Origin of the sequence: Myxococcus sp. CA005 (assembly GCF_006518205.1) — a bacterium.
GTDB classification, from domain to species: domain Bacteria; phylum Myxococcota; class Myxococcia; order Myxococcales; family Myxococcaceae; genus Myxococcus; species Myxococcus xanthus.
In genome coordinates this window covers 1-55,745 of the sequence record NZ_SRLV01000012.1, presented here as the reverse complement: position 1 = coordinate 55,745, position 55,745 = coordinate 1, and the positions used below count along the sequence as shown (strand labels likewise).

At 69.8% G+C, this 55,745-nt stretch carries 52 protein-coding genes (1 of these 52 running past the window's edge); 30 read left to right on the top strand and 22 right to left on the bottom strand.

The genetic code is table 11. The annotated features are described in order from the left end of the window. Positions 1-397: the 3' end of a long-chain fatty acid--CoA ligase gene (locus FMQ63_RS07610; protein WP_011550371.1), read on the top strand. Its footprint begins 1,121 nt before the window's first position; the window shows 397 of its 1,518 coding nt (coding positions 1,122-1,518); its start codon lies off the left edge, out of view; the stop codon is at positions 395-397. Between the two features lie 39 nt (positions 398-436). Then, on the top strand, positions 437-727 hold the full coding sequence (locus tag FMQ63_RS38670; protein ID WP_141276586.1) for an ATP-binding protein: 291 nt from the start codon (positions 437-439) through the stop codon (positions 725-727). A gap of 180 nt (positions 728-907) precedes the next feature. Here the strand turns inward: FMQ63_RS38670 and FMQ63_RS07600 are convergent, their stop codons facing one another. Further along, entirely contained in the window at positions 908-2,539 is a 1,632-nt protein-coding gene (locus FMQ63_RS07600) for a methyl-accepting chemotaxis protein (protein WP_044272907.1), read from the bottom strand. A 484-nt stretch (positions 2,540-3,023) separates the two neighbouring features. Between FMQ63_RS07600 and FMQ63_RS07595 the strand changes: the two genes are divergently transcribed. Beyond that, a complete protein-coding gene (locus FMQ63_RS07595; protein WP_011550374.1) occupies positions 3,024-3,392 on the top strand; it encodes a helix-turn-helix transcriptional regulator in 369 nt (122 codons plus the stop codon). A gap of 20 nt (positions 3,393-3,412) precedes the next feature. Here the strand turns inward: FMQ63_RS07595 and FMQ63_RS07590 are convergent, their stop codons facing one another. The 4 genes from FMQ63_RS07590 to FMQ63_RS07575 are packed head-to-tail and all read right to left on the bottom strand — an operon-like array spanning position 3,413 to position 7,844. Next, positions 3,413-4,939, bottom strand: a complete 1,527-nt coding sequence (locus tag FMQ63_RS07590) for a response regulator (RefSeq protein WP_011550375.1) — start codon at positions 4,937-4,939, stop codon at positions 3,413-3,415. Next, the gene (locus FMQ63_RS07585) at positions 4,932-6,473 is read right to left on the bottom strand and encodes a response regulator (protein WP_011550376.1); all 1,542 of its coding nucleotides are present in this window, start codon (positions 6,471-6,473) and stop codon (positions 4,932-4,934) included. Before FMQ63_RS07585 ends, FMQ63_RS07590 begins: the two co-directional genes overlap by 8 nt. After that, positions 6,470-7,174 (bottom strand): hypothetical protein, encoded by a 705-nt coding sequence (locus FMQ63_RS07580; RefSeq protein ID WP_011550377.1) that lies wholly within the window; start codon positions 7,172-7,174, stop codon positions 6,470-6,472. The genes FMQ63_RS07585 and FMQ63_RS07580 overlap by 4 nt, the downstream gene beginning before the upstream one ends. A 7-nt stretch (positions 7,175-7,181) precedes the next feature. After that, complete coding sequence (locus tag FMQ63_RS07575) at positions 7,182-7,844, bottom strand: B12-binding domain-containing protein (RefSeq protein WP_011550378.1); 663 nt, start codon at positions 7,842-7,844, stop codon at positions 7,182-7,184. A 298-nt stretch (positions 7,845-8,142) separates the two neighbouring features. Between FMQ63_RS07575 and FMQ63_RS07570 the strand changes: the two genes are divergently transcribed. Genes FMQ63_RS07570 through FMQ63_RS07560 form a run of 3 tightly spaced genes read left to right on the top strand, consistent with a single transcriptional unit; the run spans position 8,143 to position 10,024 of the window. Then, positions 8,143-8,628, top strand: coding sequence for an RNA polymerase sigma factor (locus FMQ63_RS07570; RefSeq protein WP_026113921.1), 486 nt, complete (start codon positions 8,143-8,145; stop codon positions 8,626-8,628). After that, positions 8,625-9,416 carry a hypothetical protein gene (locus tag FMQ63_RS07565; protein WP_020477916.1) on the top strand — a complete coding sequence of 264 codons (792 nt, stop codon included), beginning with the start codon at positions 8,625-8,627 and terminating at the stop codon, positions 9,414-9,416. Before FMQ63_RS07570 ends, FMQ63_RS07565 begins: the two co-directional genes overlap by 4 nt. After that, on the top strand, positions 9,416-10,024 hold the full coding sequence (locus FMQ63_RS07560; RefSeq protein ID WP_020477915.1) for a hypothetical protein: 609 nt from the start codon (positions 9,416-9,418) through the stop codon (positions 10,022-10,024). The genes FMQ63_RS07565 and FMQ63_RS07560 overlap by 1 nt, the downstream gene beginning before the upstream one ends. Positions 10,025-10,045: 21 nt before the next feature. Here the strand turns inward: FMQ63_RS07560 and FMQ63_RS07555 are convergent, their stop codons facing one another. Then, complete coding sequence (locus FMQ63_RS07555) at positions 10,046-10,507, bottom strand: DUF6748 domain-containing protein (protein ID WP_011550380.1); 462 nt, start codon at positions 10,505-10,507, stop codon at positions 10,046-10,048. A gap of 209 nt (positions 10,508-10,716) precedes the next feature. Between FMQ63_RS07555 and dnaN the strand changes: the two genes are divergently transcribed. Together dnaN and FMQ63_RS07545 are read left to right on the top strand one after the other, a co-directional pair. Then, positions 10,717-11,823 carry a DNA polymerase III subunit beta gene (dnaN, locus tag FMQ63_RS07550; RefSeq protein WP_011550381.1) on the top strand — a complete coding sequence of 369 codons (1,107 nt, stop codon included), beginning with the start codon at positions 10,717-10,719 and terminating at the stop codon, positions 11,821-11,823. A 100-nt stretch (positions 11,824-11,923) separates the two neighbouring features. Continuing rightward, positions 11,924-13,246 (top strand): hypothetical protein, encoded by a 1,323-nt coding sequence (locus tag FMQ63_RS07545; RefSeq protein ID WP_171452310.1) that lies wholly within the window; start codon positions 11,924-11,926, stop codon positions 13,244-13,246. Positions 13,247-13,342: 96 nt separating this feature from the next. Here FMQ63_RS07545 and FMQ63_RS07540 read toward each other — a convergent pair whose 3' ends face one another. Then, the gene (locus FMQ63_RS07540; protein ID WP_011550383.1) at positions 13,343-14,617 is read right to left on the bottom strand and encodes a DUF1990 family protein; all 1,275 of its coding nucleotides are present in this window, start codon (positions 14,615-14,617) and stop codon (positions 13,343-13,345) included. Continuing rightward, positions 14,614-15,246, bottom strand: coding sequence for a DUF1990 family protein (locus tag FMQ63_RS07535; RefSeq protein ID WP_011550384.1), 633 nt, complete (start codon positions 15,244-15,246; stop codon positions 14,614-14,616). The genes FMQ63_RS07540 and FMQ63_RS07535 overlap by 4 nt, the downstream gene beginning before the upstream one ends. A 119-nt stretch (positions 15,247-15,365) precedes the next feature. Here FMQ63_RS07535 and FMQ63_RS07530 point away from each other — a divergent pair, with 119 nt between their 5' ends. The 3 genes from FMQ63_RS07530 (at position 15,366) to FMQ63_RS07520 (ending at position 17,197) form a co-directional block, all read left to right on the top strand. Continuing rightward, positions 15,366-15,659, top strand: coding sequence for a hypothetical protein (locus FMQ63_RS07530; RefSeq protein ID WP_020480699.1), 294 nt, complete (start codon positions 15,366-15,368; stop codon positions 15,657-15,659). Positions 15,660-15,802: 143 nt separating this feature from the next. Further along, a complete protein-coding gene (locus FMQ63_RS07525) occupies positions 15,803-16,468 on the top strand; it encodes a TIGR02269 family lipoprotein (RefSeq protein ID WP_011550387.1) in 666 nt (221 codons plus the stop codon). Positions 16,469-16,474: 6 nt separating this feature from the next. Beyond that, positions 16,475-17,197 (top strand): double-CXXCG motif protein, encoded by a 723-nt coding sequence (locus tag FMQ63_RS07520; protein ID WP_011550388.1) that lies wholly within the window; start codon positions 16,475-16,477, stop codon positions 17,195-17,197. On the opposite strand, the gene FMQ63_RS07515 is transcribed toward FMQ63_RS07520, so the two are convergent. Further along, entirely contained in the window at positions 17,187-18,296 is a 1,110-nt protein-coding gene (locus tag FMQ63_RS07515; protein WP_011550389.1) for a DNA alkylation repair protein, read from the bottom strand. The genes FMQ63_RS07520 and FMQ63_RS07515 overlap by 11 nt on opposite strands. Before the next feature lie 129 nt (positions 18,297-18,425). Between FMQ63_RS07515 and FMQ63_RS07510 the strand changes: the two genes are divergently transcribed. Both FMQ63_RS07510 and FMQ63_RS07505 read left to right on the top strand, forming a co-directional pair. Beyond that, positions 18,426-20,408 (top strand): PAS domain-containing sensor histidine kinase, encoded by a 1,983-nt coding sequence (locus tag FMQ63_RS07510; RefSeq protein ID WP_225909689.1) that lies wholly within the window; start codon positions 18,426-18,428, stop codon positions 20,406-20,408. Between the two features lie 40 nt (positions 20,409-20,448). Continuing rightward, positions 20,449-21,591, top strand: a complete 1,143-nt coding sequence (locus FMQ63_RS07505) for a DNA replication/repair protein RecF (RefSeq protein ID WP_011550391.1) — start codon at positions 20,449-20,451, stop codon at positions 21,589-21,591. A gap of 2 nt (positions 21,592-21,593) precedes the next feature. Here FMQ63_RS07505 and FMQ63_RS07500 read toward each other — a convergent pair whose 3' ends face one another. Next, positions 21,594-21,983, bottom strand: coding sequence for a hypothetical protein (locus tag FMQ63_RS07500; RefSeq protein WP_020477914.1), 390 nt, complete (start codon positions 21,981-21,983; stop codon positions 21,594-21,596). Between the two features lie 317 nt (positions 21,984-22,300). Between FMQ63_RS07500 and FMQ63_RS07495 the strand changes: the two genes are divergently transcribed. Genes FMQ63_RS07495 through FMQ63_RS07480 form a run of 4 tightly spaced genes read left to right on the top strand, consistent with a single transcriptional unit; the run spans position 22,301 to position 25,640 of the window. Beyond that, a complete protein-coding gene (locus FMQ63_RS07495) occupies positions 22,301-22,804 on the top strand; it encodes a hypothetical protein (RefSeq protein ID WP_026113922.1) in 504 nt (167 codons plus the stop codon). Then, entirely contained in the window at positions 22,801-23,610 is an 810-nt protein-coding gene (locus FMQ63_RS07490; protein ID WP_020477913.1) for an ABC transporter permease, read from the top strand. The genes FMQ63_RS07495 and FMQ63_RS07490 overlap by 4 nt, the downstream gene beginning before the upstream one ends. Positions 23,611-23,616: 6 nt before the next feature. Further along, positions 23,617-24,435 carry an ABC transporter ATP-binding protein gene (locus FMQ63_RS07485; protein WP_011550395.1) on the top strand — a complete coding sequence of 273 codons (819 nt, stop codon included), beginning with the start codon at positions 23,617-23,619 and terminating at the stop codon, positions 24,433-24,435. Further along, positions 24,432-25,640, top strand: coding sequence for an MlaD family protein (locus tag FMQ63_RS07480; RefSeq protein ID WP_011550396.1), 1,209 nt, complete (start codon positions 24,432-24,434; stop codon positions 25,638-25,640). The genes FMQ63_RS07485 and FMQ63_RS07480 overlap by 4 nt, the downstream gene beginning before the upstream one ends. Here FMQ63_RS07480 and FMQ63_RS07475 read toward each other — a convergent pair. Continuing rightward, complete coding sequence (locus tag FMQ63_RS07475; protein ID WP_011550397.1) at positions 25,637-26,365, bottom strand: double-CXXCG motif protein; 729 nt, start codon at positions 26,363-26,365, stop codon at positions 25,637-25,639. The genes FMQ63_RS07480 and FMQ63_RS07475 overlap by 4 nt on opposite strands. Before the next feature lie 25 nt (positions 26,366-26,390). After that, positions 26,391-27,053 (bottom strand): TIGR02269 family lipoprotein, encoded by a 663-nt coding sequence (locus FMQ63_RS38665; protein WP_011550398.1) that lies wholly within the window; start codon positions 27,051-27,053, stop codon positions 26,391-26,393. A 179-nt stretch (positions 27,054-27,232) separates the two neighbouring features. Here FMQ63_RS38665 and FMQ63_RS07465 point away from each other — a divergent pair, with 179 nt between their 5' ends. The 8 genes from FMQ63_RS07465 to FMQ63_RS07430 all read left to right on the top strand — a co-directional run bounded on the left by FMQ63_RS07465 (position 27,233) and on the right by FMQ63_RS07430 (position 36,416). Beyond that, positions 27,233-28,609, top strand: coding sequence for a glycosyltransferase family 39 protein (locus FMQ63_RS07465; protein WP_011550399.1), 1,377 nt, complete (start codon positions 27,233-27,235; stop codon positions 28,607-28,609). 380 nt (positions 28,610-28,989) lie between these two features. Beyond that, a complete protein-coding gene (locus FMQ63_RS07460) occupies positions 28,990-30,285 on the top strand; it encodes a M20/M25/M40 family metallo-hydrolase (RefSeq protein ID WP_011550400.1) in 1,296 nt (431 codons plus the stop codon). Positions 30,286-30,484: 199 nt separating this feature from the next. Continuing rightward, positions 30,485-31,645, top strand: a complete 1,161-nt coding sequence (locus tag FMQ63_RS07455) for an alanine--glyoxylate aminotransferase family protein (protein ID WP_011550401.1) — start codon at positions 30,485-30,487, stop codon at positions 31,643-31,645. Between the two features lie 212 nt (positions 31,646-31,857). Then, a complete protein-coding gene (locus FMQ63_RS07450) occupies positions 31,858-32,469 on the top strand; it encodes a DUF2378 family protein (RefSeq protein ID WP_044277724.1) in 612 nt (203 codons plus the stop codon). Positions 32,470-32,636: 167 nt separating this feature from the next. Then, positions 32,637-32,984, top strand: a complete 348-nt coding sequence (locus FMQ63_RS07445) for an ATP-binding protein (protein ID WP_020477911.1) — start codon at positions 32,637-32,639, stop codon at positions 32,982-32,984. Then, on the top strand, positions 32,981-33,349 hold the full coding sequence (locus tag FMQ63_RS07440) for a response regulator (protein WP_011550404.1): 369 nt from the start codon (positions 32,981-32,983) through the stop codon (positions 33,347-33,349). Before FMQ63_RS07445 ends, FMQ63_RS07440 begins: the two co-directional genes overlap by 4 nt. 101 nt (positions 33,350-33,450) lie before the next feature. After that, positions 33,451-35,598, top strand: a complete 2,148-nt coding sequence (locus tag FMQ63_RS07435) for a cation:proton antiporter (protein WP_011550405.1) — start codon at positions 33,451-33,453, stop codon at positions 35,596-35,598. Further along, positions 35,598-36,416, top strand: a complete 819-nt coding sequence (locus FMQ63_RS07430) for a helix-turn-helix domain-containing protein (protein WP_011550406.1) — start codon at positions 35,598-35,600, stop codon at positions 36,414-36,416. Before FMQ63_RS07435 ends, FMQ63_RS07430 begins: the two co-directional genes overlap by 1 nt. Position 36,417: 1 nt before the next feature. On the opposite strand, the gene FMQ63_RS07425 is transcribed toward FMQ63_RS07430, so the two are convergent. Next, the gene (locus tag FMQ63_RS07425; protein ID WP_225909690.1) at positions 36,418-37,173 is read right to left on the bottom strand and encodes a GNAT family N-acetyltransferase; all 756 of its coding nucleotides are present in this window, start codon (positions 37,171-37,173) and stop codon (positions 36,418-36,420) included. 101 nt (positions 37,174-37,274) lie between these two features. Here FMQ63_RS07425 and FMQ63_RS07420 point away from each other — a divergent pair, with 101 nt between their 5' ends. Further along, positions 37,275-37,733 (top strand): hypothetical protein, encoded by a 459-nt coding sequence (locus FMQ63_RS07420; RefSeq protein ID WP_011550408.1) that lies wholly within the window; start codon positions 37,275-37,277, stop codon positions 37,731-37,733. A gap of 157 nt (positions 37,734-37,890) precedes the next feature. After that, on the top strand, positions 37,891-40,338 hold the full coding sequence (gene gyrB, locus FMQ63_RS07415) for a DNA topoisomerase (ATP-hydrolyzing) subunit B (RefSeq protein WP_011550409.1): 2,448 nt from the start codon (positions 37,891-37,893) through the stop codon (positions 40,336-40,338). 275 nt (positions 40,339-40,613) lie between these two features. Here gyrB and FMQ63_RS07410 read toward each other — a convergent pair whose 3' ends face one another. After that, entirely contained in the window at positions 40,614-43,391 is a 2,778-nt protein-coding gene (locus tag FMQ63_RS07410) for a serine/threonine-protein kinase (protein ID WP_020477910.1), read from the bottom strand. Between the two features lie 211 nt (positions 43,392-43,602). Here FMQ63_RS07410 and FMQ63_RS07405 point away from each other — a divergent pair, with 211 nt between their 5' ends. From FMQ63_RS07405 to FMQ63_RS07395, 3 genes are all read left to right on the top strand, one after another. Next, a complete protein-coding gene (locus tag FMQ63_RS07405; RefSeq protein ID WP_225909691.1) occupies positions 43,603-44,787 on the top strand; it encodes a hypothetical protein in 1,185 nt (394 codons plus the stop codon). After that, entirely contained in the window at positions 44,784-45,887 is a 1,104-nt protein-coding gene (locus FMQ63_RS07400) for a metallophosphoesterase (protein WP_011550412.1), read from the top strand. Before FMQ63_RS07405 ends, FMQ63_RS07400 begins: the two co-directional genes overlap by 4 nt. A 97-nt stretch (positions 45,888-45,984) precedes the next feature. Next, entirely contained in the window at positions 45,985-46,509 is a 525-nt protein-coding gene (locus FMQ63_RS07395) for a hypothetical protein (RefSeq protein ID WP_011550413.1), read from the top strand. A gap of 69 nt (positions 46,510-46,578) precedes the next feature. Here the strand turns inward: FMQ63_RS07395 and FMQ63_RS07390 are convergent, their stop codons facing one another. From FMQ63_RS07390 to FMQ63_RS07355, 8 genes are all read right to left on the bottom strand, one after another. Further along, entirely contained in the window at positions 46,579-47,751 is a 1,173-nt protein-coding gene (locus FMQ63_RS07390; protein ID WP_011550414.1) for a zinc-dependent alcohol dehydrogenase, read from the bottom strand. Positions 47,752-47,762: 11 nt separating this feature from the next. After that, positions 47,763-48,581: an SRPBCC family protein gene (locus tag FMQ63_RS07385; protein ID WP_020477909.1), complete on the bottom strand. Its 819-nt coding sequence runs from the start codon at positions 48,579-48,581 to the stop codon at positions 47,763-47,765. 265 nt (positions 48,582-48,846) lie between these two features. Beyond that, a complete protein-coding gene (locus tag FMQ63_RS07380) occupies positions 48,847-50,226 on the bottom strand; it encodes a hypothetical protein (RefSeq protein ID WP_011550416.1) in 1,380 nt (459 codons plus the stop codon). A 21-nt stretch (positions 50,227-50,247) separates the two neighbouring features. After that, on the bottom strand, positions 50,248-53,478 hold the full coding sequence (locus FMQ63_RS07375; RefSeq protein WP_011550417.1) for a TonB-dependent receptor: 3,231 nt from the start codon (positions 53,476-53,478) through the stop codon (positions 50,248-50,250). A 77-nt stretch (positions 53,479-53,555) separates the two neighbouring features. Next, positions 53,556-53,981, bottom strand: coding sequence for a biopolymer transporter ExbD (locus FMQ63_RS07370; RefSeq protein WP_011550418.1), 426 nt, complete (start codon positions 53,979-53,981; stop codon positions 53,556-53,558). Between the two features lie 11 nt (positions 53,982-53,992). Then, positions 53,993-54,400 carry a biopolymer transporter ExbD gene (locus FMQ63_RS07365; RefSeq protein WP_011550419.1) on the bottom strand — a complete coding sequence of 136 codons (408 nt, stop codon included), beginning with the start codon at positions 54,398-54,400 and terminating at the stop codon, positions 53,993-53,995. Further along, positions 54,384-55,136 (bottom strand): MotA/TolQ/ExbB proton channel family protein, encoded by a 753-nt coding sequence (locus tag FMQ63_RS07360; protein WP_011550420.1) that lies wholly within the window; start codon positions 55,134-55,136, stop codon positions 54,384-54,386. Before FMQ63_RS07360 ends, FMQ63_RS07365 begins: the two co-directional genes overlap by 17 nt. Positions 55,137-55,181: 45 nt before the next feature. Next, positions 55,182-55,745: energy transducer TonB (locus FMQ63_RS07355; RefSeq protein ID WP_141276577.1), on the bottom strand; the 564-nt coding region annotated here is incomplete at its 5' end.

The window sequence follows — 55,745 nt, the reverse complement described above, 5'->3', positions numbered from 1 at the left end:
CCGCACCTTCGCGGACGGCTGGCTGCACACCGGTGACCTGGCCACGCGGGACGCGGAGGGATGCTTCCGCATCGTGGGCCGCAGCAAGGACCTCATCATCTCCGGCGGTGAGAACATCTACCCGTCGGAAGTGGAGAGCGTCCTCGCGGGGCATCCCGATGTGGCCGAGGTCGCCGTCATCGGCGTGGCGGACCCCAAGTGGGGGGAGACGCCGCGCGCGCTCGTCGTCGCACGGCCGGGCACCTCGCCTTCGGCTGAGGCCCTGCTGCGCTTCTGCGACGGACGGCTCGCTCGATACAAGACGCCGAAGTCGATTCGTTTCGTGGACGCCCTGCCGAGGACCTCCGCCGGCAAGGTTGACCGGCGCACGCTCGGTGCCGCGCACGGCGCGCCCTGAGTTGCCCACAAGTCCTCCCCAGGCCCGTGTCCCTGGCGGCTGCGCATCCGTTCGTGCGTTGCCGCTGGCTTCTTCACGGACCTGGGGGGCATTGGCCTCCAGGTCCTGGAAAACGGCCCGTGCCTGTTCCATGACCGTGCGCATGGCCTCGGCATCGACGCGGCGGACCTGCCACGTATCGGCACGCCGTTCTTCCGCACGGACCTCAGCCACACGTGCAGGACCGGGGGCGTGGGTTTGTGGCTCGCGCTCGCCCGGCGCATCGTGGACGCGCACGGCGGTGCCCGGTGCTGGAGCGCCGGCCTGGCGTGGGGACCCCCGTGGGAATGACACCGCCGACATGGCCCCCGGACCCAGACACGCCGGCTGGTGGCGTTCGCGAAGCCATCGTGCTCGGCTTCACGAGGCATTCATGGGGGCCAGCGCGCGGCGAATCAGAGGCTGGCGAAGAGCAGGCTCCGTTTGTGGCGCAGTCCTGGGAGGTTGGCGGCCATGTGTGCCGCGGACAATTCACCCCCGCGCCGTGAAGCGTCCGGCCAGGTCCTTCAGCTTGGACGCCCGTGCCCGCAGGTCTTCCACGGAGCGGGCAATCTGCTGCACGCCAGCCACCGACTCCGTCGAGCGCACTGAGAGCGCCTGGATGCTCCCGGCGATGCTCTCCCCCGACGCGGACTGGCGCGTGTTTTCGTCCGCCATCCGCTCCACCTTCCCGCCAATCTCATTCACACCCGAGAGCAGCCGCGACAGCGCTTCTCCCGCCGTCGTGGACAAGCCCAGCCCTTCCTGCGCCGCCGTGGTGCCCTGGCGCATCAGGTCCGCCGCCGCCCGCGTGTCCGCCTCGCTCCGGCTCAGCAGCGTCTGCACCTGCCCCGCCGCATCCCGCGTCCGGTTCGCCAGCTTGCGCACCTCTCCGGCCACCACCGCGAAGCCCTTGCCGTGCTGGCCCGCGCGCGCCGCTTCAATCGCCGTGTTCACCGCCAACAACTGCGTCTCCTCCGCCACCTGCTGGATGAGCCGCAACATCTCCGCCGTCACCCGGCCAGAGGCCTGCAACCGCTCCACCGTCCGCGCCGAGCCCTCCACCACCTCCACGATTTCCGCCATCTTCCGCAGCGCCTGGCCCACCGCCGCGCCACCCTCGCGCGCCACCTGGCCGTTGTCCGCCGCCGTCTTCGCCGCCGTGCGCGCCGCCTCTGCTCCCTGCGACACCCGCGCGCTCATGCCCTGCACCGTCTGCGCCGCGCGCTGGAGTGAGTCCGACTGCTCCCGCGTCGTCACCGACAACGCATCCGCGGAGGTTCGGATGCGCTCCGCGTCCGCCGCCGTGGCGCCCGCCGCATCCACCAGCGCCGCCACCACCTCGCGCAGTCCCGTCACCATGGTGTTGAAGGCCGCCGCCAACTGGCCCACCTCGTCCGTGGAGCGCACCTCCACCCGGGCCTCCAAATCACCGCGCGCCACCCGGTGCGCCGCCTGCGCCAGCTCCCGCACCGGCCGCACCACCCGGCGCGACAGATATGCACCGGCCATCAGCGCGAGCGCCAGCGCGCCGCCCACCGCCAGGAGGATGCGCTGGCGCACCGCCGCCACCTCGCGCTCGATGTCCTCCACGTACACGCCCGTGCCCAGCACCCAACCCCAGGGCGCGAAGAGCTTCACGTAGCTCTCCTTCGGAATGGCCTCCGGCGAGCCCGGCCGCGTGGCTTCGTAGGACACCGAGCCCTGGCCCTGGGCCCGCGCCAGCGTGACGATGTCCACGAACACCGGCTTGCCGCGCACGTCGCGGTAGCCCTTCAGGTCCTTGCCCAGCATGTCCGGCAGGTGCGGATGCATGACGAGCCGCGTGTCCAGGTCGTTGACCCAGAAGTACTCCACCTGTGAGTAGCGCAGTTGCTCCAGCAGCGCCGCGGCCTGCGCCTGGGCCTCCTGTCGCGTCAGCGCGCCCGACCGCTCACGGGCCTCGTAGACCTCCAACACGCCGTAGGCCGTCTCCACCGCCTGCCTCAGTCCCAGGATGCGGTCCGCGCGAAGCTGCTCCCGCAGCTGCGGCAAGACGAACCCCAGGATGACGACGAGCAGCGGCAGCGCCACCACGCCCATCGCCACGCACAGCTTCACCAGCAAATTCCGGCCGACCGCCATCGGCCCGCAGCGTATCCGCCGCATCGTCACCGCGCTCGTTCACCTGAGTCTGGAAATACCCCCGGTATCAGTCCTGTCGAGGGTTCGCACACCCGGTGAGGTCTCCTGCGATTCATCAAGTCCTGTATTTCCAGATAGATATGAAGCGCGGTGAACCGCTTCTGCGCACGTTGAAAACATGAACCAACCCTAGAGGGCGGGACAGCGTGCAGGACTCGACGGAACCGTAGGAAAGTCGCCGCACAACGTGTCAGGTCCTCCTGCGACCCAGGTGACTGCATGGGTCCGGAAGGCATACGGAGGCCTCTCACTCGACGTTTTCCGTCGAGAAAAGGCATCGGCCGCGCGTCGTGGATGGACTCGCGAAGTCCACCGCGTGCACAGCAACCCTATGGGTGAACAATTGGAGGCTGACCCGGCAAGTTCTGTCTGTCTGCCCCCATACGTCCTATGCCAGCGGCCAAACGTTCCGGGTCGGTAAGGCATGGACAAGAAACTCGCAACCACAATCGGAGCTGCCGCGCGCGTTGCTCGCACCCGCCTGGAGCTCACCCAGGCGGACGTGGCTGAGCGTATCGATGTGGCCACCGAGGTCTACGGGCGCTTGGAGCGCGGCGGGATGCTGCCCAGCGTGCATACGCTGCTGAAGCTGTGCCACGAGCTCCACGTCTCAGCGGATGAGCTCCTGGGGCTCTCCGCGAACGCCGTCAACGGGGGCGCGCGTCCCGGTGAGCCGCCCACCTCGCCGCAGGAGCGCCCCGAGGTCCGGCGCCTGCTGCGCACCGTGCGTCCGCTGGAGCCCGCGAAGGTGAAGCTGTTGGGGCTGGTGGCCAACGCGCTGAACCGCCGCTGAGCCTCCGCCGCTTCAATCCCTCACAGCTCGGAGAGGATTCGGTCCAGCTCGTCAGGCTTCACGGGCTTGACCAGATGCCGGTCGAACCCGGCGCGCAGTGCCTGGTCCCGTCCATGGGGGCTGCCGTAGCCCGTCATGGCCACCAGCCGGATGCCGTTGCCCACCTGGGCGCGCAGCGTCTGCGCCACCCGGTATCCGTCCAACCCTGGCAGGCCGATGTCCACCAGCGCCAGCTCGGGCGGCTGCGCCATCGCGAGCGCCACGCCCTGGAGGCCGTCCGGCGCCACCGCCACCTGGTGGCCCCACAGCTCCAGCAGGTCGCGCATGGCCTGACGCGCGTCCGAGTTGTCCTCCACCACCAGGACGCGCCGGCCGCGGCGGAGGTCCACCGCGTCGCGCGCGGGCGCGGACTTGCCCATCGTGTGGTCCAGGGGCAGCTTCACCACGAACTCGCTGCCGTGGCCGGGGCCGTTGCTTCGCGCCGTCACCTCGCCGCCGTGGAGCTGGATCAGCTTGCGCACCAGCGTCAGGCCAATACCCAGGCCGCCGCGCGAGCGCTCCAGCGAGGTGTCCGCCTGCGCGAACAGCTCGAAGATGTGCGGCAGCACCTCCGGCGGGATGCCGATGCCAGAGTCCTTCACCCGCACCACCGCCTGGGCCGCGCCGCCCACGCCTTCCTGTTCCGCGCGCAGGTGGACGCCACCCGCGTCGGTGTACTTGATGGCGTTGTCGAGCAGGTTGGTGAAGACCTGCTCCAACCGCGTGGCATCCGCCTGCAGCCAGAGCGGACCGGAAGGCAGCGAGACGTCCAAACCCAACCCACGCGAATCCGCCATGGGCTGCACGATTTGGAGCACCTGCCGCAGCACGGGCACCAGGTCCACGCTGCCGGGGCGCAGCTCCACCTTGTCGCGGGTGATGCGGCTGACGTCGAGCAGGTCATCCACCAGCCGCGCCAAGTGGTTTGTCTGGCGTTGGATGATGCCGCGCATCCGCGCTTCCTTGTCATCGCTGGTGGGCCTGCGCTCCAGGATGCCAATGGCTGTCATGATGGCGGCCAGCGGGTTGCGCAGCTCGTGCCCCAGCATGGCCAGGAACTCGTCCTTGCGGCGGTCCATCTCCGCCAGCGCGTTGGCGCGTTGGCGCGCCACCTGCTCCGCGTGGCGCAGGCGCAACAGCGACTTCACCGTGGCGATGAGCTCCGCGCCCTCGAAGGGCTGGGTGAGGTAGGCGTCCGCGCCGCCGTCCAGGCCGCGCACCTTCTTGTCGGAGGTGACGAATGTGGCGGAGGTGTGCAGCACCGCCATGGCCGCGGTCTGGGGATTGGCGCGCAGCCGCTCGCAGACCTCGTAGCCGCTGATGTCCGGCAGCTTCACGTCGAGGATGATGACGTCCGGGCGGTGTTGCTGCGCCATCAGCAACGCGCCCATGCCGGTGGCCGCCTCCACCACGTTGTATCCCGCCAGCGAGAGCAGCCGGTTGACGAGGTATCGGTTGGCGTCGTCGTCGTTGACGTTGAGGACGGTGGCTGGATGGGGCTCACCCACGGCGGCTTGCCTCCTGCGGCAACGCTTGGGAGCCCAGGCCGGCCTTGGACAGTGCGTCCCGGATGCGGGTGATGGCCACCTCGCGGCTCAGCGTGTGCTTGGCGAGGATGGCGGCCGTCTCCTTCGCCAGCCGCGAGCGCTCGGCCTCCTTCAGCTCGTGCGAGGTGTGGAGGATGACGGGGACGTCACGCGTGCGCGGGTCCGCCTTCAGCTCGTCCAGCACGTCGAAGGCGGTGATGTCCGGCAGCACGAAGTCCAGGAAGATGAGGTGCGGGGACTTCTCCCGCGCCAACTGGACGCCTTCCTTGCCGCCAGCCGCCTCCAGCAGGACGTAGGGCATGTCCTTGAGGAGCTGCGTGAGCAGGTAGCGGTGCACATCATCGTCGTCGATGATGAGGATGCGCTCCACCGGACCGGTGCGGGCCATGGCCTGCAGCTTGCGTTGCAGCCGCACCTCGTCCACCGGCTTGAGCCAGAACTCGTCGGCGCCCAGCGCGCGGGCCTTCTGCTCGCGGTCCGTCACCGTCACCACCAGGATGGGGATGTCGCGGGTGGCCTCGTTGTTCTTCATGTCCGCCAGGAAGCCCCAGCTCGTCTCGCCCTCCAGCATGACGTCCAGCACCATGGCGGCGGGGCGCACGCGCTCCAGCACGCGCCGGGCCTCATCCGTGCTGCGCACCGGCAGCACCTGGAAGCCGGAGCGCGCCAGGTACTTCTCGTAGAGGAAGAGCGTCTGCCGGTCGTCCTCCAGCACCAGCACCGGGGCCCGGCTGGGGTCCAGGTGCTCGCTGCGCTCCGTCAGGCCGGTCATCTCCGTGACCTCCATGTGGACGCGCGGGAGGGTGACGGTGAACGTGGCGCCCTGTCCCAGCGCGCTCTTCACGGTGAGCGTGCCGCCCAGGAGCTCCGTCAGCCGGCGCGCCAGCGGCAGGCCCAGGCCGGTGCCCTTCGCCTTGCGTTGCAGGTGGCTCTCCACCTGCGAGAACTCCTCGAAGATGCGCTCGTGGTGCTCCGGCGCGATGCCAATGCCCGTGTCCAGCGCGGCGTGGAGGCTGCGCACGCCGCGGTTGGATTCCTCCAGCTCGTTGTTGAGGCGGGCCAGTTCGTCCGCGCGGCGCTTGAGCTCGCGCTGCTGGCGCTCCGTCTCGCGGTGGAGCGCGGACATCTCGCTCAGGGTGGTGCTCACCCGCTCGAGCGCGCCGCCGTAGTCCTCCGGCACCAGGCTGCCCACCAGCAGCACGCCTCCGTCATGGGGCCGGGCGCGGAAGGCGAACGTCGTGGGCACCTGGTCCCGGCAGAGGATGAGCTCCCAGCCTTCCACCTTCTCGTCGTGCGCCTGGACCAGCAGCCGGTCCACCTTCTCCTCGGTGCCCTGGGCCGCCAGTCCGCGCAGCGTCTGTCCGGGATTGGCGGCGAGGACGTTCCGGGCACGGGCGTCCACCCAGGTGAGGGTGTCGCCCGCGTCGCAGGCCAGGGCGACCTCGCGGCTGAGGTCGTCGAAGAACTGAGGCTCGGCGGAGGCGGGAAGCCTCATGAACGAGTCTCCTCCCAGGACACCCCCGCTTCGGAGAGGAGCGTCCGTGCTTCGGGGTGACGTGAGCCCAGCACGGACTTCAACATGCCCAGCACACTGGGAAATGCCAGGAGGCCAAATCCGCGCCTCGGCCAGAAGCCGGCGTACCAGCGCACATGGTCGCCGAGCAGGTCGGGCTTCCCGGCGGCGAGCGCGTCGGCCACGTAGGACAGTTGCAACTGGAGCTCTTCCTCCAGGCGGGGCTGGTCCTCGGGGATGATGTAGAGCGTGAGGCGCGCCGTGGCGGCGCGCGCGAGCTCGGGCGCCTCCTCTTCCAGCAGGCGGGCTGGACCCTCCTGGTAGCGAAGGGCCTGTCGCGCGGCGCCCACGTAGTCGTGGGGTTCGCTGCCGGGGCCCCAGCCTTCCGCTTCCAGCGCGGCGGCCAGCGCGGCGAAGTGCCGGTCCAGATGGCGCGAGCACATGCCGCGCGACACCAGCAGGGTGCGCAGCCAGCGGGCGTAGCCTTCCAGGACAGAGGGGAGGTGCTCGTCCAGGGACTGCACCAGGTAGCGGACGTGGAAGCGCGCGTCCTCGTCACCGAAGCGCTGCGCGCGCTCCAGCCCGTAACGGGCGGCCCAGAAGGGGTCCTGATAGAGCGCCTCCTGAGAGGCGGTGGCCAGCCGGTCCGCCCGCGCTTCCACGCTCTTGCTCACGCTCTCCATGGTGCTTTCAGACTCCCAGGGCCCGGCAGGCGGACGCGACGAACTGCCGCGCGTCCTTGCCGAAGAAGTTCACGCCCAGCTCCTCCTCCAGTCCGGGTGCCCAGTTGAAGGCCAGGCCGCCCACGGCGATGGGGACATCCGGGAGTGTCTTGCGCACGTGCGCCACGGCTTCACGGAGCGCGGGCAGGTGGTACGTCATCGTCACGGAAAGGGCGACCAGGTCCGGACGAAGCTCGTTCGTCATGCGGGCCAGGTGCTCCGGTGGAACGTTGGCGCCCAGGAAGCGCACGTCGAAGCCGGCCATCTCCAGGAAGTCGCTGGACATGCGCGCGCCCACTTCATGCAGCTCGCCCTGGACGCAGGAGACGAGGACGACCTTGCCGTTGAACGGATCCCTGGGCAGGTGCCGGTACAGGTGCGCGAGCGCGAGCTGGGAGACGGCGGTCGCCAGGTGCTCCTGCGCCACGGAGATGACGTTCTCCTGCCACAGCCGGCCGATTTCATACTGGGCGGGCTGGATGACCTCCAGGTGCAGCGTCTGGAGGGGGATGTCCCGGAGCAGTCCCTCGTCCACGAGCAGCCGCAACGCCTCACGCCGGTTCCCGGCGAGCTGCGCTGCGAGATACGCGTTCAGCAGGCCCGTCAGGGCGGAGTCATGGGAGGTGAGCACGGGCGCCGTGGGGGAAGGGCGAGGGGGCAACGTACCGGGGTTGCGTTTCTCAGTTACAGTGAACTGGCCCCGATTTCATCGCCAACCTGACAGTGCCCGGCCCTTCTTTCACGCGCTCGCGTGCCTGCTTGCTTGTAGCTTTTACCGAGTCGGAGGGGCGGCATTGTACCTGGGTACAAGGACGCTGCGCTGATTCCCGAAAAGTCCCCAGGAAACTCGGGACTGAAAAGTCCGAGTGACAGTTCTCCGAGGCCGCGGTGTTTCCCTGTCCGCGGCAACCGAGGGAGGCGAGCGAGCGGTGTCAATCGATGTGGAGGCCTACTACCGGCGCTATGGCCCCCAGGTGCTCCGGCGCTGCCGCTTCCTCTTGCGTGACGAGGAGAAGGCCGTGGACGCCATGCACGACGTGTTCGTGCAGTTGCTTCGTTACCAGGGCGCGCTGAAGGACGCGGCGCCGTCGAGCCTGTTGCACCGGATTGCCACCACGGTGTGCCTCAACAGGCTGCGCGGCGCGAAGCGGCGTCCGGAGGACCGGGAGGACGAACTGGTGCTGCAGATTGCCTCCGCCGACGACACCGAGTCCCGCACCGCCGCGCGCGGCCTGTTGGACCGCCTCTTCGGCCGGGTGCCCGCGTCCAGTCAGGACATCGCGGTGCTGCACCTGGTGGATGGGATGACGCTGGAGGAGACGGCCCGCGAAGTGGGGCTGTCCGTGTCCGGCGTGCGCAAGCGCCTGCGGGCGCTGACGGCAGTGCTGCAAGAGCTGGAGCTGGAGGCCGCATGACATCCGCCCACCACCGCACCCCGGATTGGTTGCTGGAACGAATCGCCCTGGGCGAGCTGCCGCCCGCGGAGCTGGCCGCCGCCCGCGCCCGGCTGGCCGAGGAACCCGACGGTCTCACCCGGCTCGCGGCGCTGGAGTCCGACACGCGCGCCACGCTGGAGACGCTGCCGCCCGCCCGGGTGGCCCGCGAAGTGGATGCGCGCGCGGCCCGGCAGGACGCGCCCCGCCCGGCCTTCCGCCTGTCGCCCGCGTGGGGTCTGGTACCGGCGCTCGCCGCGGTGGCGCTGGTCATGGTGGCCCTGCCTTCCTCGGAAACCGGGCTCGGCACGGCCCCAGGGGACACCCGGGAGGTCACGCGCATCAAGGGGCTGGCGCCGCAGCTCGTCATCCACCGGCAGTCCGCCGCCCGGCCGGAGCGGCTCGCCGACGGGGCCGCCGCCGCCGCGGGTGACGTGGTGCAGGTGGCGTACATCGCCTCGGGCCGCTCGCATGGCGTCATCGTCTCCCTGGATGGGAACGGCGCCGTCACCCTCCACGCGCCGGAGGAGGGCTCCCAGTCCATGGCCCTGGTGCCGTCGGGAACGCAGGTGTTGCCGCGCGCCTACGAACTGGACGATGCCCCGGGGTTCGAGCGCTTCGTCTTCGTTTCGTCCGATGCGCCCTTCGACGTGGCGGTGGTGCTGGCCGCCGCGGAGGCACTGGCTGGAAATCCCGACGCCTCCTCGGCACCTCTGTCATTGCCCGGGAACTTGACGCAGGCCTCCCTCACGCTGGAAAAGCATGAGTGATGAAATCCTTTGCGCTCCTCGCATTCGGGCTGTGGGCGGGGACAGCCACCGCTGAGTCCCGGTACGCACCCCGCCTTTCGCTGATGAGCGAGCAGGGGGCCTTCGCCCAGCAGTCGGGGGACGATGTCTCGGAGTCCTCCTCGCGAGGGCTGCGCCGGGGCTCCACCCACATGGAGTTCTGGTTGAGCGACATCCAGGTCGCCAACATGGGGGTGAAGCTGGGCGGCGGAGGCGTCTACTTCACGCTGATGGCGGGCCTGGAGCCGGGCCGCGACGCGCGCTTCAGCTTCGCGGCGGGCGTGGGCGGGCACATGACGCTGTCCCAGCGGCTCTGGGTGGACCTGGACGTGACGGGCGGCGCCGTCCAGCCGGTGCGCAACCCGCTGGAGGGTGATGGTGGCAATGTGCTGGGGCAGGCCCGCTTGATGCTGGGCTTCCAGCTCATGCCCCGCCTGGCCGTGTTCGCCGGGCCCACCTACAACGCGTGGTTCTCCTGGGGCGAGTCGGACTTCGACTCCATCACCCGGCTGTCCTTCCGGGAGACCCATCCGGAGCCGGATCAACGCCTCCAGCACTGGCCCGGCATCCAGGTGGGCCTCCACATCTGAGGCCCGCCCGGAAGGGTGGTTTCAGTTTTCGACCTTGCTGGCGCGCAGGACGGTGGCCGCGCCCGCGGGGCCCGCGTTGGGCCGCGTCTCCAAGGTGCCCTGAATCTTGAGCCCGGTGCCGTCCAGCGTCTTTCGGATCAACGCATCCGTCTGCTCGTCCGAGCCCTTCGTCACCGCCGACAGCTCCAGCTCGTGCACGGGGATGGGCTCCGCGTCCGGCTTGTCCACCGGGAAGGCGTTGTAGGTGGGGCAAGGCGGGGCGAAGCAGCGCACGCCGCTGTCCTTGACGATGTAGACGGCGCTCTCACCCGGCTTGGGCTGGGAGTCATGGCTGGGCGGTGAGGTCATGGTGGGCGTTCCGTTCTCGCTGGAGGGGGGGCCATTCTCGCTCGCCGGTGGTGAGGACGTCGCGGCGGGCGGCTTGCTACATCCGGAGACGAAGCCTAGGACAAGGGCGGCGAGCACCAGCGAACGGCTGTTCATGACGGGCTCCAGGGGAGGAAAGAGGCGCCAGTGTGCTCCGGCTCGCTGCCAGGGGCCAGTCTGTCTCGCGAATTGGTGACTGGCGGTCAGTTGCAGGTGGACATTGCTGTTCCCCGTCGCTCAGGGTTCGTTGACGGACTGGAGTGCAGGGGCTACATCCGGCCTCGTAGATCGGCCTTCGCGGCCGAGACCCGTAAGGACGCCCTCCGATGGAATTCCGCATCGCCGCCGACGAGCTGAAGAAGGCCCTCTACCGCGCCCAGGGCATCGTGGAGCGCAAGACGACGATGCCCATCCTGGCGAACGTGCTCGTCACCGCGAACAAGGGCGGCATCACCGTCACCGCCTTCGACCTGGACATCGGCGTCGTGTCCGAGCACCCGGCCGAGGTCATCAAGACGGGCGCCGTCACGCTGAGCGCCAAGTACGTCTTCGACATCGTCCAGAACCTCCCGGACGCGCAGGTCACGCTGAAGAAGCTGGCCAACAACTACGTGGACATCTCCAGCGGCTCGGCCCACTTCAAAATCGTGGGCATGGCGGCCGAGGAGTACCCCAAGCTGCCGAAGGAAGAGAACGCGCCCCTGGTGCAGGTGGGGGGCAACACGCTGCTGGAGATGATCAAGAAGACGCAGTTCGCCATCTCCAGCGACGAGACGCGCTACATCCTCAACGGCGTCTTCTTCGAGCCCCAGTCCACCGGCAAGGTCCGCATGGTGGCGACCGACGGCCACCGGCTGGCGCTGGTGGAGCGTGAGCTGCCGGGCGACTTCAAGCTCAAGAGCGGCGTCATCATCCCCCGCAAGGGCCTGATGGAGCTCAAGCGCCTGCTGGACGAGGCGCCGGACGCGGAGTGCCACCTGGGCTTCGCGGAGAACTCGGCGCTGTTCAAGAAGCCGGGCCTCACCATGGTGATGCGCCTCATCGACGGCCAGTTCCCGGAGTACCAGCGCGTCATCCCCAAGGAAGGGGAGAAGATCGTCCTGGTGCCCAAGGTGCGCCTGCTGGAGAGCCTCAAGCGCATCGCCCTGCTGTCGGCGGACAAGAGCAACGCGGTCCGCATCGGCCTGGAGGAGAACCAGCTCATCATCACCGCGAGCAACCCGGACCTGGGCGAGGCCAAGGACGTGCTGGAGCTGGCCTACCGCGGCAACGGCATCACCATCGGCTTCAACGCGCGCTACCTGATGGATGTGCTCGCCGTGACGGAGACGGACGAGGTCTCCTTCGAGCTGGGTGACGAGCACAGCCCGGGCGTGCTCCACGCCCCCGGCGACCGGAGCTTCACCGCCGTCGTCATGCCCATGCGCGTGTGAGTCGGGTGGGCCCCCTCGAGAGGGCCCGCACCGTTCACTCGTGACGCGATAGGCCCCCTGGGGGCCTGACACCCGGCCGGTGCCTTCCTATGGTGAGGGCATGGCCACGCACCCGGACAACCTGCGCGCCCGGCTGGAGGACCGCGCGGACCTCCTGGAGGCCACGCGTCTTCGCTATCGCGCCCTGCGCGGCATGCTGGCGTCCTTCTTCTGGAAGCAGCGGGTGCGCTCGCAGTTCGAGCTGCTGCTGGAGGTGGCGCGCACGCAGCCAGAGGTGGACGCCACCCTGGCCGCGCTGAAGCGCCGCGCCGCCGCGGAAGGGTGGCCTGCGAACGCCGCGCCCATGAAGCTGATGCGGGAGGTGGAGCGCCTGCGGGAGGACGTGCGGCGCGTGGCCTTCAAGCGGCTGCCCGCGGAGGGCCGGCCCGCGACGCTGGGCGAGGCGCTGCTGAAGTTGGAAGAGACGGTGCTGGAGGCGGGGCCGCTCCTGGGGCGGCACATCTGGGCACGGGCGGTGGAGCTGTTGCCGCGCAACCTGCCGGAGCTGCGCGCCGCGTGCGCCGCCGCGGAGGTGTTCGAGCACGTCTTCAAGCGGCCCGCGCCGGAAGGGGTGCTGCCCTTCACGGTGGAGGAGGCGGAGGCGCTTCAGCGGGCCTTGCCGCTGGCGGAGACGGCGCTGGCGGCGCTGTGGCAGCGGCTGGAGCACTTCGATACGCGGGGGCAGGTGAAGGGCTTCCTGCAGGCCCGCGTCTCTCGCGCGCCGCAGCGGGTGCCTCGCAGCGGGCCGGAGCTGCTGCTGCACGTGGCCTTCTGGCGAGGCGTGGCTTGGGCGCGGCTGCGCGCTTCGTTGGGGGAGCGGCTGGCCCCGGTGGTGCCCGCGGATGCCGAGGTGCCGGCGCTGTTGGTGTGGCTGGCGGCGCGCGAGGGGCGTTTCGAGCGGGGCGCGGAGCCTCGGATGGGCGGGCCGGGGCTGTTCGCGCCCGAGGCGCCTGGCCCGCAGCCGCGGACGGACGGGGCTGTAGGGCTGCGCGGTGTGGGCGTGGAGGTGGCCGGGGAGGTGCGGCTTCCGGCCTGCGAGGCTTTTGGCGAAGGGCGCGCCGGGCTCTTTGAACTGGCCGCGCAGTTGGCGGCGCTGTCTCGAGAGCGTCCCGTGGGCACGTGGGATGAGGAGACCGCGTGGGCTCGGCTGTGGAACGCGGCGCAGCGGGCTCGAGGCGAGCAGGGCGAGGACGTGGAGCGGCTGCGGGACGCGCTGCGGCTGTTCATCCTCCTTCGCGGCCAGGGACAGACACCCGCGCGCCTGTTCTCTCCCGAGCGGGCGCGGGTTCCCACGGTGGAAATCGGGGCCGACGCGGGGGCGGCCGTGAAGGACCTTCCCGCGCTGGTGCATGCGGCCCGCGCGGCGGCGTGGCGCGGGCGCTAGGCCGCGGCGCGGGTGCCAGCGGTGGAGGCCGGCATGGGCCGTGTTGGGCTTGCTTTCAGGGGTGTCTGTGGCCGCGCGGCGGCGTGGCGGAGACGCTCACACGGGCGACAGCGTGGCCTGCCCGGCCTGATGCTCGCTGACGGGCAGCAGCCGCGAGGCCAGGCCCGCGAGGAGCGCGTCCTCTGTCAGGGCCACGGCCACGTCCGGAACGCCCAGCTTCTTCGTGGCGGTGCGCCGCAGCGAATAGAAGGCCCAGCTCGATGCCAGCGCCGCCAGGGCGCCCAGGGCCGCCGCCGCGAGCCGCCCGCCGCGTTGGCGCTCGGTCGTCACCGAGGCCGCGGCCAGGGCACCCGACAACATCCGGCCCGTCAACGGCACGGCGGCGACACGCGGGGGCGCCATCGGCAGCTTGTCCGCGACAAGCTCACCCACGGCGAGCAGGCCCAGCACGCGCGGTGTCCACGGATGCGCCAGGGTTCTGGCGAGCCGGTCCTCGCTGTCGGGCTGTGTCTTCGTCAGCCAGCGGCTCGCCAGCGCCGGCGCGCTCATGCTCCGCATTCCCGCCAGCACGCCCAGTCCCAGGGCCCTCAACCCGTGTCCTCGATTCATGGCTTCTATCTCCTCCTCCAACTGCGTTTCTCGTCGCCCTGGCGCCCGCTGCGCGAAGAACTGCACCGGGGCCGTTCCCAGCGCATGGCCGGAGTGCGCCAGCCGGCCGTGGCTCGTGAGCTGGCCGACGAACTCCGGGTGCTTCAACGCCAGCTCGCGCACCCGCACGTGCGTCAGCCGGTGCCACGCGCGCTGATAGCGCGGAGCCACCATCGCGAAGCCCAGCCGGCTCCACCCATTAGGGAACTGGCCGGGACGCCAGGCCGCCTCGATGTGGAAGCGCACCTCACCGCTCTCGTGCTCCTTCTTGAGCAGGAACCACTCGCGCCCGGCCTCGATGTGTCCATGGAGCGTCTCGAAGCTGAAGCCGAAGACGCTGTACACCTCATCGTGCTCCTCGCGCGTGTCTCCCACTCGCACGCCGCACAGGTAGCGCAGTTGCTGCCCCAGCGCGCGCAGCTCCAGCAGCACCGTGCGACCCTGCATCGGCTCCTCGGCGGAGAAGTGCCAGGCGACGATGCGCGGGTCGGAGAAGTCGAAGGTCTCCAGCACCTGCTGGGCGCGCTCGAAGAGTCCGCCCGGGACAGGGCGCCCTGGCGACTCGCGGCCGAGCACGCTCTCCGAGCGGACCTGGCTCCACCCGCCCTGCAGCGTCATCTCCCCGGAGACCTCCGGGAAGTTGCGCGCCAGCGTGCGAGCCCGCGCCAGCCGGGGAACCATTTCCTCTTCCGTCCAGCCGGAGAACCAGCGCCACTCAATCATTGTCTTCCGTCTCCCCGCGCCAGGAAGGTGGGCCCGTGGACGGTGTCGCCGCCGGGCGGTTCGTCCTCCAACTCGGTGGTGTCCGCGTGGATGACGCCATGCACCCCGTCACCGGCCGTCAGCGCGGCGCGCAGGACGAACTCGGTCCAGGTGTTGGTCTGCATGGCGTCTCCGGCGGTGACGAAGCCGAGGTAGTGGAACGTCGAGCCGGAGCGCGCCCGGCTGCGGATGTGGAAGATGACATCGCCGCGCGCGTTCCGGTAAGCGCCGAAGGTGATGCGGCCCGCCTCCGGGTGCCCGTGGAGCGTGCCGAGCGTGAAGCTCTGGGCGTCCTGGTGGATGACGCGCACGGCGAAGGTGCCCGCGCCCTGAATCTTCACCGTCAGCTCGTCGTCCAGTGCCAGCGGTTGGCCCCCGCGTTCCGGGTGACTGCGCTCGAAGACGCAGAGTTCGGACGGGGCGAACTCGGCGAAGCGCACGGCCACCCAGCGCATGAGTTCCTCGGGGGAGACCCGGCAGTCGCGGATGACTGCCCAGTAGTCGCGCTGGAGCAGGGGGCCTGCCCCTTCTTCAGGGAGCTGAAGCCCGCCTGGCTGGTTGGCGTCTGTGTGCATGGACTCGTTCGCCATCTCGCCCTTTGCCTCCATCGGTCACACCATGATGGGGACCTCTTCGCTGGGCTGCATGGCGCGGCCCGGCGGAAGAGCGCTGCATGCGGCGGGCCTGTCTGCCCGCCCTGGGAGGGCGCATGGAGACGGACGTCAACCCGGCGAGCCGGGCGTCGGAGCATGAGTACCTGGACGTGCCCCCGGTGGTGCGGGCGGAGCACGCCGAGGCGTCACTGACGCGCTTGATTGAACAGCAGACGGCGAAGGTGCCCTCGCACGTGTTCCTGGTGGCGAGCCTCGCCTCGATGGGCGCTTCCTTCGTCTTGGAGGTGACGGGCCGCTCGCACCTCAGCCGCTTCATTGGTCAGTGGGTGTCGCCCCTGCTGGTGATGGGCGTCTACAACAAGCTGGTGAAGATTTTCGGACCGCGGTGAGGCTGTGCGCTCATGCGGCCCATCGCGTCGTGGTGAAGAACAACGCGTTCCGTGCCTCGTATGGTGGAGGGGGCACGGAAGGTGAGAAGCCGAGGGCCTCGTGGCGTAACGTGCCGTTCCAAACAGGATAGGGTCCGCTTGAGATGCGCATCCATCCTGGCTTGGGTCTTTCACTGCTTGTTGCGTTTTGGTTGGGTTGCTCCACCACCGCAAAGACTCCCATTCAGCGAGGCGCGCGCGCGGCGACGGAGGCGTGCTCCGGTTCGCATGAGGACCGTTGCGTCAGCCTCCTTTGCGAGGGGGACGCATGTGGCTTCTACCGCTGCGAGGACCTGCTCGGTGAAGTGGAGTTGGCGCGCTTTCCTCCCGCGCGTCCGCCTGTGGCCGCGGCAGCGCCGGGCAGTGGACCTCGGAGAAATTGGGGAGGTGGGCAGCAGCTTCCGCGCGGGGCTGTCATGGTCTTCCCCAACTGGAATGGTGGTTCCTCGCGGGTCATTCCTCCGTCGCACCGTCTAACGCCCGGTCGCTGGGAAAAGCACCACATCTTCCCGCAGGCAGAAGACCTGGCTCGATGGTTCGAAGGGCAGGGCGTGAAAATCCACAGCTACACCATGCCCATTCCTCGCGACGTGCACCGGCGGATTCATGGGCCCCTTGGCAATGGTGGTGCGTGGAACAAAGCATGGCGTGAGTTCCGGAACCGGAACGCGAGCGCAGAGGAGATTTTCAAGCATGCGGGGGAGTTGATCCATCGCTTCGAGCTCATCGGTGGTCCGATTCAGCCCTATTATTCCCGCCCTGGCGCGTAGGGACTCATGACCCGATTCTTCTGGCTGCGTGAAGACGAAGCGGCAACGGCCGCCTTCAGTGGAAGCTTCAACGCCGCGCACAAGTGGTGTCTGCCCGGCGTGAAGTGCTCCGCCTGTGGCACGACCTGGAGTTCCTGGGGGAACCACTATCCCCTCGTGGACCTGTCGCAGCTGCCGGAGCGTGCCGCGTTCGAGAAGGCCCGGCCGGAGCCGTTCACGGAGTTCTCCCGTCTTCGGGAACTGGTACGCTCCTTGGCTCCTCCGGATGCGGAGCTGCCGCCTGGTGCGGCCTTCGGGCCATTGGTTGGCACTGCGTCCGGCGAATTCGGTCCATTCACATGGCAGGGGACTTCGCTATTGCTCGTACGCCGCGATGCGATGGAGCGCCTGCAAGCCGAAGGTGTACGCGGTCTGCTGGGCGGACAAACGGAACTGCGATTCCGCAAGAAGGAGTCACCGGAGTTGTTGGACCTCCAACTGGAGCCACGCGGCCTGCTGCATCCGGATTGCATCCCATCCGACGCATCGCCGCCGTGTCCAACCTGTGGGCGGCACGCCTTTGCTCGACCCGATGCCCCCATCCTCGCCGCAGCTTCGCTCCCGGCGGACGTGGACGCGTTCCGGCTCGTGAACTTCGCGACGATGATCATCGGGACCGACCGGTTCGTGGATGCGATGAGGCGCCTCGGGCTGGAGGGAATCGCCTGCCAGGAACTTCCTACCCGCTGACCTCGACGACACCCAGCGGCAACCCCTGTCCGTTCACCAGGGCCTCGAAGCGGTGCGGCCCGGCGTAGTGCTTGCGTGTGGAGAGCTGCGCGAAGGAGACGCGCTTGCTCACCGTCTCCGCTTGTCCCGGGCCAAGCAGCAGCTCGCGCACCTTGAACACCTTGGGCCGCGCCTCGCCGTTCGCCTTCTGGAAATGCACCGCGAGGTCCACCACCAGCGTCTGCTGCTGCTTCGAGCGGTTGGTCACCTCGAAGTGGACCTCCACCGTGCTGCCCAGTGCCGCGCGGCGGGGCAACTGCGTCACGCGGGCCTCGATGCCTGACGGCGGCCGCGCGCCCACCACCGCCAGCGCCGCGGGCTCTCCGCGCTTGATGGACGAGCGCAGCGCATGGCGCACCAGCCACTCCCGCTCCGGCGTGGCGTTCTTCATCCACGCCGTCGCAACCTGCACCAGCAGGGCAGGGTGGTCCTTGCCGATGTCATTCAGGTTGTTGGCCACCGAGCGGCGCACATAAAGCGCCGGGTCGTCCTTCAGCCGCTCCAGCAGCGCGAGCACCGGTGTGGGGTCCTTCTGGAACTCGCGCAGCCGTGAGGCCCACGGCAGGCGCGTGCGCGTGCCCTCTGACACGAGCCGCCGGACATGCTCGCTCGGGTCCTCTGTCCACTCGCGCAGGCGGGCCAGCGTCTTCGCGGTGTGCCGCTCCAGGTAGGGCCGGATGGAGAACTCCGCGGTGAATCGCTGGGTGAGCACGTGCTGGGCGCGCATGGACGGCTCGAAGTGCTCCAGGCCATGCTCCGCCACGAAAATCGTGTGCGGCAGATAGAAGAAGGAAGCCATGGCCCCTCCCTCCGTGGCCTCCGTCCGGGGGCCGAGCGAGCGCAGCAGCACCTCCACCGCCTCTGGGTAGTCTTGGGGCAGCGCACGGTGCAGCGCACCAGCGATATGACGCGCCCGGTCCATCAACTCATGGCCATCCAGGCCCTTCTCGGCCTCTCGGATGAACGCGGCGCGAGGGAAGGTCGGCGCCGCGGCGTGGAGTGACGCGCCGAGGCGTTCGACAAGCCGCGCGTCGAAGAAGGTCTTGAGGTGGTCCGCCATGGGGCGCGCAATCTGGCATGGGCTCGCCAGAGCACCAGCACCATGTGCGTGCCAGGGGGCCGCGGTGGGCAGGCGGCTGGACAACGGTGGACTGGGCAGCCCGGGGTGGCTCTGCTAGGCCCTGGCCCCGTGGCGACGCGAACGGGTCAGCACTGGAGTCAGGACACGCGCAGCAGGCCCGCGGTGACGGAGCCCCGCTCCTTGCGCGAACAGCTCGCCGAGGTGCCGGATTCGCTCGCGCTGCTCGAAGGGCTGTTCACCCATTCACCGGTGCCCTACGCCGTCTTCACCTCGGACGGCCACTGTCTGCTCACCAACCCCGCCTTCCTGGCGATGTTCGGCGCGGCGCCGCCACCCGAGTACAGCCTCTTCAAGGACGAACTGCTCGCGCAGTTGGGCTACGCGAAGTTGCTCCAGCGGGTCGTGTCGGGCGAGCGCGTCCAGACGCCGGTGTTCTGGTACGACGTGAAGGAGTTGGCGCACGTCCGCGCGCCCGCCGAGGCGCGGCGCATCGCCATCTCCTGCACCGGCTTCCCCCTGGTTGCCTCCAGCGGCGGCGTCACGCACCTCGCCGTGGCCTACAAGGACATGACGGCGGAGCTGGCGGCCCGTGAGGCGGCGCAGGTGGAGCGGCGCAACCTGCTCCAGGTCTTCACGCAGGCGCCGGTGGCCCTCAGCGTGCTGCGCGGCTACGAGCTGCGCTACGAGTTCGCCAACCCGCTGCTCCAGAAGCTCATGGGCGGACGCGAGCTGAACGGGCGCACCCAGGAGGAGGCCATTCCGGATTTGTCGCCGGAGCTGCTGAGCCTCCACCGGGGCGTGCTGGAGACGGGCGAGCGCGCCATCGCGCGGGAGTACCCCATCACCATCGACTACGAGGGCGCCGGCCGCGTCGAGACCCGGTTCTGGAACATCATCTTCGAGCCCCTGCGCGACGAGCGCGGCCTCGTGGACGGCCTGGTGACGTTGGCCTTCGACGTCACCGAGCAGGTGTTCGCGCGCCAGGCCGTGGAGAGCCAGCAGAAGTGGCTGGAGGCCGTGCTCGACCTGATGCCCATGCCGGTGGTGATGGCGGACCCGGCCAGTGGCGACCTCAACTTCTCCAACGCCGCGGCGGACCGGCTCTACGGCCTGCACATCCCCAAGGACGTGCCCACCACCGCGTATGGCGAGCACTTCCACGTCACGGACCTGGAGGGCCGCCGGCTGAGCGTGGATGACCTCCCCTCCAACCGCGCGGCCCGGGGCGAGCGGCTGGACGGGCTGGAGGTCCACTGGCACACGCCCGCGGGCCGGTACGCCCTCAGCATCTCGTCGGAGACGCTGCCCGCCATGCATGGCCATCCGTCCGTGGTGGTGATTCCCTTCCTGGACATCACCCGCCTGAAGACGGTGGAGCAGCACCTCCAGGAGGCCGTGCGTGCCCGTGACGAGTTCCTGTCCGTGGCCAGCCACGAGCTGAAGACGCCGCTGACGTCACTGGGGCTGCGGCTCCAGTCCTTCGTGCGCGCCATCCACGCGGACCCGGAGTCCGCGTTGGCCCAGCGTCACGGGCGCGAGGTGGAGGCCATGCGCCGGCAGGTGACGCGTCTGGCCGAGCTCGTGGACGGGCTGCTCGACGTGTCGCGCATCAGCACCGGCCGGTTGAAGCTCCAGTTCGAGCCGGTGGACCTGCCCTCGCTCGTGAGCGAGGTGGCCGCGCGTTTCGAGCTGGAGGCCGCGCGCGCCGGCTGCGAGCTGCACGTCACGCAGGCGGAAGGGTTCGAAGGGGTGTGGGACCGGCTGCGGCTGGAGCAGGTGGTCTCCAACCTGCTGTCCAACGCGCTCAAGTACGGCGCGGGCGCACCCGTGCACATCGACGTGGCGCCGGGGGGCATGGGCGCCCGGCTGCGGGTGAAGGACCGGGGCATTGGCATCGACCCGGAAGCCCACGCGCGCATCTTCCAGAAGTTCGAGCGCGCCGTGTCCGAGCGGAACTACGGCGGCATGGGCCTGGGGCTCTACGTGACGCGCACGCTGGTGGAGGCCCTGGGCGGCACCATCCAGGTGGACAGCCAGCCCGGCGAGGGCGCCACCTTCGTGGTGGAGCTGCCGCTCCAGCCCGCGAGATAGGTCCCCCGCCGGGGAGCGGAGAGGTTATACGGAGGGGGCCGTGCGCCTCCTCGCGCTTCACGTCCACGACTTCCGGAACCTCCCCCAGGTCCAGCTCACGCCCAGCGCCCACGCCACCATCGCGGTGGGGCAGAACGGGCAGGGCAAGACGAACCTGCTGGAGGCCCTCTACTTCCTGGCCACGCTCAAGCCGCTGCGCGCGGGGCGTCTGTCGGAGCTGGTGCGCTGGGGTTCGCAGGGCGCGCGGGTGACGGGGCGCTTCCTGCTCAAGGGCGCCGAGCGTGAAATCGCCGTGGAGGTGGGCGGCGGCACGCGGCAGGCCTTCGTGGATGGGAAGAAGGCCTCCAGCCTGGAGGACTACTTCGGCGGCGTGTCCGTGGTGGCCTTCACGCCGGATGACCTGGAGGTGGTGAAGGGCGGTCCGGACTCACGACGCGGCTTCCTGGACCGGGCGGTGTTCAACCGCTTCCCCGCCTTCCTGCGCGAGAGCCGCGAGTACGCGCGGGCCTTGAAGAACCGCAACCGCCTGCTGCGCGAAGGGCACACCGTGGACGCGGTGTATCTGGAGGCCTACGACGAGACGCTGGCGAAAGCTGGCGCGCGCATCTATTCGCGGCGGCGCGCGTTGATGGCGGAGCTGGCGCCCAGGGCGCAGGCGACCTTCGCCTCCATTGGCCGCACGGTGGACCCAGCCGTGTACAACTACCGCCCCGCGCATCTGGAGGGCGACTTCGCCGCCGCGGACGAAACGGCGCTGGCGGCCATGCTGCGGGAGAGCCTCTCCGCGCGCCTGCGGCGGGACATGGAGCGGGGCTTCACCTCGGTGGGGCCGCACTCGGACGACGTCTCGGTGACGCTGGGGGGCCGCAGCGCGCGGGCCTACGCGAGCCAGGGACAGCAGCGGGCGCTGGTGCTCGGCTGGAAGATCGCCGAAATCGAAAACCTGGAGGCCGCGATGGGCTTCCTGCCGCTGCTGCTGCTGGACGACGTGTCGAGCGAGCTGGACCCAGAGCGCAACGCCTACCTCATGGGCTACCTGGCCCAGAGCGGCGCGCAGGTGGTGCTCACCACCACGGACGGCTCGCTGGTGCGGGGCGCGGCGGCGGACGACACGCTCTGGCTCGACGTGCACGGCGGGCAGGTGGCGGTGCGCGCGGACGCCGAGCCGCCTCCCGCCAACTGAAGTCACGGCGTCACGCGCCGACGGTGCCAGGGCCAGTGGACGTGGAAGCGCCGCTCCGCGTGGTGCGGCACGTCGCCCGGCGCCACGTTCTTGAAGAAGGGGAAACGGTACTCCGCCCAGAGCACGCCATACGCCACGGCGAAGAGGAAGGTGGCCAGTGGCAGCCACCACGACGTGCCCACGGCGAGCGCGATGACGGTGAGCAGCAGCAGCACGACGCCCACGCCCAGCGACACATCGCGCAGCCGCTTGGACTCGCTGAAGGCCAACCCCATGGACACCACCGACAGGAGCAGCACGGAGACAGCCAGCCAGTAGCTGTGTCGTGTGTACAGGTTGGCGATTCCCAGCAGGAAGAGGCCGAGGCCGAATATCGCGAGTCCGCCGTCCATGGGAGTCCTCCTTGTCCGTGTGTCGAGCGTGGGGCACTGCTGTCCGAGCCGGACGGCTTGCGTGCGTCGGGACAAAGTTGGGGCCGCGCGGCGTGGCCGGGGACTGCCCGCGGATGGACGCTCGCACAGACTGGTTGGTGCCATGGCGGACGGCCGGCGCACCTCGGGTGGCGGGAATGTGACGTGCCAGGATGGATTCAGAGGTGTGGCAGTGGACGTTTGGCCCCCACCGCACGACATGGAATTCCTTGCAGGTGCGCGACTTGTGACGCATGACTTGGTCGCAGGGCCGGAAGAGAGCCACGAAGAACGGTGCCATGCCGCGGATGACGTTGCTGTGCCTGCTGGTGGTCATGCCCCTGGCGGGCTGTCACAGGACGACGTTCGAGGATTCCGTCCTCACCAAGCCCGCCGTGCGCTACCGCATTGGCAAGCTCCCCGCGTATTGGGAGCAGGTGCGGCTGGAGGACAACGACCTCGCCTTCGCCGAGGAGGGCACCGGTCGCGCGCTCTCCGTCAACGCCACGTGCCAGGGACATGATGACCCGTCGCTCCAGGTGCTCACCCGGCACCTGTTGGCGGGCTTCACGGACCGGCAGGAAATCGCTGAACAGCGCATCCCCATGGATGGGCGCGAGGCCCTGCGCAGCCGCCACCTGGCGAAGATGGACGGCGTGCCCGTGCAACTGGAGCTGGTGGTGCTGAAGAAGGACAACTGCGTGTTCGACTTCACCTACGTGTCGCCGCCGGGGCTCGCGGACGGGCGCATGGCGGACTTCGACGCGCTGCTGGCCGGCTTCGAATCGGAGCGCAAGGGATGACGACGCGGCAGCCCGAGGTGGACGCGGCGGCGGCCTCCGGGCCCCCGAGCCTCATGGACCGCGCGAAGGAGCGCCTGGAGTCACTGGGCGCCCTGTCGCGGATGACGGGGCAGGTGTTCAGTCGCGCGGTGCGTCCGCCCTTTGACTGGCGCGGGCTCGTGTACCACACGGAGTCGCTGGGCGTGCGCTCGCTGCCCATCGCCCTGCTCACCGCGATGTTCGCGGGGCTCGTCATCTCGTTGCAGTTCGGCTACTTCCTGTCGCGCTTCGGCGTGCAGTACACCGTGGGCCGCGTGGTCATCCTCACGCTGTTCCGCGAGCTGGCGCCGGTGCTCACCGCGCTCACCGTGGGCGCGCGCATCGGCAGTGGCATCGCCGCGGAGCTGGGCGCGATGACGGTGACGGAGCAGGTGGACGCCATCCGCGCGCTGGGCGCCGACCCGCTGCGCAAGTTGGTGGTGCCCCGCGTGCTGGCGTGCCTGATTGTGTTGCCGGTGCTCACCGTGTTCGCGGACGTCGTGGGCCTGGTGGCGGGCGCGCTGGTGGTGAACATCCAGTACGCGATTACGCTCAACCTCTTCTTCCAGGGCGCGCTGGACGCGGTGCTGATGCCGGACTTCGCCTCGGGTGTGTTCAAGGGCGCGGTGTTCGGACTCATCATCGGCCTGGTGGGCTGCTTCCGCGGCCTCACCGTGGAGGGCGGCACGGAGGGCGTGGGCCGCGCCACCACCCAGACGGTGGCGACCACGTCCGTCTCCGTGTGCCTGGCGGACTTCTTCATCACCCAGCTCACGCTGAGCCTGTGACGTGCCATGCGCTCCTCGTCCCAGACGACTTCCGAGTTCGCGTTCCAGCCGCCCCGGCCGGGTGAGCAGCTCATCTATTTCGAGCACCTGACGAAGGCGTTCGGCGCCAAGCGCGTCTATGACGACATGGACCTGGACGTGCGCGCCGGTGAGACGCTGGTGGTGATGGGCGGCTCGGGCACGGGCAAGAGCGTGCTGCTCAAGTGCCTCATCGGATTGCTGTCGCCAGACACCGGACGCATCCTCTTCCAGGGGCACGACCTGGCGCGCTTCACGGAGGAGCAGTTCATGCCGGTGCGCCGGCACGTGGCCATGGTGTTCCAGGGCGCGGCGCTCTTCGACTCGCTGAACGTCGGGGAGAACGTGGCGTACCCGTTGCGCGAGCACTTCCCGGATATGCCGGCGGACGAGGTCCGTGCCCGCGTGGCGGAGAAGCTGGCGCTGGTGGACCTGCCCAACACGGAGCGGCTGATGCCCTCCGGCTTGTCGGGCGGCATGCGCAAGCGCGTGGGGTTGGCGCGGGCCATCGCCACGGAGCCGGAGGTCATCCTCTGGGATGAGCCCACCACGGGCCTGGACCCCGTCACCACGCAGTCCATCAACGTGTTGATCAACTCGATGAAGACCCGGCTCGGTTGCACTTCCATCGTCGTGACCCACGACATGGTGAGCGCGTTCACCGTGGGAGACCGCATCGCCATGCTGGCCAATCGGAGAATCGTGCAGGTGGGCACTCCGCGGGAGATGCTCCACTCCACCGTCCCGGAGGTGCGTGCCTTCCTCGACGCGCGCCGCGTGGAACTGTTCCCCGGAGGCGCGCCATGAGCCTGTTCTCTCCCGCTGGAACCGAGCGCCGCCTGGCGCTGCGCACGGGTCTGTTCGTCGCCGTCGGACTGGCGGTCGCCAGCGTGGTGGTGATGGTCATCGGCCAGCAGTCGCGCCTGTTCGAGCGCAAGACGATGTATCGCGCCTACTTCGCCAACGTGCAGGGCCTCAATGATGAGTCGCCCGTCTGGCTCGGCGGTCTCAACGTGGGGCGGGTGACGGGCATCGTCTTCTCGCCCGACCCGAATGACCCGCGGCTGGAGGTCCAGTTCCAGGTGTCGTCGCGCTACACGGACCGCGTGCGTCAGGACTCGGTGGCGCAGTTGTCCAGCATGGGCGTGCTGGGCGACAAGGCGGTGGACATCTCCCTGGGCAGCCCCACGTCACCGCCAGTGGAGGCGGGTGGGGTGCTCAAGTCGTCCACGGGCGGTGACTTGTCCTCGCTGCTGAGCGGGGCGTCGCAGGTGATGGAGAACTCGGTGGCCATCAGCAAGTCGCTGCGGGCGGCGGTGGAGACGTACGCCAACCCGGAGATGGCCAACGACGTGACGCGCGGCGTGGCGGCGCTGCGGGCGCTGCTGGAAGAGGTGGCGAAGGGCGAGGGCGTGCTGCACGCGCTCATCTACGACAAGCAGGCCGGGCGCGAGGTGCGGGGGCTGCTGGCCAACGCGTCCAGCGCGGCGGCGCGGGTGGATGGCGCGGTGGGCGAGCTGGAAGGGATTCTGCGCGAGGTGCGCACGGGAGACGGCACGGCCCACGCGCTCGTCTACGGCCAGGACGGCGCCAAGGCGCTGACGGAGCTGGGGGCGGCGGCCGGGCAGCTGGCGGGGCTCATCGAGGATGCGAAGAAGAGTCCCAACGGGGCGGTGCACCAGCTGGTGTACGGCGACGCGAGCGGCATGTTCGCGGACCTGGGCAGCGCGGCGGCGGACCTGAAGAAGATTACGGCGACCGTGGCGAAGGGAGACGGCACCGTGGGCGGGCTCATCAGCGACCCGACGGTGTACGAGGACCTGCGTGAGGTGATTGGCAACGTGAAGCGCAACCGCATCCTCCGCGCGCTGGTGCGCTTCTCCCTGAGCAACCGGCAGGATTTGGAGCAGGTGGGCAAGGTGAAGGGCGTGGAGCCACGCTCCGAAGCGCCCGACGCGGCTCCGGCGGAGACGGCGCCCTCGGCGCCTGGGGAGTCTGCGGCCCAACCCTAGCCTGGGCGGACGGAAAGCTCGCGGAACGCGATGTCGCTGAGTCGAAGCTGCTTCACGGCTTCGACGAACCGCTCGCTCGCGACGATGACCGTCTTGAAGTCGCGAAGGCGGAAGAGGTCGATGTTCTCGGGCAAGGTGCTTGCGGCGAGCACGGCGGACTCGGATGGGTATCCGTTCCGGTGGCTGCCACACCGGGGACAGGGGGCCTGCCAGTCCGGAGTGTGGCTGGTTGGATGCAACGCTCCGTGCACGAGGACCTCCAGGCAGTGCAGGGGCGGTGCAGGCTGGCCGCGATAGCCCAAATCTCCTGGCGCGCCATGCAGGCCTCTCACGCCGGCGGCGTGTAGCTTCTCAAGGGCCGAGATGCGGATCCACGGAGCCCACGGCGCTTGGAAGTAGAAGTCTCCAAAACGGCCCTTGGCCTTGCCAACGACAGGACCCAGTTGCGTGCCGGGCTCCAAAGGGGCGGCCGGAGGGACCCATGGCCGCAGTTGCTCGCACAGGTGCCGGTACGCCTCCAGTGACAGGGCTTGTTGGCTCCGCGGTTCTTCCAGCAGGGCACGGTGTGCGAAACGCGCGAGGTCCACAGTGGGGTAGGCCTCTCCGAGGCCGCCGTAGCCGCCACAGACGGTGCAGTCGATGCTCGGGATGCACCAGGGGCTCACTCCGTCGATACGGCCCGTGTTCCGGGTGGCTTCATCCTCGAGAACCTCGAAGAACCTCACGTGCTGCGCCTCCAGCGGCAGGTCATCAGCGCAGATAGTAGTAGGGGACGATGGGGCCTATCAGGTCGTACTTCTGGACCAGCTTCCCCAGATGTTCCCAAACCTGCTGTTGGGAGGCGCCAGGATACCTGCGAGCGAAGTCGGTCCATTCCTGGTTCCAGGCTCCGCCTCGGGTCCCGCTATGGATGCGCTGATGCGTGTCTCGCGCGATGACAAGGGTGAAGTCATGCACGTTCAGTGCGCGAGGGCTCCTCGCGAACCACTTCGCGAGGTGTTCCGCTTGGGGAAAGAGATGATGCCGGACCCAGTCCGGACCCGAGGGCAGGCGCGGAGCCCGGTGTTCAGACTGTGGGGCGTTGTGCCAGTCGAAGACGAAGACGGGCCCATTTCCGCCGGGGAGTTTCTGGACGTTGCCCCAGCGCCGATGGGGCCCCGCGCCGGGTGCGGCGGGCGGGGCGATGGTGCCCCCGCCCTTGGCGAGCAGCCTCCCAGCGTCTTCACAGACGTAGAGGCCGCATTGTGTCGCTCCAGCACAGACCCACGTGACACACCGGTCCACGCGAGTACATGACTCGCCTTCTCCGTGTGGCACTTGTTCCCATGCATGCTGGGATTTTTGCGCGGTGTGCCCACATCCCGTGAAGACCAGCGCAAGCAACCACGCGACGAGTGCCCGTTTGCTGCCCATTCATGCCCCCGGCGCTGGTGCCTTGCCACCCGTGGCAGTCTATCCAAACGTGACGCAGAGCGCCCCGGTGCCACCACGCTCTGGCATTGCTCCTGCTCCTGGCTTTCGTGCTTCCGAGCCACTAAGACGGCGGCCCTCCAACGCGTCGCTGCCGGAGCGCGCGAGGTTGGTCCGCCGCGATGAGCTCATCCGCCGTCTCTACTCCTGTGGCTTCCGCGCCCGCGCGCCCCACCTCTCGCATCTGGGCGGGGCGGGTGCTGCTCTTCGTGGGCTTCTTCGCGGCGCTGGCGGCGTTCCCCGTCTACACGCCCTTCGACTCCAAGCTGACGCTCCCCACCACGCTGTCTCTGTTGCGTGAAGGGAACCTCGACCTGGACGAATACGCCCCCACCTTCGAGTCGTACCGTCACGGCCTCTACGAGCGTGACGGCCACCTCTACAACTACTTCCCCCTGGGCCCTTCCCTGGCCGCCGTGCCCATGGTGGTGCTGGTGGATGGCTTCGTGCGCCTCGCCACGCCCGTGGGCAAGCTGCACCCGGCCCTGGCGAAGCCCCTGGCGCACTGGCGTCACATCTACGACGCCACCGGCGGCGTGGACCTGGACGCGTGGAACGGCCCTCAGCGCCTCTTCGCCTCCGCGCTGACCGCGCTCGCTGGCGTCGTCATGTTCATGCTGGGCACCGCGCTGCACCTGTCCCGCCAGCGCGCGCTGCTGCTCGCCGCCGTCTTCGTCTTCTGCACGCCGCTGCTCTCCACCGCCAGCCGCGCCCTGTGGCAGCACGGCCCTTCGCTGCTGTTCCTGACCCTGGTGCTCCTCTGCCTCGTCCGCGCGCGCGAGGCTCCGCGTCACGTGGCCTGGGCGGGCATTCCCCTGGCGCTCGCCTACGTCATGCGGCCCACCAACAGCCTCTCCGTGCTGGTGCTGTCGCTCTACGTGCTGTGGACCTGGCCGCGTCAGGCCTGGAAGTTCTTCGCGGGCGCGCTCGCAGTGGCCATCCCGTGGGTGGCGGTGAACCTCATCCACTACGGCTCCGTGCTGGCGCCTTATTACGAACCGCAGCGCCTGGAGCTGTCCGCCTCTCGCGTGGCCGAGGCCCTTGCCGGAAACCTCGTGTCCCCCGCGCGGGGGCTGCTCGTGTTCACCCCCGTGCTCCTGATGAGTGCCTGGGGCCTGTGGATGGACCTGCGCGCCCGGACCTTCACCCGGCTGCATGCGGTGCTGGTCGCGGTGGTCGCGCTGCACTGGGCCGCCATCTCCACCTTCCCGCACTGGTGGGCGGGGCACTCGTATGGCCCGCGCTTCTTCTCGGACATGGTGCCCTACCTCGTCTTCTTCCTCGTCCCCGTGGTGCGCGCGCTCCAATGGAAAGGCCCCGAGGCCCGGCGCGGCTTGACGGCCACCTTCGCGGTGCTGGCCGTGCTGAGCCTGGTCCTCCATGTCCACGGCGCCAGCTCGCGCGCGGTGTACCGGTGGAACAGCTTGCCGCTCGACGTGGATGAACACCCGGAGCGGCTCTGGGATTGGTCCGACCCGCAGTTCCTCGGACGGCGCTGAGCCATCCGCCGCGTGCGTGCCGCGCCAGCGCGCGCGTCAGGTGCCTCGCCACGTCCGTGCCGCCGCGCGCGTCGAAGCCCAGGAACATCGCCGAGCCGTTCAGCTCCAGGATGCGCGGCGCGCCGTCCGCGTCATTCGTCCACAGCGTCCGGGGCACGGGAAGTCCCGCGGCCCGGAGCGCGGCGATTTGGCATGGGGCCTCCAAGATGCGGACGGGCCCGGCGCCGCACCCGTGCAGGCCATGGAGCGCCGCGTCACCCGGGCTGCATGCGCCACTTCGTCCACCGCTCCACGATGGACCCGCCAGTTCCCCCGTATCGGCGGCGGCGCCTGTTCGTTTCCGGTGACTTCCACCGCGCGTCTGGGCTCCAATCTGTTTCATGAAAGCTCTTGCCCTGCGTGAGGACCGCTTCCTCGACGTACTCCGGCGGCTCATCGCCCTGACTCCGAAGCTGCAGAACAACCCTGGCGCGGGGCTGGTGCCCGAGGAACGGCTGGCCGCGCAGGTAGTGCTGGACACCCTGGCGCCGCACATCGAGAGCGGCTTCATCCAGGCGGAGTCCGTGGCGGGGCCGGGCCAGGCGTCGCGCCCCTGTCTGGTGCTGACCGTGCCGGGGGAGGGAGAAGGCGCCATCGGCTTCGTCGGCGCGCACTTCGACGTGGTCCCCGCGGACCAGAAGACGGAGGGCTGGGAGCGCAGCCCCTTCGAGCTGTGGGAGGGCCCCGGCGGCGTGCTCTACGGGCGCGGCGTCACCGACTGTCTGGGGCACGTCGCCGTGCTCACCGACCTGCTGGCCCAGCTGGCCGAGCGCAAGGTGCGCCCCAGCCGCACGCTGAAGGTGGTGCTCATCTCCAACGAGGAGTCCTCGGAGCTGCCGGGCCTGGGCCTCAACTACGTGGCCGAGCAGGGCATGCTCAAGCCGCTCGATGGCCAGCCGGTGTACTGGCTGGACAGTGCCAACTTCGGCCCCACGCTGGGCACGGCGGGCGTGTCGCTGTGGGAGCTGAAGGTGACGGGCGTGGGGGGCCACTCCGGCATGCCGCAGAACTGCGTCAACGCGCTGGAGTTGGGCATGGCCGCGTCGTTGGAGCTGGCGCGCTTCTTCCACGAGCGCTTCCCGCCCACGGAGGACGAGAAGCGCTGGGGCTTCCTCTCGTCCTCCAGTCTCAAGGCCACCGTGGTGGAGGCGCCCAACACCAAGGAGACGAAGGTGCCCGCCGACGTCGTCCTGCGCGGCGACATCCGCCTCACGCCCTTCTACGACCTGGCGGAGGTGCAGAAGACTGTGACGGACTTCATGGCGGAGCTCGACGCCCGACTGGAGCGCGACGATGCCCCCGCGCACTTCCCGCGCACGCGCACGGCGGGCGGCAAGCGCGGTGAGCTGGCGTTCCGCTTCCAGGGGGAGGGGACCGAGGGCATCGCCTGCCGGCTGGACTCGGAGGGCCTGCGCGCACTGAAGGAGGCCATGCAGGTGGTGCGCGGTGTGTCGGCCACGCCCTTCTCGCTCACCGGCTCGCTGCCGCTCGTGAGGGACCTGCAACGACAGGGCTGCGACGTGCAGATTACGGGCTTCGGGGACATGCAGTACTACCACGCCCCCAATGAGCAGGCCCGGCTGGAGGACTTCCGGCAGGGCTTCGCGATTCTCCGCGAACTGCTCGTCCGCCTCTGAGGCGGGGCGCGTCTGGTGGCGTGCTGTTCGGAAATGTCGGGGGTTTTGCGCGGCGAATGTCCCGACATTTCCGAATAGCGCGCACCGGACACTCGCCCGGAGCACATGTGCGTGGACAGCGCGACCGGGGACCGCCACAGTCGGTCCGGGCCGCGGGCACCTCCGCTCGCGGCGGCTGCGCGAGAGGAGTGGTGACGCCGTGAGAGACTTGCTGATGATTCCAGGGCCGGTGGAGTTCGAGCCCGAGGTGCTCCAGGCGCTGGGCGCTCCCACCCTCGGCCACACCGACCCCGCTTTCATTGCCGTCTTCGGCCGGGCCCTGAAGCGGCTTCGGGAGGTGTGCCTGGCGCCCTCCGCGCAGCCCTTCGTGGTGTCCGGCTCCGGCACGCTGGCCATGGAGTTGGCGGTGGCCAACCTGGTGGAGCCCGGGGACGCGGCCCTGGTGGTGAACACCGGCTATTTCAGCGACCGGATGGCGAAGATTCTCGAGCGCCACGGCGCCCGGGTGACGCACGTGCGCGCTCCGCCGGGGGACGTGCCCTCCCTGGACGAGGTGGAGACGCACCTGTCGAAGGGTGGCTTCAAGGTGCTGTCCGTCACCCATGTGGACACGTCCACGGGGGTGCTCGCACCCGCGGAGGCGCTGGTGCGGGCCGCGCGCAAGCACGGCGTGCTGTCGGTGGTGGATGGTGTGTGCGCCACCGCGGCGGAGACCTTCCGCCAGGATGCGTGGGAGGCGGACGTGTACCTCACGGCCAGCCAGAAGGCGGTGGGGGTTCCTCCCGGTCTGGCGCTGCTCACCGTGGGCCCGCGGGCCATGGAGGCCTGGCGCAAGCGCAAGACGCCGGTGGCCAGCGTCTACGCGGACTTCGCGGAGTGGCTGCCCATCATGGAGGCGTACGAAGCGGGCAAGCCGGCCTACTTCGCCACCCCGCCCGTGAACCTGGTGGCCGCGCTGGACGTGAGCCTGGGTCAGATTCTGGCCGAGGGCATGGACGCCCGCTTCGCCCGGCACCAGCGGATGGCGCGGGCCTTCCGCGCGGCGTGGAAGGCCATGGGGCTGCGCCTGTTGCCCACCTCCGACGCCGTGGCCGCCAACGCGCTGAGCGCCGTGTACTACCCGGACGGCGTGGACGCGGCGCTGGTGGGCGGGGTGAAGGGGCAGGGCGTCGTCGTCGCCGGCGGCCTCCACCCGGACCTCAAGACGCGCTACTTCCGCGTGGGCCACATGAACCGCGTGGGGCCCGCGGACGTCCTGGCCACGGTGGGAGCCCTGGAGCGCGCGCTCATCGCCGCCGGTCACCGCTCGGAGCCCGGCGCCGCCGTGGCCGCCGCCCAGGCGTCACTCATCGTGGGCTGAGCCCGGCCTGGGACATCCGCCCTCGTTCGTTGGCTGGCGGATGCTCCTCTCGGCCTGCGGGGCGAACCGGGTTTGATTCGACAGTACCGGAAAAATATGCGACTGTTGGCTTCCCGGAAGTGGGGGGAATCTTGTGAGCCCGGAATCATCCGCGAAGTGAGGTGGCGGTGTGTTCCCCGGGCGCCTTGGAAGGGCCCCTCGGGGAGATGACCATGTACGCGGGTTACGAATCGAGCGCGGGTGGTGGCGCGGCCTGGGAGCTGGAGTTGCGGCGTCTGGCGGCCACCGACGACGACATGGCGCGTGGGATGTTCTTCCAGGGCACGCTGGACGTCGTGGGTTTCCTGGGAGGCGAAGGCGCGGTGGCCCGCTGCAAGGGGGTGGCCGGCATCTGGGAAATCAACCTCCTCCACATGTACCCCATCACCCGGTTCCTCCGGATGTCATCCACGGCGGCGCGGCTGTTGGCCCCGCAGTTGGACGGCTTCGAGGGCGTGCTGCGGCGCATGGGAACGCAGGCCACGGTGGACTTCGTGGCGTCCGTCTTCGGACGGGAGTTGATGCAAGCGGCCAGCGGCAAGCCGCGGCTGCTATTGCAGTCGCTGGGAGAGGCCTACCTCGCCGCGGTGACCTACGGCGAGCGCTACCCGCTGTGGACGGGGGAGACGAGCGCCCGCTTTATCATGCGGCGTGACTTCATGCCCGCCGCCTACCACGAGGGCGTGCTGCACGGCGTGCTGGAGGCGGTGGGCGCGCGTGAGGTCCGGGTCCACGGTCGCCAGGTGGGGCTGCTCGACAGCGAGTACGAGCTGTCCTGGAAGTAGGCGTGGCGGTGCGCCCCGGCGTACTGGCCGGGGTGTGGAGCTCCCTGGCGCGGGTGCCGGGCTGGTGACCGTCCAGCGCATCATTCACCGACATGGGGAGACATCTCCGCGGAGGCGGTGCCGGGCGAAGGGGCCACGTTCTGCTTCGTCCTGGAGGCGTCCCGTCCATGCGCGGCGAGCGGCCCATCCTGCTGGCGGAGGGCGACCTGCCCCGGCTGGATGGCCATGAAGTGCTGCGCCGCATCCGCGCGGACGCGCGCACGCGGATGCTGCCGGTGGTCATCCTCTCCGCGTCGGCGGAGGAGGCTGTCGCGGCGCGTGGGCCACAGGGCCGTGTTCAGGTGGCTGACAGAGGGAGCGGAATTTCAGAGGACCTGGTGAAGCACGTCTTCGAACGCTTCGGACGGGCGTTAAGCTCGCGCGCCGATGGGGGCCGGGCCTGGGCCGGGCCGCGCGAAGGAGGTGGCGCGCGCTTCACCCTGGATTTGCCGTTGGAGAAGGAGAGGCGTGAGTGAGCCGGCCGTTGCTGGTGGTGGATGACGACGCGGACTTGCGCGAAGCCCTGGAGGAAGTGCTTCGTGACGCGGGCTACACGGTGCTGGGGGCCAGTAATGGCAAGCATGCCCTGGAGGTGCTGGGCGCGGCCACGGAGCTGCCGGGGCTCGTCCTGCTGGACATGATGATGCCCGTCATGGACGGAGGCGGGTTCGCGCGGGCCATGCGCCAGGTGTCCGCCTGGCGGGACATCCCGGTGCTTGTCTTCTCCGCGTCAGCGAATGCTCGCCAGGTCGCGGATGAGATTGGCGCTTGCGGCCACCTGCGCAAACCCGTGGACGTGGACACACTGCTGGACGCCGTCAGCCGCCATCTGACGGCGTGAAGCAGGCAGGCGGGTCCTGTTTGACGCTCCGCGTTCCCCCCGGTTGACGCCTCGAAATCAGGTTGGTAAGTGCCAGCTTAACACTTCATGTGGAGGGCCGGATGCACACCAACGCACTCGCGCTGCTGATCTTGCAGCTCATCGTCATCATCGGCTTGTCGCGGCTCATCGGCCGCGGCGCGCGGTGGTTGGGACAGCCGTTGGTCATCGCGGAGGTGGTGGCCGGAATCGTCCTGGGGCCCTCGCTGCTGGGCTGGCTGGCGCCGGACATCATGAACGGGCTGTTCCCGGCCTCGTCGATGCCGGTGCTGACGATGCTCAGCCAGGTGGGCCTGGTGCTGTTCATGTTCCTCATTGGCCTGGAGCTGGACCCCCAGCTACTCAAGGGCCGGGGGCATGCGTCGGTGGCCATCAGCCACTCCAGCATCGTCGTCCCCTTCGCGCTGGGCGCGGGCGCGGGCGCGCTGTGGCTCTACAGGAGCCTGTCGTCGCCAGAGGTGCCGTTCTCCTCGTTCGTGCTCTTCATGGGCGTGGCGATGAGCATCACCGCCTTCCCGGTGCTGGCGCGCATCCTCACCGAGCGGGGCCTGCTCCAGTCGAAGGTGGGCACGGTGGCCATTGCCTGCGCGGCGGTGGATGACGTCACCGCGTGGTGCCTGCTGGCCTTCGTCGTCTCCATCGTCCGTGCGTCCAGCCTGGCTCAGGCGGCGCTCACCACGGTGATGGCGCTGGGCTACATCGCCTTCATGCTGATGGTGGTGCGGCCCTTCCTCGCGCGCCTGGGCGCGCGGGTGGCCAGCCGTGAGGGTCTCACCCAGAACGTGGTGGCGGGCACACTGGTGCTGCTGCTGGCGTCCGCGGGCGTGACGGAGCTCATCGGCATCCACGCGCTCTTCGGTGCCTTCCTCTTCGGCGCGGTGATTCCAAAGGAAGGCCGTCTGGCGGAGACGCTGGCGGAGCGGCTGGAGGACGTGGCGGTGGTGTTGCTGCTGCCCGTCTTCTTCGCCTTCAGCGGCCTGCGCACGCAGATTGGCCTGCTAAACACCGCGGAGGACTGGCTGACGTGCGGCGTCATCATCGTGCTGGCCTGCCTGGGCAAGTTCGGCGGCAGCGCGGTGGCGGCGAGGATGACGGGCCTGCGGTGGCGCGAGGCGAGCGCCATCGGCATCCTGATGAACACGCGTGGGTTGATGGAGCTCATCGTCCTCAACATCGGCCTGGACCTGGGCGTCATCTCACCCCAGCTGTTCACGATGATGGTGCTGATGGCGCTGGTGACGACGTTCATCACCACGCCGCTGCTGAAGTGGATCTACCCGCTGGAGGAGATTGCCCGCGAGCGCGTGGTGGTGCCGCTGCCGGTGGAGCCGGGCCCTCCGCCCTACAGCGTGCTGATGTGCGTGTCGCACGGGCAGGCGGGGCCGGGCATGGCCACCCTGGCGCGCTCGTTGTCGGGGCGTGAAGAGGGCGCGCAGCTTCACGCGCTGCATCTGGTGTCCCCGGAGCGCGCGTCCCTGCGCCCGGCGCAGCAGCGGGCCCCCGAGGAGGACAGCGCGCTGATGCCGCTCTTGTGGCGGGCCGTAAGCCTGGGGCTCTCCGTGCGGCCGTTGTCGTTCGTCTCCGCCGAGCCGGCCCAGGACATCTGCCGCACGGCGAAGGCCCGGCGCGCGGACCTGGTCCTGCTGGGGTGGCACAAGCCGCTCTTCAGCCAGACGATGCTGGGCGGCACGGTGCGTGAGGTGATGCAGGAGGCCAGTGGCCCGGTGGCGGTGCTGGTGGACCGGGGCCTGTCGGACATCAAGCGCGTGCTGGTGCCCTTCGCCGGCAGCCGGCATGACCGCGCGGCCCTGGCCCTGGCCCGGCGGCTGAGGCAGCAGGCGGACGCCGAGGTGACGGTGCTGCACGTGACGTCGGACCTCGGCGGCAACGGCGGAGCCCGGGCGCAGGTGGAGGCGCTGTTCCCGGCGAACGAGGGCGGCGTGACGTTGAAGGAGGTGCGCAGCGACGCGCCGGACGAGGCCGCCCTGGGTGAGGCGCGCCACGGCTATGACCTGGTGATTGTCGGCATCGGCGCGCAGTGGGGGCTGGAGGACAAGGTCTTCGGCCTGCAGCGCGAGCGCATCATCCGGGACGCGCCGGGCTCGCTGCTGGTGGTGTCCGACGCGTCTCCCGCCACGGCGGCGGAGTCCACCTCCGAAGCCGCCAACGACGGGGCCACTGCAGTCCGGGTGTTGCCCGCGAGGAGCTGATGCATCTGGGAGCCACCCTCCGGCTGTTGCGCACGGATGCGGGCCTGTCGCTGCGGGACCTGGCGCGCCGTATCGGCGTGTCCAGCGCGTACCTCAGCCGGGTGGAGAACGGCGTGGACGCGCCCCCTACGCCCGAGCGCCTGTCGGCCATTGCCCGCGAGCTGCGAGTCCCGTCCTCGCTGCTGATGGACGTGGCCAACCGGATGAGCCCGTCCGTGGCCGCCTACCTGGAAGAGGTGCCGGGCGCGGGGGCCCTCTTCCTGGACATCGCCCAGCGGCGCCTGTCCGGATTGCAATTGGCGCGCGTGCGCGACTTCCTGGAGGCGGAGTTCCCTGTGGCCCAAGGACGGCGCGACGCGCCCGTGCCACCGCTGGCGCCGTTGCTGGCGCCGGAGCGGGTGGTGGTGCAGTTGTCCTGCGCGGGCTGGGACGACGTGCTGGACGTGGTGGCGGAGCGGCTGGCCTCCTCGCAGCCCGGTGCGGACGTCGCGCGGGTGGTGGGCGGCCTGAAGCGGCACCGGGAGGAGTCCTCGTGCGCGGTGGGCGGCGGGGTGGCGGTGCCACATTCCTTCCTGCCGGGCGCGGTGCCCACCGCGGCCCTGGTGACGTTGGCCACGCCGCTCGCGGGCGACACCCCCGACGGCAAGCCGCTTCGCGTCGTGGTGGCCATCCTGGACGCCGAGCGGGGCAACCCCCAGTTGGTGCGGCTGGCGCATCTGGCGCGGCTGGCGGCCCATGGGCTGGCGGACCGGTTGTTGGGGCTCAGCCAGCCGGCCCAGGTGCTCTCCAGTCTGGAGGAGCTGGAGGCACTGCGCTGACTCAGGGGCTCGTGCGGCCCCAGGTCTCCCACGCGCCCAGATCCCGGTAGCCCAGGCGCTGATACAAGGGCTTTGCCTCCGGCGTGGCCTGGAGCACCGCGGCCGTCATCCTCCGGGCCCGTGCCTGGTGGTGCAGCCCGCGCATCACCTGCGCGGCCAGCCCCCGGCCCCGGGCCTCGGGCACCGTGGCCACCATGTAGATGCCCGCGGTGTCGCCCACGTCCCGGGCCATGCCACACGCCAGGGCAACGCCCACCTCTTTCGCGACCAGCGTGTGCACGGGCAGCGGAGGCGGCCGCAGCCAGACGTCGAGCTGGCCCCCCAGCTCACCCCACGTGCGCTTGTTGATGGCGACCATGTCGTCCTGCGTCTCGGAGACCTCCAGGGGGAGGTCCGGCGGGGCGTCCGGCACGTCTCCCAGCACCAGGCCCATGGCATCCATCCGGACCGCGTCGGGGGCGAAGCCGGCGTCCTCCAGCACCCGCCGGCCCTCGGTGTCTCCGGGCGGCAGCACCACGCGCCAGCCGGGCAGGTCCAGGCGCAGGTAGAAGTCCGTCAGGGCGGGCAGGGCGTCGCGCAGCGCTCCCGGGTCGTGGAAGAAGGCCTGCTGGGCCCGCGAGTGTTCCGGGTGCCCCGGCAGACAGAAGGCGTCCACGCCTGGCAGGCCCAGGTGCCGCAGCGTGCCTCGCTCCCGCTGAAGGTGCTTGAAGGCGATGACGTTCGACAGCAGGCGCGCGGACAGCTCGGCATTCGTCATGGGGCTCTGGAGCGTAGGGCACGCTCCGCCCGGCGGAGAACAGACGCAGCGCTCAAAACCGCGCACCGGCGCGCCGGGAGGATTAGGGTGCAGGGGCACCCATGAGCAGCCCGCGCTTCTACGCCTTCGACCCTCGCGCCACCCGCATCGCCCTCTTCGTGGGGGCCTGCGTGCTGGCCGTCCTCACCGCCTGGGCCCTGGCGGATGCCCGCGCCGAAGGTGGCGTCCAGGCCATGGCCCGCGCCGGCGTCTCCGCGGGGCTGATGTTGACCTTCCTGGTGTCCTTCCACCGCCTGCGGCCCCGCACGGGCTGGGGCGTCACGGTGGACGCGCGGGGCGTGCGCGTGGCCCGGCCCTTCAGCCAGAAGGAGCTGGACCTGCACTGGGGGCAGATTGACCACGTGCGCCGGATTGGCCGGAAGGGGAGCGTGCTCGCCCTGTTCCTCAAGGAGGAAGGCCGGGTGCTCGTCACCCGGCATCTCTTCGCCCGCAAGGCTGTTTTCGACGAGTTGATTTCGGCGCTGGAGGACCGCCTCCCGCCGCCCCGTTTCGACGCCTGAACACCCCGTTTCCAGGGGCGGCCTCCCAGGCAGGCGGCCAGGCGGATTTCACGAATGTTTACGCAGCCTTGCGAGTCCTCGTTAACCTTGTTCGACGTGCCTTGAAGTGGTACGCACGGACCTGTTGCAAGGCTCCTTTTCCCAAGGACAGCTTCACATGGAAAAGACCCCCGCTACCGGCTCGGCGGTTGCTCCGCCGCCCGTGGAGTATGGGACGGACAGCATTACCAAGCTCGAGGGCCGCGAGGCGGTCCGGAAGCGCCCCGGCATGTACATCGGCGACACGATGGCCTACGGGCTCCACAAGCTCGTGTACGAGGTCGTCGACAACGCGGTGGACGAGTCGCTGGCCGGGCACTGCACCGACATCGAGGTCGTCATCCACGTGGATGGCTCCCTGAGCGTGCAGGACAACGGGCGCGGCATCCCCGTGGGCCCGCACCCCAAGTTCCCCGGCAAGGACACCCTGGAGGTCGTCCTCACGGAGCTGCACGCCGGCAGCAAGTTCGGCAACGGCGCGTACAAGGTCTCCGGCGGCCTCCACGGCGTGGGCGTCACCTGCGTCAACTTCCTCTCGGAGTGGTTCAAGGTCCGCGTCCATCGCAACGGCATTGTCTACGAGCAGGCCTACGCGCAGGGCGTCCCGGACACCCCGCCGCGCGAGGTGGGCACCACCGACAAGCGCGGCACGCACATCGCCTTCAAACCAGACGCCACGGTGATGGAGTTGGTGGAGTTCAACTTCGAGACGCTCAGCCAGCGTCTGCGTGAGCTGGCCTTCCTCAACGCGGGCCTGCATATCGTCGTCCGCGACGAGCGCACGAACAAGGAGCACGACTTCAAGTTCGACGGCGGCATCTCCTCGTTCGTGGAGTACCTCAACAAGTCGAAGCAGACGCTCCACGACAAGCCCATCTCCTTCAGCACGGAGCGCGAGGGCGTCATGCTCGACATCGCGATGCAGTGGAATGACGGCTACGACGAGCGCATCTACACCTTCGCGAACAACATCAACACCCACGAGGGTGGCAGCCACCTGTCCGGCTTCAAGGCGGCGCTGACGCGCACGCTCAACAGCTACGCGGAGAAGGGCAGCCTCTGGAAGGACCTCAAGGAGACGCCCACCGGCGAGGACGCGCGTGAAGGCCTGTCCGCCGTCATCTCCGTCAAGCTGACCAACCCCCAGTTCGAGGGGCAGACGAAGACGAAGCTGGGCAACAGCGAGGTGAAGGGCCTGGTCGAGCAGATGGTGAACGACCAGCTCGGCTCCTTCCTGGAAGAGACGCCCATGGTCGCCAAGAAGGTCGTGGCGAAGATTGGCGACGCCTGCCGGGCGCGTCTGGCCGCGCGCAAGGCGCGTGAGACGGTGCGCCGCAAGGGCGTGCTGGACGGCGGCGGGCTCCCCGGAAAGCTGGCGGACTGTCAGAGCCGCGACCCGAACGAGAGCGAGCTCTACATCGTGGAGGGCGACTCCGCAGGTGGCTCCGCGAAGCAGGGCAGAGACAGGCGCAACCAGGCCATCCTTCCGCTGCGCGGCAAGATTCTCAACGTGGAGAAGGCCCGCTTCGAGAAGATGCTCACCAGCGCCGAAATCGTGACGCTGATTACGGCATTGGGCACGGGCATCGGCGCGGAGGACTACGACCCGGAGAAGGCGCGCTACCACCGCATCATCCTGATGACGGACGCCGACGTGGACGGCAGCCACATCCGTACGCTGCTGCTCACCTTCTTCTTCCGGCAGATGCCGGAGCTCTTGCAGAAGGGCTATCTCTACATCGCGCAGCCGCCGCTCTACAAAGTCACGCGCAACAAGAAGGACCAGTACGTCAAGGACGAGCACGCGCTGAACGAGTACCTGCTCAAGATTGCCTCCGAGCACGCGCGGGTGCTGACGCCCGGGGGCGAGCTGGGCGGCGCGGAGCTGAAGGCGCTGCTGGAGAAGGTGATTACGTACGAGGAGCGCCTGGAGAAGCAGGCCAAGCGCCGGGACGCGCGCGTGGTGGACGCGCTGGTGCAGGGCGCGCGCCTGTCCGCGGAGACGCTGACGGACGAGGCTGCCCTGGAGGCGGCGGTGAAGGCCGCCTATGACACCTTCGAGCGCCGCATGCCGGACGTGCTGGGCCGCGTGCGCCACGAGCTGGTGCAGGACCCCGAGCACCACACCAAGAAGCTGGTGTTCCACACCGACGTGAATGGCGCCATGCGGGAGACGGTGCTCGACCACGCCTTCCTGTCGTCGCCGGAGTACCTGGAGCTGTCGTCGCTGCGCGACGCCTTCGTGGCGCTGGGCAAGGCGCCGTACAAGGTCCGCGTGGACGCGGGGGAAATCACCGTCTTCTCCGTGCAAGAGGTGCTCGCCGCCGTCCGCAAGGACGCGCAGCGTGGCCTGGGCCTGCAGCGCTACAAGGGTCTGGGTGAGATGAACCCGGAGCAGCTCTGGGACACGACGATGAACCCGGCCACGCGCACGCTGCTCCAGGTGCGGGTGGAGGACGCGGTGGAGAGCGACGAAATCTTCTCGCTGCTGATGGGCGAGGCGGTGGAGCCGCGGCGCGAGTTCATCGAGCGCAACGCTCTGGACGTGCAGAACCTGGACATCTGAGTCCGTCCCACGGAAAGACGCGTGGGCCCGGTGCCCCTCGGCCCCGCGCCCACGTGCCTTTCCCGTCCTTGTCGAGCCGGGCCTTCGCGCTGCCGGGCCCTCGCTAGCCCTTACGTCAGGAAGCCGGACCCCTGCGCTGAAGCCATGGGTCGCCGGTCCACCGTAAGGTAGTCACCGTTCCTCCGGCCAAGTCCGGCGTCCTCCGCGGCGCCGCGAGTGCTCGCCTCGCCCGCTGGCGCCTCAGTGGGAGCGCGGCGGGCTTGCATGTATGGCTGCTACCGCTCCGAGCGGCGTGAGCCCTTCAGGGCCTCCGCGCGCTCCTTGCCGGACATGGCCGTCACGTCGACGATGTCCACCTCGAAGGCGCCCCGGTTGTCGCCCACCTGCATGTCGGGGAAGGTGCAGTGCAGGTTCTCCGTGCCCGTCATCTGGTAGCGCTTGCCGGTCTGGAGGATGCGGTGGGTGGCGCGCACGGATTCGGGCGCCGGGCCGCGCTCCATGCACAGCACCTGGCGGACGCGGCCGTTGGGGCCGGAGCGCAGCTCCGCGACGTCGTCTCGCACGGTGAGCAGGTAGGTGGAGTCCGGGTTGAGGCCGCGCAGCACCATCTGGTGCTCGGGCTTCAGCGGCACCGCGTTTTCCTTCGCATCGAAGGTGAACGAGCGCGGCGGCACGTAGGCGGACTGGCGGACGTTGATGCGGATGGCGCCGCTGTTGTCGTCCAGTCCGCCGTCATCCAGCGCGAAGACGTGGAGCTTCCGAGCGCCCTTGATGGTGCGCGTTGACGTGCCGAGCAGGCCGAAGCTGCTGTCCACCGGCCCGTCGCCCTCGATGAGGTAGGCCAGCGTGCCGGAGGCGGTGCCCCGGCCCTCGGCCAGCGACGCGCTGCCCTGCGTCCACACGGAGTACGTCGTGCCGGGGTTCAGCTCGATGCTGGCGGTGTTGTACTCGGGCAGGGGGACGGCGTTGTACTGGGGGCGCAGCACCAGCACGCGGGTGGGGTAGTCCACCTCGTGCATTGTCCGCTGCGGCGTGTCCTCCTCCTCGGGCCCGTCCTGTGCGACCGCCACCTCCGTGCTGGCGCCCGCGTCCTCCGGCGCGCTGGGGCCCGCGTCCTCCGGCGTGGCGGCGCCTTCCGCCACCACCGCGGCGCCCGCGTCCTCTGGCGCCGCCACGGCCACTTCGACTGGCGGCGGGGGCGCTGCGATGGGCTTCAGCTCCGCCGTCAGCGGCTCCACCAGGTTCGACGTGGGCGTGAAGCGCTTCGTCCAGGGCAGGTGGCCGGGCAGCGAGAGGGCCAGCGTGTTGGCCTCGCCAATCTTGACCTCCACCATCAGCGGCGTGACGCCCTTGAGCACTTGGTCGTTGAGCCGCACGGTGGCGCCCGCGGGCTTGGAGGCGAGCCACAGCGTGGTGGTGGATGCGTACATGTCGTCGAACGTGGACTCGCGCGCGATGACGAGCTTGTAGAACACACCGACGAGGAACAGCGCGGCGGTGGCGTAGACGACGGACATCGTCACGACGCGCGCCTTCTCCTTCCCCTTCGCCACGCGCGCGGCTTCTTCGCGCGCCAGCGTGTCCCGAGCGTCGTCCACGGAGGTGCGGTAGCCCTTGCCAGTCCAGGTGCCCACCGGATGCGCCTCGGTGGTGGGCTCCTTGCTCTTGGCGGCGGGCACTTCGATGGGCGTGTCGCGTGGCGCGGCCTGGGTGGGGGCAGGCGCATCACCCGCGTCGGTGCTGGGCTCTTCGTCCAGCGCCGGCACGGGGGGCCCGGGGCGCTCGGAGGTGTATGTCCTGCGGACGCCACCCTCGGAGCGGGGGAGCTGGGACTGGGTCACCCGCCGCACGCCGCTGCTCGTGGGACGGCGCGCTCCTGGGGTGCTCGCAGAGGGGCGACGGCCTCCTTCGCTGCCGGGCCGTCCGCTGTCGCTGCCAGGGCGGCCTCCGTCACTGCCCGGGCGGCTGCGCACGCCGGGGCTGGAGCCCCGCGGGGCGTTGCTGGATGGGGGCCGCGCGCGTCCCTGGGGCGACGCTTCGGTGACGCCCGTCTGCCAGGCGGTGAGCTGCTCCTGGAAGGCGGGGGACACCTCCACCCGGCGGCCCTCGGCGGCCAGCTCCTCCGGGAAGAGGTGCGCCATGAGCTGCGACAGCAGGGTGGGGGTGAAGCGCGGGTTGTCGCGGTAGAGCAGCTCCACCAGCGACTCGCTCAAGTCCTTCGCCGTCTGGTAGCGCGCCTCACGGTCCAGCGCCATGGCGTGGGAGATGACCGTCTCCATGTCCTCGCTGACGGTGGGGTTGAGCGCGGACGGCGGCAGGCGGTCGGCCACGAGGATGCGGGGCAGGACGGTGACGAACTCCCCTTCATAGGGGCGCTTGCCGCACACCATCTCGTAGAGGACGACACCCGCGGCGTACACGTCGGTGCGCGCGTCCAGGTCCTGCCGGCCCTGTGCCTGCTCCGGGGAGAAGTATGGGTACTTGCCCTTGAGGGTGCCGGGAGACGTCTTCGCCTCCACCGCGCTCGTCACCTTGGCGATGCCGAAGTCGATGACCTTGACCTCGCCCTCATAGGAGATGAGGACGTTGTCCGGGGACACGTCGCGGTGCACCAGGCCCAGCGCCAGCCCGTCCTCGCCCACGTGTCGGTGTGCGTAGTCCAGGCCGTCACACAGCTTGCTGGCCACGTGGAGCGCCAGCGGCTCCGGGAAGGACGCCATGCCCATCCGCTGGGCGCGGCGCAGCACCTTGGACAAGGGCTGGCCCTGCACCAGCTCCATCGCGATGAAGTACTGCCCGTCCACCTCACCGAAGTCGAAAATCTGCGCGATGTTGCTGTGGCTCATGCTGGCCACCACGCGCGCCTCGCCGATGAACATCTCGACGAAGTCCGCATCGTCGACGAAGTGCGGGAGGATCTGCTTGATGACGCAGGGCTTGGTGACGCCCGCTGCCCCCGTCATCCGCGCGCGGTAGGTGACGGCCATCCCCCCCGCGGCGATCTTCGAGAGGAGGACGTATTTACCGAATTGCTGAGGGCTGTTTTCCGCCACGGGGTAGGAGCATACCTTCCTTCCTTGGAAAGTCCCGGTTCCGGATTGCACTCTGTGCGAAGTTTTTCAGGGTTACCAAGGTCTGAGCCTTCACATTTCTTCACGCGGGGCACCTGCCGTGGGCCGCCCCGGCGCGGTTATCTAGCGGACCTGCCTGCGCTTGCCGGCGGGCGGGGGCGGCCGGCCCCTCGCTGAGAAAGAGGCGTCGCCGATGGTGTCCGAGCTCCCCCTTCGCTCGCGGTGGGGCGCCGTGTGTCTGAGTGGAGTGCTGCTGTTCTCGACGCCGGGCCTGGCCCGCGGTGGGGACGGGAGCCCGGAGGTCCCGGTGGATGCGCCCCTCCAGGCGCACGTGGGGCCTTCCCAGCAGTCGTTGGCGCAGGTGCCTCCGCCGCCCTCGGAGCGCCCCGATTTCAAGCCGCTCGCGGTGGCGGTGGCGGTGGTGCCGGGGTTGCTCTTCCATGGGCTGGGGCCCCTGGTGGCGGGGGACCGTCACACGGCGAAGCGGCTCTTCGCGTTGGAGGGCGCGGGCCTGGGGCTCATCGCGCTGGGCGGCGTGCCCATTGCCCTCACGGGCGCCTCGCGGCGCACCATTGCTCCGCTGTACGCGGTGACGCTGGCGGGCTTCAGCGTGCTGGGCATCTCCGCGCTGGCCAACCTGTATGCGGTGACGGCGCCGGCGTTCGACGCGGGCGTCGCGCCGCCCCTGCTTCCTCCGCTGGAGTTGGAGGTGGGCTATCAGTATGTGAATGACGCTGCGTTCGACTACCGCCACTTCCTCACGGTGGGGGCGCAGGCCCGCTTCGACTCGCTGCGCCTGCTGGGCACGGTGCGGGTGGACCCTTCCGAGGGCAACACCCAGGTGCGCCTGGGCGGGGCGTGGCGGCTGTTGGGCGCGCCGGAGCGCGCGCTGTCGGGCACGGATGGCAGCGCGCTGGACGTGGAGGCTTTTGGCCAGTTCCACCGCTACCCCACCGAGGGCTTCGCGCTCATCAGCGGAGAGGTGGCGCTGCGGGGCCGGCTGGCCATGTCGCGCATCAGCCCGGCCATGGCGGGCTCCTTCGCGGAGGTCAGCGTGGGCACGTCGGCGGAGGCCTATACGTACCCGGGCGCGGTGAGCGACGGGAACCTGCACGAGCAACTGCTCTTCACCTTCGGCTACGGCGTGTGGCTGGGCCGGGGTGGGCCGTTCCGGGGCGAGGCGATGCTCTATTACGACCACCGCAAGGACTCGTTCGCGGGGGGCATCCGCTCGCGCGGCGGCGGAATCGTGGGCGCCTTTGGCCTGAGGGGCCGGGCGCTGCTGACGGATGACTGGGGTGTCGCCGCCGAGGTGCAGGGAGGCGGCGCGCTCGTGGGCCGGCTGTCGTTGATTCGTGCCCTGGGAGGTGAGCGGTGATGCGCGTGGGAGTGATGGCGGCACTGGTGGTTGCGGGGTGCGGCATGCGGCCCGCGGAGAACCGCGCGATTGCGGATTCCAAGGTGGGCCAGGCGCAGCAGGGCGGGGTGACGCTGTCGGTGGCGGATGGGCTGGCGACGGTGCGCGAATTGGCGCCGGGCACGCTGGTGCTGTGGGGCAACGCGCCGGCCTTCACCGCCCGCATCGACGTGGGCGCCCAGGCGCCGTCCGACTGGCTGGTGACGGTGCGCAACGCGATGCCGGACGCGGTGCTGGTGGCCGAGGAGGAAGGGGGCGCGCCGCTGGCGCAGGAGGCGCTTCCGCAGGCGCTGCCCACCGTGAAGGTGTGGCGCGTGGCGCTGCGCGCGGGGACGACAGCGCGGCTGTCCGTGGCGCCGCCGGATTCCGAATCGCGCGAGCCCTTCCGCTTCCTCGCGCTGGCGGACGTGCAGGAGGCCCTGCCGCGCGTCGGCGATATCTACGCGCGCATGCGGCGGGACGACACGGCGCGCTTCATCCTCTTCGCGGGCGACCTCACGGAGTCAGGCACGCGCGATGAGCTGACGGAGTTCCAGGAGCGGCTGGAGGCGGGCTCGCGCATTCCGCTGTACGCCACCCTGGGCAACCACGAGACGTTCACCCGCGACGCCGCCGAGTACCACGCGCTGGTGGGGCGCGGCAGCCAGAGCTTCGTCTTCAAGGGCGTGCGCTTCTCGGTGGTGGACTCCAGCAACGGCACGTTGGACCCCGGCGTGGAGGAGCAATTGGAGGGGTGGCTGGCGGCTTCGCGGGACGGCACGCACGTGGTGGCCATGCACGTGCCGCCGCAGGACCCGGTGGGGCTGCGCGGCGGCGGCTTCGCCAACCGGGGTGAGGCCGCGGGCCTGGTGGGGAAGATGGCGCGCGCGGGCGTGGACCTCACGCTCTACGGGCACATCCACTCCTACTATTCGTTCGCCAACGCGGGCATCCCCGCCTTCATCTCCGGCGGCGGCGGCGCCATTCCGGAGACATTCGACGGGGTGGGCCGGCACTACCTGTCCGTGGATGTGAGCGCGGACGACGGCTTGCAGCAGGCGGCGCTGGTGCGTGTGGATTGATCCGCAGGGGTGCTGTTTTAGCCTACCCTCTTGATCTGACACTGAACATCTGGGCAGATAGGGGCCACCTTCCCGCAAGGAGCCAGGAGGCCCGCGCATGTTCGACTCGAACGAGAACGACCCCATTCCCCCGGCGCTGCGTGCGCTGCTTGAGCTGTTCACCACGGAGCTGGCGGAGGTCCGCTTCCCGGACATGAACGGCGAGGTGCTGGACGCCGCGGCCGAACAGGTGCGGGCGCAGGCGGAGGCCGTGGCGCGGGCGCAGGCGGCGCTGGAGTCCGCGCGGCAGGCGCTGCACGAAAGCCAGGAGGCGTTGCTCCAGAAGGGCCAGCGGGCGCTGGCGTACGCGCGTGTCTTCTCCGAGGAGAACGTGGAGCTGAGCGCGCGGCTGGACGGCATCCACCTGCCGCGTGCGGCGCGCAAGGGCGCCCGGGCTGACGGCGGAGCGTTGGACCCCGCGAGCGCGGCGCAGGGCAACGATGAGAACGCGCCCCGCCGCCGGGGCCGTCCTCCCAAGGCTCGCGCCGTCGCGGGTGCATCCCTGTTCGCGGATGGGTCCTCGCCGGAGGCGCTCGCCGCCGCGGCGCACCACACCGGCAACGGCATGTTGTCCGAGGCCTGAGCGGGCCGCGGATAAACGAAGCCGCCCGGTGTGTCGCGGCCACCGGACGGCCTCGCGAGGACTGGCGCATCAGTTGGGCAGGAACACCGCCCGGACGCAGCCGTCCTGCTTCTTCTTGAAGAGCTCGTACCCCTTCGGCGCGTCCTCCAGGGAGAACCGGTGGGTGGCGAGGAAGGACGGGTCCAGCTCGCCCTTCACCACGTGCTCCAGCAGGCGCGGCAGGTACTTCTGTCCGTGCTGCTGGGCGGAGCGGACCGTGAGGCCCTTGTTCATGATGGCGCCCAGGGGGAACGCGTCCATGAATCCGTAGACGCCCACCACGGACAGGATGCCGCCCTTGCGGCACGCGAGGATGGCCTGCCGCAGCGCCTGCCCCCGGTCCGTTTGGAGCCGCATCGCCTGTTTCGCGCGGTCATACGCGGCGCCCACGCCCGTGCCGTGGGCCTCCATGCCCACCGCGTCGATGCAGGCGTCGGGGCCTCGGCCGCCGGTGAGTTCCTTCAGCACGTCGAGGACACTGTCCACCTCTTCGTAGCTGATGGTCTCCGCGCCCACCTTCTCCCGCGCCAGCTTCAGTCTTTCGGGGAAGCGGTCGATGCCAATCACCCGCTCGGCGCCGAGGAGGAACGCGGCCTTCTGCGCCATCAGCCCCACGCCGCCGCAGCCCCACACGGCCACCGTCTGGCCGGGTTGGATGTCGCAGAAGTCCGCGCCCATGTAGCCGGTGGGCACGGCGTCGGAGAGGAACAGCGCCTGTTCATCCGTCACGCCTTCGGGCACCCGGAAGCAGTCGTTGTCCGCGTGGGGGACGCGGACGAACTGCGCATGCGCGCCCGCGTAGCCGCCGAAGGTGTGGGTGTATCCGTAGATGCCCGCGGTCTGGTAGCCGAACAGGGGCTCCTGCAATTCACCCTTGGGATTGGTGTTGTCGCAGAGGGACCAGAGGTCGTGCTGGCAGTACCAGCAACTGCCACAGCCGATGAAGGACGGGACGACGACGCGGTCACCCACCTGGACCTTCTTCACCGCGGGGCCCTTCTCCACGACGGTGCCCATGAACTCGTGGCCGATGACGTCTCCCTTGCGCATCGTCGGGATGTAGCCGTCGATGAAGTGGAGGTCGGAGCCGCAGGTGGTGGACATCCTCACCTGGAGGATGACGTCGTGAGGGTTGACGATGCGAGGGTCCCCCACCGTCTCCACGCCCAGGTCGTTGATGCCGTTCCAGCAGAGTGCGCGCATGGGCAGGTTCCTCAGGAGGAGTAGCCGCCCTCGCGAGCGGCGGGGTTGGGCCGGGTGGTGGGAATCTCGCCCGTCTCGACGAGGCTCTTGAATCGCTTGAGGGCCTTGAGCGCGAGCGCGGCGGGCACGGCGCCGAGCAACTGCACGGCCTTCTCGCCCACGACGCCGCCCGGCGGGTCGAAGACGAAGCGGAGCGTCACCGCCGTGCCCCAGTCCCGCGGCGCGGGTCGGAAGCGCACCCAGCCTTCGTTGGGCAGGGCCGTGTCCCCCACGGAGCGCCAGCTCAGCAGCTCACCGGGGTGCTCCTCCACCACCTCCGCGTCCCATTCGAGCTCCTTGCCGAGCACGCCCGGCACCTTCCAGTGCTGCAGGCTCTCGCCAGAGGAGGTGACGTCGGCGAAGTGTCCCATCACCTGGTTGAGCGTCTCCGCGTCGCACCAGCGGCGATACAGCGCCTCCGGCGCGCCTTGGATGGTGATGGAGCGCTGGAGCACCGTCAGTTCGACGGTGGCGTCCCGGCCACGTTGCCGGCGGAGCTTCCGGACGACGACGCCGTGCTTGTGGACGTGGGGCTCCTGCTCGGTCCGGGTGCCGCGGAAGAGCAGGCCGCCGCCGGCCAGGGCCATGGCCACGCCGCCCAGCTTGCCTCGCCGGAGGCCCAGCGTGAGCAGGGCGCCGCCAGCGAGCGCGGAGACGAGCTGCGGAAGGCGCTCCTCCGAGGTGCGCTGAGGGCCGCGGCCGGGCCGTCGCCACCTCTGGCTCCCGAGGCGTCCGCCACGTGGAGACACAGCGGGAAAGCGGGCTCCTGGCTGCTGAATCGTGTCACGCATGACGGTGGCTCCTCCTGGGCAGGCAGGAGTCGAGCCCGCCACCGGAAACGTTGGGGGAGCCACCGGGGATGACAACCCCGTGGGCGCGTGCCGCGCGGGGTGAGGGGCCCAGGGCCGCCAGCAGGCTCCAGGCCCTGCAAAGGCCACGGCCCGGCCGGGTGCCGTCGCCGGAGCCCCCCTCCGCGCGCTGCACTCGACCGGGCCATGGGACCGGGCCCCCACCCGCGTTCGGTGGAGGGGCCCGGCTCAGCTCTGCGTGGGGACGTCAGTCCTGCGGGAAGGCCGTCCAGCCGGCCAGCCAGTTGGTGGTGCCCACCGCGCCGACGAAGCGCGCGGAGGTGTCGAAGCCCGCCGGCGGCGTGGCGGCGGAGTCCGGGTTGAGCGCGGGCGAGCCGGCCACCGGCATGAAGTTCGGCGCCGTCAGGTGGGTCGCGTCGGTGAGCTGTGGATCCACCACGCGGTTGTTCAGCGCGGAGGCGAGCACGCGCTCGGGCTCGTTGAAGTTGGACACGTCCGGGTTGGTGATGTTGCCGCCAGCGTCCACGGTCGGGTTCGGCGCCGCGGGGATGGAGACCTTGTCGCCGCGGTTGTTCCAGAAGAACGTGTTGCGCAGGTACAGCTCCGGCGTGGCCGCGTTCCACAGGGCCGCGGAGGCCGTGCCGCTCACGTCTACCGCCAGGTCGGCGAAGTGGGCCACGATGACGTTGTTCAACTTCCCGCCCGCGCCGGTGTTGAACACCATGCCCGACTGCGCGGGGCTGGTGCCCGACGGACGGCCGGAGCCGATGAAGGTCGCGTTCCAGATTTCCGGCGCGGACCGCGGCGTGGCCGCGTTGTCGTTCTTGTTGCCGGAGGCCTCGATGCCGAAGTTGCCCACCACCGCGTTCTGCTGCGCGATGAAGAACTGAATCTTCCCGTTGTAGCCCAGGTCGTAGTCCAGCGAGTCATCGTCCGCCTGGGTGACGACGGCGTGCTTCAGGTTGGCCGAGCCGCCGAAGAACTCCACGCCATCATCCGCGCCCATGTGGACCTGGATGTAGTCCAGGTCGGTGTCCGAGCCGCAGCCGGCCACGGTGAGGCCGTTGAGCTCGTTGTCCTCGGACAGCTCGAAGCCGGCGAACTCGATGCGCGCGTAGTTCAGCTTGCCGCAGTCGTGCGCGTCGTTCGGGTTGGCGCCGCCACCGTACTGGGTCAGCGGATTGTTGCCGGAGGCGAAGAAGCCCTCCACCGTGTTCTCGCCGCCCGCCACGTTGATGCGGCCCTTGCCGAGCAGCACCACGCCGCCCCAGTTACCGGGCTCGCGGCTGCCCACGGGCCGCGAGCTGGTGAAGACGATGGGGGCCTGCGCCGTGCCCACCGCGTGAATCTTCGCGTTGCGGGTGATGATGAGCGCGCTGCCCTGGTCGCCCAGGATGCGGGTCCCCGGCTCGATGGTGAGCGTGCCGCTCTCCACGAAGATGTAGTTCTTCAGCGTGTACGTGACGCCCGCCTTCCAGGTGGTGTCCTGGGTGATGTTGGCGGACACGTTCTCGGTGGTGTCCGTCGGCGGCGGGTTGGGGTTGTTGGGCGTGTTGTCGTCGTCGCCGCAGGCAGACGTCAGGGAGAGGGCGGAGAGCGTCAGGAGGGAGGCAAAGAGGCGCTTCATGGGTGTGCTTCCTTCTGCGGGTTAGAGGGACCAGCCCAGCGACGCGCTGAAGGCGACGCCGGGTTTGTACGTCTGCACGTCCACCGACTCCTGGCGGAGGGTGACGCTCGAGTTGAGGAGGTTGGCCGCGGTGAGCTTGAGCTGCGCCGAGCCGAGCTGCTGGGTCAGCGAGATGTCCACGCGGTGGAAGGGCACTTCGTAGATGTCCGGCAGGCCCTGGACGCCCACTTCGCTGATGCGGCGGCCATACACGTTGTAGAGGACGGTCAGCTCGGTGCCGCTTTCGGGGCGCGAGTAGCCGACGTTGAGGTTGATGACGTACGGGGACTGGCCCTGGAGGGGACGGTTCCGGTTCGTCTGCGCGCCCACCACGTTGGGGTCACCCAGGTCCACGTCGGACTGGATGAGCGTGAGGTTGGCGCCCACGCGCACGGCCTTCAGCGTCTCCGTGAGGCGGGCGAGCGACGCGCGCGCCTCCAGCTCCAGTCCGTAGGTGTTGGCACCCGCGGCGTTCTCGAAGCTGAGGTCCCCCGACTCGGGGTTGCGGATGACGCGCTCGATGGGGTCCTGGAAGCGCTTGTAGAAGGCGCTGGCGGCCAGGACTTCGTTCTCACCCGCGAACCACTCGACGCGCGCGTCGATGTTGTGGATGCGCGTCTGGAGCAGGTCCGGGTTGCCGGACACGTTCCGGCGGCGCACGAAGTCGAAGTAGATGAACGGCGCCAGCTCGCGGAAGGTGGGCCGCGCCAGCGTGTAGCTGTAGCCGGCGCGCACATTCACGGTGGGCGTCAGCGCGTAGATGGCGTTGAAGGCCGGCAGCAGGTTCATGTACTCGGAGCGGTTCTCCGTGCCGGAGGCGCCGGTGAACGGGTCCTTCAGCGTGAGCTGCTGGGTGGAGGACTCCACGCGCAGGCCGCCCACCAGGCGGAGGGCGTCCGTCGGCTGGACGTCCGCGGACGCATAGCCGGCGAAGATGCCCAGGTACGCGTCATAGGCATCGTCCGGCCGGGTGTTCTCGCGCACGCGGATGCCGGTGCCCAGGTTCTCCGGGGCGAAGAGCTGCTCGGGGGGGAGCGTGCGGTCCACCGGCGTGGTGCCCAGCAGGTAGCGGAAGCGGCGGGCACCGAAGTCACGGAAGGACACCTGGGTGAGCCCGCCCACCTTCAGCCGGACGGCGGAGAGGGGAACGGTGACGTTGACGCTGCCGCCCGTGGACGTCTCGCCCAGTTCGGCGAAGAAGCGCTCGCCGCTGTTGGGCTGGTTGGGGAAGGTGGGCGTGCCCGACGGCGCGGAGAGGTTGTCGCTGTAGAGGGTGTCGCGGGTGTCGGGCTCGTCGCGGTCCACGCGGGACAGGTTGGCCTGCCAATCCAGCTCCGCGTCCCCCAGCAGACCCAGGCGGTGGAAGCCTCGGAGCTGGTTGAAGAAGAGCTGCCGGCTGACGAACTGCAGGCGCGTGCTCTCGTAGCTCTCACCGCGGACGATGTTGCTGCCGCGCGCGGTGAACGTGCGGGTGTCGGTGCCGCGGGTGTAGAGGCCGAACCAGGTCAGCTCGTTGTCGCGGTCCAACTGGAAGCCGACGCTGCCCAGGCCGCTGAGGCTGGCCGTCTCGAAGCCCTGCGTGCTGCGGGCCGCGTCGCGGGCGTTGAGCGCGCCCGTCTCGTCGCGGTCGACACGGGCGAAGGTGCCCTCCTGCACGCCGTCGCGGTGACCGTAGTTGGCGCTGGCCAGGTAGCCCAGCCGGCTGTTGCCGAAGCGCAGGGTGTCGCCCATGGACACGCCCAGGCCCATGTTGGGCAGCGCGGTGGTGCGGCGCGCCTGCCAGATGTTGGGGAAGCTGCGGTACTGCTGCTCCAGCACGTCGCTGGACTCACCCGACATCCCCAGGCCGCTGTCGCGCGGAATCGCGTTGGGGAGCTGGCGGCTCCCGCTGGGGAAGCCCAGGTTCTCACCGAAGCCGCCCTGGGCCTGGCTGTTGCGCTCGCGGAACGTCGTCTCGGAGTCGCCGGCCAGGCTGATGCGCGGCTTGAGCTCGAACTCGCTCGGGTAGGAGTTGGTTTCGATGAGCAGCGTGCCGCCGGCGAAGGTGCCGGGGAGGTCCGGTGTGTAGCTCTTCACTACGTTGAGGTTGGCGAGGAGGCTGGTGGGGAAGATGTCCAGCGGGACGCTGGGCTCGTCCGGCTCGGTGCTGGGCAGCAGCGCGCCGTTGAGCAGCGTGGTGCTGTAGCGGCCACCCAGGCCGCGCAGCAGCACGTAGCGGCCGTCCACCACCGTGGCGCTCACCACGCGCTTCACCGCGTCGGAGGCGCTGGAGTCCGGCGTGCGCGCGATTTCCTGCGCGCTGATGGCGTCCGAAACGGCGGCGGCCTTCTTGCGCTCCTGGAGCAGCGCGCCCTCGGCCCGGCGGTCCGCGCGGGCCTCGACGACGACTTCCTGCACCGCGCCTTCGTCCGCGCCGAGCGCGACGTCCAGCTTCGTCGCCTTGCCCTTCGTCACCACGACGCCGGTGATGCGGCGGCCCTGGTAGACGTCATAGAAGACGCGCAGGTCGTACTTCCCGGGCGGCAGCGCGACCCGGTAGAAGCCATCCAGGTCGGTGAGCACCTGCTTCTGGGCGCCCGCCACGACCTTCACGGTGGCCTCGATGAGGCCCTCTCCGTTGGCTTCGTCCGTCACGCGGCCGTAGATGCCGGTGAAGCCCGGGGGCGGCACGGCGGACTCGGCCAGCATCGCCTCGTCGCTTATGCCCTCCATGGACTCATCGGCCGGCGCCGCGGGCTGCTGCGCGGTGGGGGCAGGTTCAGTGCCCGGCTGCTGCGCGGTGGGCGCGGGCGTGACGCCCGGCTGCTGCGCGGTAGGCGCGGCCTCGGTTCCGGGCTGCTGCGCGGTGGGGGCAGGTTCAGTGCCCGGCTGCTGCGCGGTGGGCGCGGGCGTGACGCCCGGCTGCTGCGCGGTGGGCGCGGACTCGGTGCCGGGCTGCTGCGTGGAAGGATCACCCACGGCGGGCGGAGCGGCAATTCCAGACGGCTGCGTCGCGGTGTCAGTCGGCTGCGACGGTTGGGTTTCCTCGGATGGGGGAAGAGGTTGCGTGACGGGGTCGACCGCGGGAGCGGGAGCCGAGCCCGGAACGCCGGGCGCCTGTGCGAACACGGGCGTAGCTGTCATGACAAGCGCAGCCAGAATGGCGCGCAAGGGGGCAGTGCGAGACAACACGACACTCCTTGCCGAGGTGCGCGTAGAGAACGCGACACGCATGGCATCTGGATGAAGGGGCTGTGACGATTCAGGCGGCGGACCGCAAACTTGGTGTCACGGTCCGCCGCGGCACTGCATCAATCCGCGAGCTTGTCCGGCAGCACGCCGACCGTGATGTCCCCGCCTCGCGCGAGGTCCAGCACGTCCATGGCGGCGCCGTACGGCACATCATCACTGGCGTCGAAGAACACAATCTTGTCCGGGCGCGCGTTGAGCATGCGCTGGAGCCGGGCCACGACTTGGTCGCGGGGCACTTCTTCCCGGTTGATTCGCAGCACGCCGGACTTGTCCACCGTGAGGACCACCGGTGGCTTTGCATCGGGAGGAGGCGGAGGGGCCTCCTGGTCATCGCCCTTGGCGGGCACCGTCATCCACATCTGCTTCGTCATCAGCGGGGTGACGACCATGAAGATGATGAGGAGGACGAGCACGACGTCCACCAGGGGCGTCACGTTCATCGCCGGGCGGATGCTGCCCTTTCCGCCTCCGAGGTCGAATGCCATGGCGTGCGCTCCTAGTTCTTCTGCTTGTCGACGACCTGCAGGTTGATGCCGGGGAAGCCCAGCTCCTGCATCGCCTTGAAGAGGCCGCGCACCTCGGAGTAGCGCACGCCCCGGTCGGCCTTGAGCACCACGGGCGAGTCCGGGTCCTTCGCGCGCACGGCCTTCAGCTCGGCCATGAGCGCGTCGCGCTTGAGCTCCTTGCGGTCCAGGAAGAAGGCCCCGGTCGCGGACAGGCTCACCGTGGTGGGGGTCAGCTCCTTGTTCTCCTTGTCCGGGTTCGTCGCCGTGGGCAGCTCCACCGCGGCGCCGGACTCAATCTGGGGCGTGACGACCATGAAGATGATGAGGAGGACGAGCACGACGTCCACCAGGGGCGTCACGTTCATCTCCGGCGTCAGGCTCCTACGCGGGGTGGACATCGCGGGACTCCTTGCGAGCAGCCAGCTCCGGGCCCGTGGCCACCGCGGCGCCGTTGGTGGCCACGGGCTTTTGCGGCCCCAGGTCCTCCAGGTAGTCCATGAACTCGCTCCGCGCGGCGTCCAGGGAGAGCTGGAGCGAATCCGCGCGGGTGGAGAGGAAGTTGAACATCAGCACCGCGGGGATGGCGACGAGCAGACCCAGCGCCGTGACGACGAGCGCCTCGGCGATACCGGCGGACACCGCGCCCAGGCCGCCGGAGCCCTCCTTGGCGATGCCGGAGAAGGCCTCGATGATGCCCACCACCGTGCCGAGCAGACCGACGAAGGGCGCCACCGAGCCGACGGTGGCGAGCACGGACATGCCGCGGCGCACGTCGGCGCTGACGCGCTCGTTGATGCGGACCAGCTCACGGCGCGTGAGCTCCACCGGGCCCAGCTTGCCGGCCGGCACGCGGGACTTCGCGAGGAAGTGCTTCATGCCACCGCCCAGCAGCATGGCCAGGTGGCTGCCCTTGGTGGCCTCCGCCTCCTTCACCAGCGCCTCGTGCTGGTGCTGGGTGAGGAGCGGACCGGCGCGGGACGCGAATTGCTTGGAGATGGAGCGCGAGCGGAAGAAGACGAAGAGGCGTTCGAAGAACACCGCGAGGGACGCGACGGCGAAGAGGATGAGGGTCCACGCGATGCCCAGCGCGAACACACCCATGTGGTTGTAGATGTCCCTGAGATTGAAATTCATGACGGGTTGCTCCTGGGGGGCAGGTGCGGGTGAGGCGTTTTCGGCTTACGACTTGAGACGGAACGGAACCTTGAAGATGCGGAACACCGCGGTGGGCTGACCGCCGACAACTGCGGGCTTGAAGCGCCACGTCTTCGCGGCGGCCATGGCCGCGCTGGCGAAGGGCTCGTCGCCGCGCATCACCTTCAGCTGGCTGACGCGGCCATCCACGCCCACCACGCCCTTGAGGATGACCATGCCTTCCAGGCCCTTGGAGCGGGCCTCGGAGGGGTATTCCGGCGTGAGGTTGGAGGACAGGGGCTCCGGCGGCGTGCCGGACTCCGGGAGATTGATGGGCGCGACGCGACCGCCACCACCGGCGAGTGTGTCACCGCCGGGGACACCGCCCACCACACCGCCGGGAACGAGCGCGCCGGTGCCACCCACGGCGATGGGCGCGGCGGCCACCGTCTCCGTCGCGGCCTCGGGCGGCTTCTCCAGCGGCACTTCCTTGGGAACGACGATGGGCGCGGGCGCCACGGTGGGCGCGGCCGGCGGCGGCGCCTTCGCGGCGGCGGGCGGCGCGGGCTTGGGCGCCAGCTTTGGCTTGGGAGGAGGCGGGGGCGGAGG

Bases quoted from the DNA above. Each gene is read 5' to 3' on its own strand.
- FMQ63_RS07600 (WP_044272907.1), bottom strand. From the start codon at position 2,539: ATGGCGGTCGGCCGGAATTTGCTGGTGAAGCTGTGCGTGGCGATGGGC.
- FMQ63_RS07595 (WP_011550374.1), top strand. From the start codon at position 3,024: ATGGACAAGAAACTCGCAACCACAATCGGAGCTGCCGCGCGCGTTGCT.
- FMQ63_RS07585 (WP_011550376.1), bottom strand. From the start codon at position 6,473: ATGAGGCTTCCCGCCTCCGCCGAGCCTCAGTTCTTCGACGACCTCAGC.
- FMQ63_RS07580 (WP_011550377.1), bottom strand. From the start codon at position 7,174: ATGGAGAGCGTGAGCAAGAGCGTGGAAGCGCGGGCGGACCGGCTGGCC.
- FMQ63_RS07565 (WP_020477916.1), top strand. From the start codon at position 8,625: ATGACATCCGCCCACCACCGCACCCCGGATTGGTTGCTGGAACGAATC.
- FMQ63_RS07560 (WP_020477915.1), top strand. From the start codon at position 9,416: ATGAAATCCTTTGCGCTCCTCGCATTCGGGCTGTGGGCGGGGACAGCC.
- FMQ63_RS07555 (WP_011550380.1), bottom strand. From the start codon at position 10,507: ATGAACAGCCGTTCGCTGGTGCTCGCCGCCCTTGTCCTAGGCTTCGTC.
- dnaN (WP_011550381.1), top strand. From the start codon at position 10,717: ATGGAATTCCGCATCGCCGCCGACGAGCTGAAGAAGGCCCTCTACCGC.
- FMQ63_RS07545 (WP_171452310.1), top strand. From the start codon at position 11,924: ATGGCCACGCACCCGGACAACCTGCGCGCCCGGCTGGAGGACCGCGCG.
- FMQ63_RS07540 (WP_011550383.1), bottom strand. From the start codon at position 14,617: ATGATTGAGTGGCGCTGGTTCTCCGGCTGGACGGAAGAGGAAATGGTT.
- FMQ63_RS07535 (WP_011550384.1), bottom strand. From the start codon at position 15,246: ATGGCGAACGAGTCCATGCACACAGACGCCAACCAGCCAGGCGGGCTT.
- FMQ63_RS07530 (WP_020480699.1), top strand. From the start codon at position 15,366: ATGGAGACGGACGTCAACCCGGCGAGCCGGGCGTCGGAGCATGAGTAC.
- FMQ63_RS07525 (WP_011550387.1), top strand. From the start codon at position 15,803: ATGCGCATCCATCCTGGCTTGGGTCTTTCACTGCTTGTTGCGTTTTGG.
- FMQ63_RS07520 (WP_011550388.1), top strand. From the start codon at position 16,475: ATGACCCGATTCTTCTGGCTGCGTGAAGACGAAGCGGCAACGGCCGCC.
- FMQ63_RS07515 (WP_011550389.1), bottom strand. From the start codon at position 18,296: ATGGCGGACCACCTCAAGACCTTCTTCGACGCGCGGCTTGTCGAACGC.
- FMQ63_RS07500 (WP_020477914.1), bottom strand. From the start codon at position 21,983: ATGGACGGCGGACTCGCGATATTCGGCCTCGGCCTCTTCCTGCTGGGA.
- FMQ63_RS07495 (WP_026113922.1), top strand. From the start codon at position 22,301: ATGCCGCGGATGACGTTGCTGTGCCTGCTGGTGGTCATGCCCCTGGCG.
- FMQ63_RS07490 (WP_020477913.1), top strand. From the start codon at position 22,801: ATGACGACGCGGCAGCCCGAGGTGGACGCGGCGGCGGCCTCCGGGCCC.
- FMQ63_RS07485 (WP_011550395.1), top strand. From the start codon at position 23,617: ATGCGCTCCTCGTCCCAGACGACTTCCGAGTTCGCGTTCCAGCCGCCC.
- FMQ63_RS07480 (WP_011550396.1), top strand. From the start codon at position 24,432: ATGAGCCTGTTCTCTCCCGCTGGAACCGAGCGCCGCCTGGCGCTGCGC.
- FMQ63_RS38665 (WP_011550398.1), bottom strand. From the start codon at position 27,053: ATGGGCAGCAAACGGGCACTCGTCGCGTGGTTGCTTGCGCTGGTCTTC.
- FMQ63_RS07465 (WP_011550399.1), top strand. From the start codon at position 27,233: ATGAGCTCATCCGCCGTCTCTACTCCTGTGGCTTCCGCGCCCGCGCGC.
- FMQ63_RS07460 (WP_011550400.1), top strand. From the start codon at position 28,990: ATGAAAGCTCTTGCCCTGCGTGAGGACCGCTTCCTCGACGTACTCCGG.
- FMQ63_RS07450 (WP_044277724.1), top strand. From the start codon at position 31,858: ATGTACGCGGGTTACGAATCGAGCGCGGGTGGTGGCGCGGCCTGGGAG.
- FMQ63_RS07445 (WP_020477911.1), top strand. From the start codon at position 32,637: ATGCGCGGCGAGCGGCCCATCCTGCTGGCGGAGGGCGACCTGCCCCGG.
- FMQ63_RS07435 (WP_011550405.1), top strand. From the start codon at position 33,451: ATGCACACCAACGCACTCGCGCTGCTGATCTTGCAGCTCATCGTCATC.
- FMQ63_RS07430 (WP_011550406.1), top strand. From the start codon at position 35,598: ATGCATCTGGGAGCCACCCTCCGGCTGTTGCGCACGGATGCGGGCCTG.
- FMQ63_RS07425 (WP_225909690.1), bottom strand. From the start codon at position 37,173: ATGACGAATGCCGAGCTGTCCGCGCGCCTGCTGTCGAACGTCATCGCC.
- FMQ63_RS07420 (WP_011550408.1), top strand. From the start codon at position 37,275: ATGAGCAGCCCGCGCTTCTACGCCTTCGACCCTCGCGCCACCCGCATC.
- gyrB (WP_011550409.1), top strand. From the start codon at position 37,891: ATGGAAAAGACCCCCGCTACCGGCTCGGCGGTTGCTCCGCCGCCCGTG.
- FMQ63_RS07405 (WP_225909691.1), top strand. From the start codon at position 43,603: ATGGTGTCCGAGCTCCCCCTTCGCTCGCGGTGGGGCGCCGTGTGTCTG.
- FMQ63_RS07395 (WP_011550413.1), top strand. From the start codon at position 45,985: ATGTTCGACTCGAACGAGAACGACCCCATTCCCCCGGCGCTGCGTGCG.
- FMQ63_RS07390 (WP_011550414.1), bottom strand. From the start codon at position 47,751: ATGCGCGCACTCTGCTGGAACGGCATCAACGACCTGGGCGTGGAGACG.
- FMQ63_RS07385 (WP_020477909.1), bottom strand. From the start codon at position 48,581: ATGCGTGACACGATTCAGCAGCCAGGAGCCCGCTTTCCCGCTGTGTCT.
- FMQ63_RS07380 (WP_011550416.1), bottom strand. From the start codon at position 50,226: ATGAAGCGCCTCTTTGCCTCCCTCCTGACGCTCTCCGCCCTCTCCCTG.
- FMQ63_RS07375 (WP_011550417.1), bottom strand. From the start codon at position 53,478: ATGCGTGTCGCGTTCTCTACGCGCACCTCGGCAAGGAGTGTCGTGTTG.
- FMQ63_RS07370 (WP_011550418.1), bottom strand. From the start codon at position 53,981: ATGGCATTCGACCTCGGAGGCGGAAAGGGCAGCATCCGCCCGGCGATG.
- FMQ63_RS07365 (WP_011550419.1), bottom strand. From the start codon at position 54,400: ATGTCCACCCCGCGTAGGAGCCTGACGCCGGAGATGAACGTGACGCCC.
- FMQ63_RS07360 (WP_011550420.1), bottom strand. From the start codon at position 55,136: ATGAATTTCAATCTCAGGGACATCTACAACCACATGGGTGTGTTCGCG.